The 57,671-nt window shown below is 70.8% G+C and carries 50 protein-coding genes and 1 pseudogene (1 of these 51 running past the window's edge); 26 read left to right on the top strand and 25 right to left on the bottom strand.

The annotated features are described in order from the left end of the window. Positions 1 to 249: 249 nt before the first annotated feature. Together ACFRCG_RS10475 and ACFRCG_RS10480 are read right to left on the bottom strand one after the other, a co-directional pair. Positions 250 to 657 carry a PPOX class F420-dependent oxidoreductase gene (locus tag ACFRCG_RS10475; RefSeq protein WP_380030404.1) on the bottom strand — a complete coding sequence of 136 codons (408 nt, stop codon included), beginning with the start codon at positions 655 to 657 and terminating at the stop codon, positions 250 to 252. 314 nt (positions 658 to 971) lie between these two features. Then, on the bottom strand, positions 972 to 1,574 hold the full coding sequence (locus tag ACFRCG_RS10480; RefSeq protein WP_380030405.1) for a TetR/AcrR family transcriptional regulator: 603 nt from the start codon (positions 1,572 to 1,574) through the stop codon (positions 972 to 974). A gap of 173 nt (positions 1,575 to 1,747) precedes the next feature. Between ACFRCG_RS10480 and ACFRCG_RS10485 the strand changes: the two genes are divergently transcribed. From ACFRCG_RS10485 to ACFRCG_RS10495, 3 genes are all read left to right on the top strand, one after another. Beyond that, positions 1,748 to 3,376 carry a flavin monoamine oxidase family protein gene (locus ACFRCG_RS10485; protein WP_380030406.1) on the top strand — a complete coding sequence of 543 codons (1,629 nt, stop codon included), beginning with the start codon at positions 1,748 to 1,750 and terminating at the stop codon, positions 3,374 to 3,376. A gap of 311 nt (positions 3,377 to 3,687) precedes the next feature. Beyond that, on the top strand, positions 3,688 to 4,473 hold the full coding sequence (locus ACFRCG_RS10490) for an ABC transporter ATP-binding protein (protein WP_380030408.1): 786 nt from the start codon (positions 3,688 to 3,690) through the stop codon (positions 4,471 to 4,473). Positions 4,474 to 4,508: 35 nt separating this feature from the next. Further along, on the top strand, positions 4,509 to 7,043 hold the full coding sequence (locus ACFRCG_RS10495) for an ABC transporter permease (protein WP_380030409.1): 2,535 nt from the start codon (positions 4,509 to 4,511) through the stop codon (positions 7,041 to 7,043). Between the two features lie 100 nt (positions 7,044 to 7,143). On the opposite strand, the gene ACFRCG_RS10500 is transcribed toward ACFRCG_RS10495, so the two are convergent. Next, entirely contained in the window at positions 7,144 to 8,052 is a 909-nt protein-coding gene (locus tag ACFRCG_RS10500) for a hypothetical protein (protein ID WP_380030410.1), read from the bottom strand. 16 nt (positions 8,053 to 8,068) lie between these two features. Further along, positions 8,069 to 9,874: a hypothetical protein gene (locus ACFRCG_RS10505; RefSeq protein ID WP_380030411.1), complete on the bottom strand. Its 1,806-nt coding sequence runs from the start codon at positions 9,872 to 9,874 to the stop codon at positions 8,069 to 8,071. 425 nt (positions 9,875 to 10,299) lie between these two features. Here ACFRCG_RS10505 and ACFRCG_RS10510 point away from each other — a divergent pair, with 425 nt between their 5' ends. Together ACFRCG_RS10510 and ACFRCG_RS10515 are read left to right on the top strand one after the other, a co-directional pair. Then, entirely contained in the window at positions 10,300 to 11,163 is an 864-nt protein-coding gene (locus tag ACFRCG_RS10510; RefSeq protein WP_380030412.1) for a hypothetical protein, read from the top strand. A gap of 273 nt (positions 11,164 to 11,436) precedes the next feature. After that, the gene (locus tag ACFRCG_RS10515; RefSeq protein WP_380030413.1) at positions 11,437 to 11,799 is read left to right on the top strand and encodes a DUF1876 domain-containing protein; all 363 of its coding nucleotides are present in this window, start codon (positions 11,437 to 11,439) and stop codon (positions 11,797 to 11,799) included. Between the two features lie 104 nt (positions 11,800 to 11,903). Here the strand turns inward: ACFRCG_RS10515 and ACFRCG_RS10520 are convergent, their stop codons facing one another. From ACFRCG_RS10520 to ACFRCG_RS10535, 4 genes are all read right to left on the bottom strand, one after another. Then, positions 11,904 to 12,275 (bottom strand): hypothetical protein, encoded by a 372-nt coding sequence (locus tag ACFRCG_RS10520; protein ID WP_380030414.1) that lies wholly within the window; start codon positions 12,273 to 12,275, stop codon positions 11,904 to 11,906. Between the two features lie 195 nt (positions 12,276 to 12,470). Further along, complete coding sequence (locus ACFRCG_RS10525; protein WP_380030416.1) at positions 12,471 to 13,880, bottom strand: MFS transporter; 1,410 nt, start codon at positions 13,878 to 13,880, stop codon at positions 12,471 to 12,473. 200 nt (positions 13,881 to 14,080) lie between these two features. Next, positions 14,081 to 16,378: a DPP IV N-terminal domain-containing protein gene (locus ACFRCG_RS10530; RefSeq protein WP_380030417.1), complete on the bottom strand. Its 2,298-nt coding sequence runs from the start codon at positions 16,376 to 16,378 to the stop codon at positions 14,081 to 14,083. Positions 16,379 to 16,440: 62 nt separating this feature from the next. Then, entirely contained in the window at positions 16,441 to 17,109 is a 669-nt protein-coding gene (locus ACFRCG_RS10535; protein WP_380030418.1) for a TetR/AcrR family transcriptional regulator, read from the bottom strand. 261 nt (positions 17,110 to 17,370) lie between these two features. On the opposite strand from ACFRCG_RS10535, the gene ACFRCG_RS10540 reads away from it, so the two are divergent. The 8 genes and pseudogenes from ACFRCG_RS10540 to ACFRCG_RS10575 all read left to right on the top strand — a co-directional run bounded on the left by ACFRCG_RS10540 (position 17,371) and on the right by ACFRCG_RS10575 (position 26,246). Next, positions 17,371 to 19,365 carry a prolyl oligopeptidase family serine peptidase gene (locus ACFRCG_RS10540; RefSeq protein WP_380030419.1) on the top strand — a complete coding sequence of 665 codons (1,995 nt, stop codon included), beginning with the start codon at positions 17,371 to 17,373 and terminating at the stop codon, positions 19,363 to 19,365. Continuing rightward, positions 19,358 to 20,587, top strand: coding sequence for an amidohydrolase family protein (locus ACFRCG_RS10545; protein WP_380030420.1), 1,230 nt, complete (start codon positions 19,358 to 19,360; stop codon positions 20,585 to 20,587). Before ACFRCG_RS10540 ends, ACFRCG_RS10545 begins: the two co-directional genes overlap by 8 nt. Next, the gene (locus ACFRCG_RS10550; protein WP_380030421.1) at positions 20,587 to 21,843 is read left to right on the top strand and encodes a hypothetical protein; all 1,257 of its coding nucleotides are present in this window, start codon (positions 20,587 to 20,589) and stop codon (positions 21,841 to 21,843) included. Before ACFRCG_RS10545 ends, ACFRCG_RS10550 begins: the two co-directional genes overlap by 1 nt. A gap of 118 nt (positions 21,844 to 21,961) precedes the next feature. Beyond that, complete coding sequence (locus ACFRCG_RS10555; RefSeq protein WP_380030422.1) at positions 21,962 to 23,179, top strand: PucR family transcriptional regulator; 1,218 nt, start codon at positions 21,962 to 21,964, stop codon at positions 23,177 to 23,179. Between the two features lie 96 nt (positions 23,180 to 23,275). Next, positions 23,276 to 24,298, top strand: coding sequence for an ornithine cyclodeaminase family protein (locus tag ACFRCG_RS10560; protein ID WP_380030423.1), 1,023 nt, complete (start codon positions 23,276 to 23,278; stop codon positions 24,296 to 24,298). Between the two features lie 97 nt (positions 24,299 to 24,395). Beyond that, a complete protein-coding gene (locus ACFRCG_RS10565; RefSeq protein WP_380030424.1) occupies positions 24,396 to 25,691 on the top strand; it encodes an NAD(P)/FAD-dependent oxidoreductase in 1,296 nt (431 codons plus the stop codon). An 89-nt stretch (positions 25,692 to 25,780) separates the two neighbouring features. Beyond that, positions 25,781 to 25,864: pseudogene (gene gvpK, locus ACFRCG_RS10570) on the top strand (gas vesicle protein GvpK); the annotation flags it as partial. Positions 25,865 to 26,063: 199 nt separating this feature from the next. Next, positions 26,064 to 26,246, top strand: coding sequence for a hypothetical protein (locus ACFRCG_RS10575; RefSeq protein ID WP_380030425.1), 183 nt, complete (start codon positions 26,064 to 26,066; stop codon positions 26,244 to 26,246). A gap of 98 nt (positions 26,247 to 26,344) precedes the next feature. Here ACFRCG_RS10575 and ACFRCG_RS10580 read toward each other — a convergent pair whose 3' ends face one another. The 4 genes from ACFRCG_RS10580 to ACFRCG_RS10595 form a co-directional block, all read right to left on the bottom strand. Further along, a complete protein-coding gene (locus tag ACFRCG_RS10580) occupies positions 26,345 to 26,509 on the bottom strand; it encodes a hypothetical protein (RefSeq protein ID WP_380030426.1) in 165 nt (54 codons plus the stop codon). Positions 26,510 to 26,733: 224 nt separating this feature from the next. Further along, positions 26,734 to 27,726 carry a hypothetical protein gene (locus ACFRCG_RS10585; protein WP_380030427.1) on the bottom strand — a complete coding sequence of 331 codons (993 nt, stop codon included), beginning with the start codon at positions 27,724 to 27,726 and terminating at the stop codon, positions 26,734 to 26,736. Further along, entirely contained in the window at positions 27,723 to 28,325 is a 603-nt protein-coding gene (locus tag ACFRCG_RS10590) for an RNA polymerase sigma factor (RefSeq protein ID WP_380030429.1), read from the bottom strand. The genes ACFRCG_RS10585 and ACFRCG_RS10590 overlap by 4 nt, the downstream gene beginning before the upstream one ends. Before the next feature lie 86 nt (positions 28,326 to 28,411). Then, the gene (locus ACFRCG_RS10595; RefSeq protein WP_380030431.1) at positions 28,412 to 29,932 is read right to left on the bottom strand and encodes a hypothetical protein; all 1,521 of its coding nucleotides are present in this window, start codon (positions 29,930 to 29,932) and stop codon (positions 28,412 to 28,414) included. A 435-nt stretch (positions 29,933 to 30,367) separates the two neighbouring features. Here ACFRCG_RS10595 and ACFRCG_RS10600 point away from each other — a divergent pair, with 435 nt between their 5' ends. Continuing rightward, entirely contained in the window at positions 30,368 to 31,600 is a 1,233-nt protein-coding gene (locus ACFRCG_RS10600; protein ID WP_380030432.1) for a PP2C family protein-serine/threonine phosphatase, read from the top strand. Between the two features lie 85 nt (positions 31,601 to 31,685). Here ACFRCG_RS10600 and ACFRCG_RS10605 read toward each other — a convergent pair whose 3' ends face one another. Further along, a complete protein-coding gene (locus ACFRCG_RS10605; RefSeq protein ID WP_380030433.1) occupies positions 31,686 to 31,850 on the bottom strand; it encodes a hypothetical protein in 165 nt (54 codons plus the stop codon). Between the two features lie 275 nt (positions 31,851 to 32,125). Between ACFRCG_RS10605 and ACFRCG_RS10610 the strand changes: the two genes are divergently transcribed. Both ACFRCG_RS10610 and ACFRCG_RS10615 read left to right on the top strand, forming a co-directional pair. After that, on the top strand, positions 32,126 to 32,767 hold the full coding sequence (locus tag ACFRCG_RS10610) for an ATP-binding protein (RefSeq protein ID WP_380030434.1): 642 nt from the start codon (positions 32,126 to 32,128) through the stop codon (positions 32,765 to 32,767). Positions 32,768 to 33,025: 258 nt separating this feature from the next. Continuing rightward, the gene (locus ACFRCG_RS10615) at positions 33,026 to 34,030 is read left to right on the top strand and encodes a YdcF family protein (protein ID WP_380030435.1); all 1,005 of its coding nucleotides are present in this window, start codon (positions 33,026 to 33,028) and stop codon (positions 34,028 to 34,030) included. Between the two features lie 109 nt (positions 34,031 to 34,139). Here the strand turns inward: ACFRCG_RS10615 and ACFRCG_RS10620 are convergent, their stop codons facing one another. From ACFRCG_RS10620 to ACFRCG_RS10635, 4 genes are all read right to left on the bottom strand, one after another. Continuing rightward, the gene (locus tag ACFRCG_RS10620) at positions 34,140 to 36,608 is read right to left on the bottom strand and encodes a DUF4132 domain-containing protein (protein ID WP_380030437.1); all 2,469 of its coding nucleotides are present in this window, start codon (positions 36,606 to 36,608) and stop codon (positions 34,140 to 34,142) included. A 5-nt stretch (positions 36,609 to 36,613) separates the two neighbouring features. After that, entirely contained in the window at positions 36,614 to 36,982 is a 369-nt protein-coding gene (locus tag ACFRCG_RS10625; protein WP_380030438.1) for a hypothetical protein, read from the bottom strand. A 220-nt stretch (positions 36,983 to 37,202) separates the two neighbouring features. After that, positions 37,203 to 38,189 carry a phospholipase gene (locus ACFRCG_RS10630; protein WP_380030439.1) on the bottom strand — a complete coding sequence of 329 codons (987 nt, stop codon included), beginning with the start codon at positions 38,187 to 38,189 and terminating at the stop codon, positions 37,203 to 37,205. A gap of 360 nt (positions 38,190 to 38,549) precedes the next feature. Next, complete coding sequence (locus tag ACFRCG_RS10635; protein WP_380030440.1) at positions 38,550 to 39,131, bottom strand: TetR/AcrR family transcriptional regulator; 582 nt, start codon at positions 39,129 to 39,131, stop codon at positions 38,550 to 38,552. 550 nt (positions 39,132 to 39,681) lie between these two features. On the opposite strand from ACFRCG_RS10635, the gene ACFRCG_RS10640 reads away from it, so the two are divergent. The 4 genes from ACFRCG_RS10640 (at position 39,682) to ACFRCG_RS10655 (ending at position 43,685) form a co-directional block, all read left to right on the top strand. Next, positions 39,682 to 40,680: a VOC family protein gene (locus ACFRCG_RS10640; protein WP_380030441.1), complete on the top strand. Its 999-nt coding sequence runs from the start codon at positions 39,682 to 39,684 to the stop codon at positions 40,678 to 40,680. Further along, the gene (locus ACFRCG_RS10645) at positions 40,677 to 41,165 is read left to right on the top strand and encodes a fumarylacetoacetate hydrolase family protein (RefSeq protein WP_380030442.1); all 489 of its coding nucleotides are present in this window, start codon (positions 40,677 to 40,679) and stop codon (positions 41,163 to 41,165) included. The genes ACFRCG_RS10640 and ACFRCG_RS10645 overlap by 4 nt, the downstream gene beginning before the upstream one ends. Continuing rightward, positions 41,162 to 42,778, top strand: a complete 1,617-nt coding sequence (locus ACFRCG_RS10650; protein ID WP_380030443.1) for a bifunctional 3-(3-hydroxy-phenyl)propionate/3-hydroxycinnamic acid hydroxylase — start codon at positions 41,162 to 41,164, stop codon at positions 42,776 to 42,778. Before ACFRCG_RS10645 ends, ACFRCG_RS10650 begins: the two co-directional genes overlap by 4 nt. Positions 42,779 to 43,019: 241 nt before the next feature. After that, positions 43,020 to 43,685 (top strand): hypothetical protein, encoded by a 666-nt coding sequence (locus ACFRCG_RS10655; protein ID WP_380030444.1) that lies wholly within the window; start codon positions 43,020 to 43,022, stop codon positions 43,683 to 43,685. A gap of 148 nt (positions 43,686 to 43,833) precedes the next feature. On the opposite strand, the gene ACFRCG_RS10660 is transcribed toward ACFRCG_RS10655, so the two are convergent. The 4 genes from ACFRCG_RS10660 to ACFRCG_RS10675 are packed head-to-tail and all read right to left on the bottom strand — an operon-like array spanning position 43,834 to position 47,453. Beyond that, positions 43,834 to 45,036: an ABC transporter permease gene (locus ACFRCG_RS10660; RefSeq protein WP_380030446.1), complete on the bottom strand. Its 1,203-nt coding sequence runs from the start codon at positions 45,034 to 45,036 to the stop codon at positions 43,834 to 43,836. 1 nt (position 45,037) lies between these two features. After that, a complete protein-coding gene (locus ACFRCG_RS10665; RefSeq protein WP_380030447.1) occupies positions 45,038 to 45,763 on the bottom strand; it encodes an ABC transporter ATP-binding protein in 726 nt (241 codons plus the stop codon). Further along, positions 45,760 to 46,854 carry an efflux RND transporter periplasmic adaptor subunit gene (locus ACFRCG_RS10670; protein ID WP_380030448.1) on the bottom strand — a complete coding sequence of 365 codons (1,095 nt, stop codon included), beginning with the start codon at positions 46,852 to 46,854 and terminating at the stop codon, positions 45,760 to 45,762. Before ACFRCG_RS10670 ends, ACFRCG_RS10665 begins: the two co-directional genes overlap by 4 nt. Then, the gene (locus ACFRCG_RS10675; RefSeq protein WP_380030449.1) at positions 46,851 to 47,453 is read right to left on the bottom strand and encodes a hypothetical protein; all 603 of its coding nucleotides are present in this window, start codon (positions 47,451 to 47,453) and stop codon (positions 46,851 to 46,853) included. The genes ACFRCG_RS10670 and ACFRCG_RS10675 overlap by 4 nt, the downstream gene beginning before the upstream one ends. 128 nt (positions 47,454 to 47,581) lie before the next feature. On the opposite strand from ACFRCG_RS10675, the gene ACFRCG_RS10680 reads away from it, so the two are divergent. The 5 genes from ACFRCG_RS10680 (at position 47,582) to ACFRCG_RS10700 (ending at position 52,951) form a co-directional block, all read left to right on the top strand. After that, positions 47,582 to 48,238, top strand: coding sequence for a response regulator transcription factor (locus ACFRCG_RS10680; protein ID WP_380030451.1), 657 nt, complete (start codon positions 47,582 to 47,584; stop codon positions 48,236 to 48,238). Continuing rightward, on the top strand, positions 48,235 to 49,437 hold the full coding sequence (locus ACFRCG_RS10685; protein ID WP_380030452.1) for a sensor histidine kinase: 1,203 nt from the start codon (positions 48,235 to 48,237) through the stop codon (positions 49,435 to 49,437). Before ACFRCG_RS10680 ends, ACFRCG_RS10685 begins: the two co-directional genes overlap by 4 nt. Positions 49,438 to 49,666: 229 nt before the next feature. Beyond that, positions 49,667 to 51,046: a DUF4082 domain-containing protein gene (locus ACFRCG_RS10690; protein WP_380030453.1), complete on the top strand. Its 1,380-nt coding sequence runs from the start codon at positions 49,667 to 49,669 to the stop codon at positions 51,044 to 51,046. Between the two features lie 819 nt (positions 51,047 to 51,865). Continuing rightward, complete coding sequence (locus ACFRCG_RS10695; RefSeq protein WP_380030455.1) at positions 51,866 to 52,084, top strand: hypothetical protein; 219 nt, start codon at positions 51,866 to 51,868, stop codon at positions 52,082 to 52,084. A 273-nt stretch (positions 52,085 to 52,357) separates the two neighbouring features. Further along, on the top strand, positions 52,358 to 52,951 hold the full coding sequence (locus ACFRCG_RS10700; protein WP_380030457.1) for an isochorismatase family protein: 594 nt from the start codon (positions 52,358 to 52,360) through the stop codon (positions 52,949 to 52,951). A gap of 33 nt (positions 52,952 to 52,984) precedes the next feature. Here ACFRCG_RS10700 and ACFRCG_RS10705 read toward each other — a convergent pair whose 3' ends face one another. The 4 genes from ACFRCG_RS10705 to ACFRCG_RS10720 form a co-directional block, all read right to left on the bottom strand. Next, positions 52,985 to 53,707, bottom strand: a complete 723-nt coding sequence (locus ACFRCG_RS10705) for a DUF2637 domain-containing protein (RefSeq protein ID WP_380030459.1) — start codon at positions 53,705 to 53,707, stop codon at positions 52,985 to 52,987. 98 nt (positions 53,708 to 53,805) lie between these two features. Beyond that, positions 53,806 to 54,066, bottom strand: a complete 261-nt coding sequence (locus ACFRCG_RS10710; protein ID WP_380030460.1) for a hypothetical protein — start codon at positions 54,064 to 54,066, stop codon at positions 53,806 to 53,808. A gap of 838 nt (positions 54,067 to 54,904) precedes the next feature. Further along, positions 54,905 to 55,522 (bottom strand): TOPRIM nucleotidyl transferase/hydrolase domain-containing protein, encoded by a 618-nt coding sequence (locus tag ACFRCG_RS10715; protein ID WP_380030462.1) that lies wholly within the window; start codon positions 55,520 to 55,522, stop codon positions 54,905 to 54,907. 124 nt (positions 55,523 to 55,646) lie between these two features. Continuing rightward, a complete protein-coding gene (locus ACFRCG_RS10720; RefSeq protein WP_380030463.1) occupies positions 55,647 to 56,423 on the bottom strand; it encodes a TetR/AcrR family transcriptional regulator in 777 nt (258 codons plus the stop codon). A 124-nt stretch (positions 56,424 to 56,547) separates the two neighbouring features. Between ACFRCG_RS10720 and ACFRCG_RS10725 the strand changes: the two genes are divergently transcribed. Continuing rightward, positions 56,548 to 57,671, top strand: partial view of a carboxylesterase/lipase family protein gene (locus ACFRCG_RS10725; RefSeq protein ID WP_380030464.1) — the 5' portion only. The gene runs 565 nt beyond the window's last position; the window shows 1,124 of its 1,689 coding nt (coding positions 1-1,124); its start codon is at positions 56,548 to 56,550; its stop codon lies beyond the right edge, outside the window.

Below are 57,671 nucleotides of genomic sequence, written 5' to 3' on the forward strand. Positions count from 1 at the left end.
GCGGCCCGGCCCCCGCCACTGTCGTCGCGCCGTGCCCCCCGAACGGCCCTCCGGGGCCGCCCCGCCCCTCGGAGCCTTCGACGCGACACGAGCGCCGGGGCCGGCTCGGCTTCGTCGAACCGCCGCGACTCGGGGAGAGCGATGCCGAGGTGGCCGCGTGTCGGCGGACGAGCGACTTCGTCACCCGGAAGAAGTGCGCGCCCGGGGGACTTTCACGCCCCGCCGGCCGTCGGCTCGGGAGCCGGGTGCCTAGATCGAGCCGACGACCTTGCGCGGAGTGACCCGGACGACGACGCGTTGGGCGTCGTCGGCGGAGGCGGGGTTGAAGTCCGCGTAGTCCTTGCCCGTGTACTTGCGGGAGAGTTCGTCGATCAGTTCCGCGCCTCCCTCGGTGGTGAGCGTGGCCTCTCCACGCACCTCGGCATAGGTGTACGGCGCGTTGTGCGGGTTGATCATCACGGTGACGCGCGGGTCCCTGCGCAGGTTCCGCTCCTTCCTGCGGCCCACGGTCGTGGAGATCAGCAGGTCGTCACCGTCACGCTTGAGCCAGGTCACCGACAACTGCGGGCTGCCGTCGGGCTGGACCGTGGCCACCGTCGCGAAGACGGGACTGTCGTCGACGAGCCTCTTGAGATCGTCGGAGAGTGCGGTGGACATGGAAAGGGCCCCTTTCGGGTGGGCGTCTCGCACCCCACGGCACGGGATGCGACAACGGATGACGCCACGGGGTACAACGACCGTTCCCGACCCCGGTGCCGGGCCGTAGGACCCGTACCGGCGACGGTGACCGCGGTGGCGGTTGCGCACCGGTGAAATCGGACGGTCCTCGCCCGATGTCCCGGCCGCCGGGGACGACCCGCGGGACGGGGCCGGCGGGGGCGAACTCGCCGAGACGGTCGTGGTGGACATCGAACCGTGCTCGCCGGGCGTGGCGGCGCCACGGCCTCGTGGTCCGTCGTCCTGCCTCTCGCTCAGTCGGAGCGCGCCGCGAGGAAGCGGGTGAGCAGCAGGCGCAGGAACGGGGCCTGGTCACGGGGGGCGAAGTCCGGGTCGGTGGCCACCCGCGCGAACACGCCGTCGATCAACGCGGCGATCCACGTCGCGGCGGCCACCGGATCCAGGGTGTCGTCGATCTGCCCGGCCGCGGCGGCCCGGCGCAGCAGGTCCGCGACGCCGGCGCGGAGTCGGCGGTCGTTGTGGGCCAGGAGGCCGGCGATGTGCTCGTCGCGTTGGGCCTCGGCGGCGGTGTCGAGGGTCAGGCCGGCGAACGCGGGGTCGGCGGCGAGGCCGACGACGGTGTCGATCAGGCCGAGCAGCGCGGCGAGTGGGTCCTTCGCCTCCGCGAGTTCGGCGAGGTAGTCGGCGGTCTCGGCGCCCTCGTTCTCGATCAGCGCGACGATGATGGCGTGCTTGCTCGGGAAGTAGTGGAAGACGTTGCCCGGGCTCATCCCCGCGCGTGCGCAGATGTCGGCGGTGCGGGTGCCGTGGAACCCCTTCTCGCCGAAGCATGCCGCGGCGGCCTCCAGGATCTGGCGGCGTTTGGCTGCGTGCTTGACGGGATCGACTGTGCGCATGGGTGTTCACCTTATCGCGGCGCGGTCCGGCCCCCGCCGGACGCGACGCCGGGTGGGGCCTCGCGTTGTCGGCCGCCACGGTGGTGTGACCGGGTCCGGCTCGTGCTAATAATAGACCGACCACTCGATTAATTAAATCGAGGTCTTCCGTATTCCTCCGAGGAGGCATGTACATGACGGAGTCCCGACAACCACGATCACGACCCGAATCGGCGGTGACCCGACGCGGGTTCCTGCAAACGGTGGGGGCGGTGGGCGGCGCCGGGGCGGCGTTCGCCGCGATGGGCGCGATCGGTCTGGCGCCGACCGCGGCGAGCGCGGCGACGCCGCCGTTCCGGGCGCCGCGCGCGTCCGATTTCACCCTCACCGGGCGCAGCGCGGCGCGGGTGGCGGTGGTCGGCGCCGGGGTGGCCGGCCTGACCGCGGCCTACGAGTTGCGCAAGGCCGGATACGACGTCACGGTCCTGGAGGCCCGCCCTCGCATCGGCGGTCGGAACCTGACGCTGCGCCCCGGCGATCGGCTCACCGACCTGGACGGCAATACCCAGCAGGCGCGATTCGCGCCGGGCGAGTACTTCAACGCGGGTCCGGCGATGTTGCCGCAGTGGACGGTCAGCACCCGGTACTGTCGCGAACTGGGCGTGCCGCTCGAGGTGTTCGCGGTGTCCAACACGAGCACGTTCGTATACGACCCGCAGGCTTCCGGTCCGGTACGGATGTTGACCGCCCGGGCGGACGCGTACGGCATCGTCGCGGAGTTACTCGCGAAGGTGACCGATCAGGGTGTGCTCGATGCCCGGTTGTCCGCGGCCGACAAGGAACGGCTGTTGGAGTTCCTGCGGTCGATGGGCGGGCTCGGCGACCGGGCCGAGGGCTGGGCCTACCGGGCCGATCCCAGGCGTCGCGGGTTCGCGGTGAATCCGGGGGCGGCGGGAGCGCCGGGCGAGCCGCTGCCGCCGCCGGGTTCGCTCGACCGGGTGTTCGCCCGGCAGGTGACCGGACACCTGGCCCTTGACGCGGAGTTCGACATGGCGTCCACACTGCTCCAGCCCGTGGGAGGGATGGACCGGATAGCCGCGGCGCTGGCGGACGCGGTCGGCCGGTCGCGCATCCGGTGCGGCGTCGAGGTCACCGCGATCACCGACGGCCCGACCGGGACGCGGCTGACCTATCGCGGCGCCTCGGGCAGCGGCACTCCGAGCGGCGTACTGGACGCGGACCACTGCATCGTCACGACCCCTCCGCACGTGGCCGCGCGCATCGCGGGCCTGTCGTCGGAGGTGACGGAACTGCTGGGAAGGTTCATCCCGCAACGCCCCGGCAAGATCGGCCTCGAATACCGCAGTCGGTGGTGGGAGGACGACTTCGCGATCTACGGCGGGCTGACCTCGTACGGTGACGACGCGTCGTTGTGGTATCCCTCGCACGGCTACCACGGCGGACGGGGCACGATGGTCGCCTACTTCGACGACGCACGCCCGCTGGAGGCGCTGTCGCCGGCGCGTCGAGCCGCCCTGGCGGTGGCTCGCAACGAGCACGTGCACGGGGCCAAGGCCCGTACGGAGTTGGCGAGTTCGTTCTCGGTGTTGTGGGGGCGCGAGCCGTTCCTCGAGGCCGGGTGGGCGGCGGCCGATCCGTTGAACGCGGTGAACGATCCGGCGTATCGACCGCTCACCCGACCCACCGGACGGGTCCTGTTCGCCGGCGACTGGATCAGCAACACGCTGGGCTGGCAACACGGTTCGATGGTTTCGGCGCGCCAGGCGGTCGAGGCGGTGCACGCGCGGGCGATGGCGCGGTGAAGCCGCGCGGACCCGACTCCCGGTCCATCCGCAGGCCCGTCCGTCCACCCTGAGACGTAGTCCCGCCTCCCCCACTCGGTCGACGGCGGCGCCGAATCGTCTCGTTAAGTTAGACCGACCAGTCGATCTAATAAATGTCGATCAGGGCCCGCCCACCCCGGGCGGGCCCACCCACCCCGGGCGAACCGCGAACCCGAAGCAGGCCCGAGGCCGAGCCCGAGCCCGAACCCCGAGCCCGAACCCGACATCCCAACCGAAATCCCAACCGAAATCCCAACCGAGATTCCGAACCGAACTCCCCGGAGAACCACATGAGCACACCCCCCTACGCCGCCATCGCCACCGCCCTGCGGAAAACCTACGGCGAGGGCGAGACCGAGGTTCGCGCCCTCGACGACGTGTCCGTCGGCTTCCACCGGGCCCGATTCACCGCGATCATGGGCCCCTCCGGCTCCGGCAAGTCCACACTGATGCACTGCATGGCGGGCCTGGACCGGATCTCCGGCGGCTCGGTGCGCCTGGGCGACGTCGAACTCGCGTCCCTCGACGACACCGGCCTCACCCACCTGCGCCGCGACCGACTCGGCTTCGTCTTCCAGGCGTTCAACCTGCTCCCGACGCTGACCGCCCTGGAGAACATCACCCTGCCGCTCGACATCGCCGGCCGCCGCGCCGATCCCGCGTGGCTGGCCAAGGTCGTCGAGACCGTCGGCCTGGGCCACCGACTCGACCACCGGCCCGCGCAACTGTCCGGCGGCCAACAACAACGCGTCGCCTGCGCCCGCGCGCTCGCCGGGCGTCCCGAGATCGTCTTCGCCGACGAGCCCACCGGCAACCTCGACTCGCACTCCGGCACCGAGGTGCTGAACTTCCTGCGCGCGTCGGTCACCGAGACCGGCCAGACCGTCGTGATGGTCACCCACGACGCCGTCGCCGCCTCGTACGCCGACCGCGTCCTGTTTCTCGCCGACGGCCGGATCGTCGACGAGATGACCGATCCCACCGCCGACCGCGTGCTGGAGCGCATGCGCCGCTTCAACCACAAGCCGACCACACCCGGTGCGCCCGCCGCCGGCGCCTCCGCGTTCACCCACTGAACCCTCCCCACCCGGCCTCTTCGAAGGAAGCGACCTTGCTTCGCACTTCCCTGCGCAACCTCGTCGCCTACAAGGTGCGCCTCACCCTCACCGCACTCGCCGTCGTCTTCGGCGTCGCGTTCGTCTCGGCCGTCCTGGTCTTCGGCGACACGCTCAAGCAGGCCATGACCGACGCCGCACTGCGCGACCACCGCACCGTCTCGGTGGACGTACGGGGGACCAAGTACGCCGTCGACCACCTCCGGATCCCGCGCCTGGACGAGGCCCTCACCGCCAGACTCCGCGCGCTGCCCGGCGCCGCGTCGGTCACCGGACACGCCACCGGCTTCACCGCCGTGGTCGACCGCGACGGCCGCCTGGTCCGCAAGAAGTCCAACGCGGTCGGTGCCAACGCGCTGCCGGGCCCCGACGGCAAGGACCCCCGCTACACCCTGACCGCCGGCCGCCTGCCCACCAAGGCCGGCGAGGTGGCCCTCGACACCGCGACCGCGAAGGCCGCCGGATACGGGGTCGGCGACCGTATCCGCGTCGTCGCCCGCGGCCCGGTGCTCGACCGGACCGTGGTCGGCGTCTTCACCACCGACAGCGCCGCCGTACAGGCGGGCGGCTCGCTCACCCTCATGGACACCGCCACCGCACAGGAACTCTTCCTGGAACCCGGCGTCTACGGCGAGTTGCGCCTGTCCGCCCGACCCGGCACCTCGCAGGAGCAACTGCGCGCGGCCGCCGCTCCGTTGCTGCCCGACGGCGCCGAGGCCGTCACCGGCGACAAGCTGCGCCAAGACGACCGCGACAAGGTGAACAAGGACATCGCGTCGCTGCGCACCCTGCTCCTGGTGTTCGCCGGCATCGCACTGTTCGTGGGCAGCTTCATCATCGCCAACACCTTCGCCATGCTCGTCGCCCAACGCACCCGCGAACTCGCGCTGTTGCGCGCCATCGGCGCCACCCGCCGACAGGTGACCCGCTCGGTGATGGCCGAGGCCCTCGCCGTCGGCGTGGTCGCCGGGCTCGGCGGCTTCCTCGTCGGCATCGCCCTGGCCGTCGGCCTGCGCTCGATCCTCAACGGTGTCGGCGCCGAACTCGCGCCCGGGCCGACCGTCGTCTCCGGCACCACCGCGCTGTGGAGCCTGCTCGTCGGCGTCGGCGTCACCCTGCTCGCCGCCTGGCTGCCGGTACATCGCGCGGCCAAGATCCCGCCCGTCGCCGCGCTGCGCACGAACCTGCCGCCGGCCGCGTCCGGCCTGCGCCGACGCAACATCGCCGGCGTCCTGACCGTCGCCCTCGGCGGCCTCGTCCTCGTCGCCGGCATCAAGGGCTCGGCCCGAGGCAACGCGAAGGTGTTCACGGTGATGGGCGGCGCGGGCATAGTGCTGATCGGCGTCATCGTGTTCACCCCGCTCCTGGCCGGCCCCGTGATCCGCTGTTTCGGCGCCCTGCTGCGCCGCGTGCACCCCGTCGAGGGCCGGCTCGCCCACCAGAACGCGGCCCGTAACCCGCGCCGCACCGCCGCCACCGCGTCCGCCCTGATGATCGGCATGGTCCTGGTCACGTCCCTGACCGTGTTCGGCACCTCGCTCAAGCAACTCGTCGACCGCACCCTGTCCAAGGGCATCACCGCCGAATTCGCGCTGAGTTCGTCGGCGGAGGGGCAGACCCTGGCACCGGAGATCGCCGCGGCGGTCGCGAAGGTACCGGGCGTCACCGCCGTCAGCCCGGTCCGCGAGGCGCGGATGACGGCCGACGGCAAGGAGCTTCGAGTGACCGCCGTCGATCCGGCGAGCGCGTTCTCCGTACTGGCGACGAAGTTCGTCCAGGGCGGGCCGAAGTCACTGGCGACCGGATTGCTGGTCTCCAAGCAGACCGCCGACGAGCGCAAGTGGCGTGTGGGTACGCCCGTTTCGCTCACCTTCCCGGACGGACAGCGCACCCGCCTGCCGATCGACGGCATCTACGACGAGGCACCGCTGCTCGGCGCCCTCACCGTCTCACTCACCACCCTGACCCCGCACATCGACGTCGTCGGCGACGACTACGTCCTCGCGAAGGTCGCCCCGCAACACCGGGCCGGCATGCGGGACGCGCTCCGCAAGGCCGTCGGCAACAGTCCGGCGGTGAACGTGCAGACCTCGAAGGAGGTCCGCAAGGACTTCAACAAGCTCTTCGACATCATGCTCAACATCGTCTACGGCCTGCTGTCCATGGCGATCGTCATCGCGGTGCTCGGCGTGGTCAACACCCTGGCCATGTCCGTGTTCGAACGCACCCGTGAGATCGGCATGATGCGCGCGATCGGCCTCGACCGACGCCGCACCCGGCGCGTCATCCGCCTGGAATCCCTGATCATCTCCGTGTTCGGCGGCCTGCTCGGCGTCGTCCTTGGCCTGATCGCGGGCATCGGCGCCGTCAAGGGCATGGCCCGCTCCACCAAGGATCTGACCGTGGTGATCCCCTGGGACCGGGTGCTGATCTTCCTGCTGCTCGCCGCCGTGGTCGGCGTGCTCGCGGCGGCCTGGCCCGCGCGCCGCGCCGCGAACCTGGACGTGTTGACGGCGCTGCGCACGGACTAGGCCGCACCGTCGTCCAACTCGACGTCGACCGGCCGATGGGCGAAGGCGGCGGCATCCACCGCGCCACGAAGGGGCGCCGGTGTCGCCTGGCGCGATGTGCTCAGCTCGGCGCGGCGCGCCCGTCGCCGGTGTCCGCGCGCAGGATCAGGCCGACGGCGCCGACGATCCGGCCGTCGCCGTCGCCGTCCCCGGTCACGTCCTCCTGGACGATGTCGATCGCGGTGAACGTACCCCGTTCCAGTGGGGTGCCCAGGATGCCCGCGAGCCGCAGTTCCCGGCTTTCCCCGGCCTCCAGTTCCAACACCCGGGGTCCTTCCTCGCCGTCCACCACCAAGCGCAGGTCGTCGGCGACTACGGGGCGGGCATCCAGGGTTCGGGCGAGCGTGCGCAGCACGACCGCCCCCGTCGGCCGGGCGCTGACCACGTACCGGGCGGTCCGCGCCCCGGGGTTGCCCGCCGACCAGGCGAAGTCGAAGGGGAACGGGGCCTGCCCCGGGGGCACGGGCGCGGTGACGAGGTTGAGCTGGGCCCAGTGCGGGTCGTGGACCGGGTCCGGGCCGGCGCCGGCCGGCAGTGGCGTGTTCACCGCGGTCGCGCGGGCCAGCAGGCATACGTGCGGCCCCGCGTCGGCCGGGATGGAGTTGGTCATCGGCACGGTCGTGGCCCGGCCGCCGTGCGAGGGCACCGCGACGACGGCCTGTCCGAACCAGCGCAGGTCGGTGAAGCCACTGGTCGCGGTGGACCACCATACGATGACGCTCACCGCCGCGGCGCTGGTGCCCACGCCGAAGTTGGCCACCTCCACCGCGACCCGGAACGGCTCCGCGGGCCGGAATACGCCGGGGGCGGGGGTACCGGTGACGTGGATGGACGGGCACGCGTACGACACCGCGGGCGCGGGCACGGGGCGATCCGTCTTGGGGTCGCCGCGGTCGCCCGGGAAGTAGGGGATGACCAGGTAGGTGCTGGGCGGCGCCGGGACGTCGCGATGGGGGTCGGGTTCGGGCATGGCCGCGCCTCCTGTGTCAGAGTTCGCCGTAGCCGAGGTCGACGACGGGTATCGGGTCCTCCAGCACCGATCGGCCGTCCGGCACCGTCCAGCAGCGGTGTCCGAAGCCCCGGTCCGCGTCGAGGTCGAGGTTGACGCTGTCGTGCTCCCCCCGGGCGATCTGCCACAGCAGCGCCAGCGCGATCCCGGGCCCGGTGCGGAAGGCCGCCCCCGGCGTGGGGTCGACGAACACCGAGGGGTCGGCTCCGGTCGGGTACGGGGACGGTTGCTCCTGCGGGTTCTCGACGGGTGCCGTGGGATCCAGGAAGTAGCCGGTCTCGGGCGCGGCGACCGGCCGCAGCGGCCAGGCGGGCCGGGCGGGCAGAGAGACGAATTGGCCGTACAGGGGCGAGGCCATGGCCAGGTCGTCGGGCGGCACCAGACCGACGAGCGCGAGGTAGTCGAGGGCCTGGTCGAACGCCTGCCACAGGACGAGTTGCACCTCGAAGAGGTGTTGCGCGAAGTGCGGGCCACCGTCGGTGGTGGCCAACACGGCAAGTTGCTCCTGCGTGACCGCCGGCGGGGGTTCGCCGTTGTCGCCGCCCTTCGGCTTTCCGGTCACCGCGTCCCACACGTCCTCGATGCCCTTGCCACAGTCGCCCTTGGTGGCCAGACCGACGAGGCAGGCGATGCCCAGGACCAGAGAGGTGACGATGAGGGCGCCGAGGAAGGCCAGGCAACCACCGTCCCCGGACTTGTCGGTGCCGGTCTGGTCGCTCCCGTCGGTCCCGGTGACGCCGGTGCCCGTGCCGGAGCCGGTACCGGAGCCGTCGTCACCGGATCGCGGCCAGGACTTGCCGGTGTCGGGGGTCGGCGCGCCGCCCGCGGCACCGGCCGCGATCCGTATCGCGATCTCGGGTAGGGGCGGGGTCGGGAGCGCGGGGCGGCGGATGGTGTCGTAGGCGGCCAGTTGGTCCCTCACGCGCCGGATTCCGAGCGCCGGGTCGGGCGGCGACGGGGTGCGGTCCGGGTCGTAGGCGTGTGCGAGCGCCTCGCCCAGCAGTCGGATCGCCGCCGAGTCGGCGTCGAACCCGGCCAGGCGGGTGGCGAGTTGCCCAGGTGTCGGCAGCGCGTAGTGCCGAGCGCACCACGAGCCGATCGCGTTTCGGGCCAGCCGGTCGCGGAAGCGGTGGTTGCGACGCGGCCCGCCGACCGCCCGGCCCTGGTAGGCCGATCCGGCGGCGTTGCCCCCGTAGGCGGCCAGGACACCGAACGCGCAGGCCACTTCGCCGGGTTCGCGCGCGGCGTCGAACATGGTCCGGACGTACGCGTCGCCGCGGCGGGCGAGGAACACATCGCCCCAGTTCCACGCCGTCAACGGCAGGTCGTCCTGTCGGGGGTGCGGCGGGATGTGTTTCAGCGGACGCAGGTCCTCGCGCAGGGCGAGGGCGCGGGCCGTGAGATCCCGGGCCTCCGGGATCCCGGCCGCGAGGAGGGCGGTGGCGGCGTTGAACTCGTCGACCGCGCCCGGTACTTCGGGTGCGGTCAGAGCCTGCTCGACGGCGTCGCGGACCTGTCCGACCGCCGTGTACAGGTCCAGGCCGCGCGTCCACAACGCCGCGGCTCGGGCCAGGAGATCGGATTCGGTGCCGTCGGACGCCGCCTGGACGATGACGTGGTCCACGAACGTGCCGAGCAGCGCCGCGTCCTCCTCCGTGCCGACCGCCGCGAGCACGTCCGCGAGAGCGTCGCGGTCCGGTCCGGCCGGTGCGGTCGCGACGGCGCCGGCGGCGTCCGCCCGCAGTCGTTCGAGGACGGCCAGGTGGGCGTGGTAGTCGATCAACGAACACCCCTCCCTCGACGAATACCCGCCCGACACGGATCGGGCGGCGATTCGGGTGCAAGCCGAGCATGCCACGCGATCACGATGTCCCGCTGGATATGCCGCATTTCGGCAGGATCGGGCTCCCCGGCGGATGTCGATCGTGTCGCGGTTGAGGGAGCGGGGCCGGCGAGCGGGCACGAGCCGCGCGAGGCGGAAGCGCGCATCACACCGAAGACACCGCCGGACTGCGGGCACCGTGGGCGCCGCGATCGACCGACGGGCTCCGCCGGCCCGTGAACGACGACACGTCGTTCACGGTGTCGCTCTCCGTTTCGCGAGGGAAGCTCCTTTATGCTCGCTTCGCCACATACATCCCTTGATCACCGGAGGACGGGACGGCGGAGAACAATCGCCGGCGGCTCATCAGGACACTGACGTTCTGGTTGCGTCCGGCATTCATGTTGCGTGTCGTCAACCGGTTCCAAAAGATCGCGGGTTTCGACCGCTCGATGGCTTTGGCCTCCGGCGCACTGACCGCGGTGCTCCCGCTCACGGTGATGAGCGGCACGGTCTTCGGCAGTGAGACCGCGGATCGCATCGTCAATCGCTACGGACTGACCGATGGAGGCGCGGACGCCGTACGGTCGGTGTTCACCGCCGACGCCACGACCACCGGCCTCGGCGTCTTCGGAACGGTGTTCCTGGCGATCTCGGCGCTGAGCTTCTCCCGAACCGTGCAGCGATTGTTCGAACAGACCTGGGAACTGAAGCCGCTCGGTGTTCGCAACACACGCTACGGTCTGGGGTGGATCTGCGTGCTCGGCTTCTACACCGCGGCCGTCGGATGGCTCTACGTGGTCCTGGGTGGGACGCCCCTGGGACTGGCGGCCGCCGTGTGCGAGGTACCGCTGACCACGGCGTTCCTCGTCTGGAGTGGCTGGATCATCTCCGCGAAGCGGCTCGCCCCGGCAACCCTGCTTCCGTTCGCCCTCTCCGCGGGCGTCCTGACCGCGGCCTACTCGGTGGCCGCCACCGTCTACCTGCCGCGCTTGTTCGACGCCTACGCCGCCCGTCACGGTGCGGCCGGCGCGGTCTTCGGCATGGCCACCCTCCTCTTCGGCGCCATGCTCGTTCTCGTCGTCTCGGCGGCGCTGGGGCGGGAGGTACGAGACGAACTCGTCCGCATCCGCCAGGGCCTGCGCCCGTCACAGGACGAGGTCCGGCACCAATGGGACGACCTCGTCGAGCAGATGCGGTCACGCTGGCGCACCGTGCGCGGACATCATCATCCGGAGCGCTCCCCGTGACGATCACACGCACCGCCGGCGCGCAATTGCCGATGTGCGGCGGGTACTTCGCGGTCTCGCCGCCGCAACCCCTCGGATGACCTCGGGTGCGGCACAGCGCCGGATTCCGGTGACGGCAGCGCGCGGGCCGGGCCGCGCCCCGGCCCGCGCACCGAACTCGGCGTCCGGCCTACCGCAACCCGCGTCGAGGTCGGCGTGGCCTGCCTCGTCACCCCACGGACACGTGAAACGCCTTGTCAGGACCTTTGGTGGCACGTCACGCCGGTGCGGCGGATGCTGAAAGGGAACACCGACGTGTTGGAGGCGAGGATCATGGCGGCCACGAAGCGATGGACCGTGGATATCTTCCTCAGCGAGAATACCGAGGACGATGTGGCGGACAATGTGACGGTGCGTACGCACGCGGAGGCACGGTTGCGCACCGAGGACACCTCCGGACTGCGGGGCAGAGGCGATGCCCGCAAGAGTCCCGCCGACCCGAACATCCCGGAAATCGGCGACGAGTTGGCAGCGGCACGAGCCCTGTCGGACCTCGCCCACAGACTGCTGCACAACGCCGCACGGGACCTGGAGGCAGTGGCCGGGAAGTCCACGGCACGGCCGCCTGCGGCACCGTGGGTCGACCCCGCACGCTGAGGATCGGACCGCCCACCGTGCATCGGTCGGTTCCCCGGCGTCCGCCGCGCGTCCCCGTCGTCCGCAGCCCCCGAGGCGGGTGTCCGCGACGGCGGTGGGCGGTGTCAGAAGCGGGCTGCGGCGACGGTTTGGACAAGCTTCGCTTCGCTGCGCCGTGGCGGTTCGTGGGTGGCGTGGAAAAGTGCCATCGCCTCCAGCGTCCCGGTCCAGGGCCGGCACGTCGCCCCGGGCCAGTCCGGTTCCCAGCCCGGCCGCAGGCCGCGGATGCCCCAGCCGTCGGGGCGCCGGGAGGGGAGGAAGCCGGTGCCGTGGTGGTGGATCGCCTGGGTGTAGACGTAGCGGGCCGCGGCCAGGGCGTCTTCGGCCGTGGCGGCGTTTCCGGTGAGTACGTGGATGCCGCGCGCGTCGGTCCTGGGATCGCGGATGGGGACCTCGACCTCGTAGACGGGGCGCGTTTCGTAAACAGGGCGGTTCATGACGATTCCTTGAGACGCGGTGCGAGGGTGTCGGTGACGGATCCCGATCGAGCCGCCAGGCGTCCTTGTACCGTATAGATACCGTATTGGTACCGTACAAGTACGTTAGCATATGTGGACAAGAAGCGCACAAGGTGGCGCCCTGCCGTCGGCGCCGTGGGATCCGTCACCGGACGTGGGTGACGGACGCGGGGGTCATGCCGGTGCCAGGGCGGGCAGACGTCTGGGCAGTGCGACGCTGAGGGCGAGGGCGATCAGCCCGACCGCCGCGCTGATCACGAAGGTGGTCGTGTAGGCGTCCCAGGTCGGTATCGGCGTGCCGGGAACGGGGTCGGAGGCGAGCACGCTGGCGCCGATCTGGCCGCCGAGGGTGGCTCCGACGCTGCGCAGGACGAACGCGGTGCCGGCCACGCTCGCGGTGCGTTCGGCGGGGACGACGCTGACCACGATGTTCATCGACTGGGTCGTGCTGAAGCCGATGCCGGTGCCGCAGACGGTGCCGGCCAGGTAGAGGGCCGCGGAGTTCCCGTGGGCGAGGAGCAGCAGAAGGCTGGAGCCGACGATGAGCGCGGTGCTCAGCGTCATCACGCCGCGGGTGCCGAGGAGACGCTCCATGCGAGGGGTGAGCGGAGAGCTCACCAGGGCGAACACCCCCAGGGGCAGGAGCAGCAGACCGACGGCGGCGGTGTCGGCTCCGAGTCCGTATCCGGTGCTCGTGGGCAGGCTGGCCAGGCTGGGTACCACGACGTACAGCGCGAACGTGCCGAACCCGACGACGAAGGCCACCACGCAGGTCAGGACGACCGGCCGGTTCCGGAGTCCGCGCAGGTCGATCAGGGGGTGCGTCGTGCGCAGTTCGGCGGGTACGAACACCGCGAGCAGTACGGCTGCGATCACGACGCGGACGAGGAACGGCTCGGAGGTCCATCCGTGTTCGGGTGCGACCGTCAGGCCCAGCAGCAGGGCGACCAGCCCGCCCCCCAGGAGGACGGCGCCGAGCCAGTCGATCGATCCGCTGCCCGCGGGTGGGCATTCGGGCACGATCCGACAGACGGCGACGAGCACGACGGACATGATGGTCAGCGGGATCCAGAACAGCCAGGTGAACGACAGCGCGCCGATGATCCAGCCGGATGCCAGGAGGCCGAAGGCGGCGGCCAGTGCCGTGGCGCCGACTATCAGCCCGATGGCGGGCTTGATCCGGTGCGCGGGTTGGGTGTCGTTGAGCAGGCCGATGGCAAGGGGTTGGAGTCCGGCACCCACGCCCTGGATCATCTGGCCCGCGATCAATTGCCCCACCGAGTCCGCGGTCGCGGACACGACGATGCCGGCGAGCACGATGGCGACGACGCCGATCAGGACCCGGCGCTTGTCGGCGATGTCGCAGAGGCGGCCGATGATCGGGGTGGCGACGGCGCCGACGAGCAGCAGGCCGGTGAAGGCCCAGGTGATCGCCTGGGGCGAGGCGTCGAGATCTTCCCGGATCCGCGGCAGTGCCGGGATCAGCATCGACTCCAGGGTGGTGTAGACGGAGAGCACCACGGTGAGGACGACGGGCGTCGCGCCCGCTCTTGCCGTGCGCGTGGATCTGGCTTCGGCGTTCATGACGATTCTCCTGGTCGCGGGAATCACGGCGGCTGGTCGGTGTCGGGGTGTGGGGAATGCCGCTCGTTGTGGCAGGCGTTCGGCCCTGTCATCGGTCGGGCACGTCCGGACTCGGACGGGGTGTCCGGGGACGGCTCGATGCTCGGGCCGGGGATGGTGTGAGCGGGCTCCCTGCCGGGCGGGCGGCTCCGCGGGGGGGTTTATCCGAGCAGTTCGACGAGGTGTTCGGCACCGGCGGGGAAGGGCTGCATCGTGTATCCCTGCGGTGGTTGCGTCCCGAGCAGGTGTCGGACGAGGTGATCCCACATCCGGCGCGTGACGTAGTGGTCGCGGCCCATGAAGCTGTGTTCGACGCCGGGGACGATGAGCAGGTCGAAGTCCTTGTCGGCGTCGATGAGGGCGTCGACGAGGTTGAGGGTCTGGTAGGGCAGGACGTTGTCGTCGAGCTCGCCGTGGACGAGCAGCAGCTTCCCGGTCAGATGGGCGGCGAGGTTCGGATTGGCGACGTCGGCCCATTGCTCCGCGGTGCCTTCGCCGAGGTAGGTGTCGGCCCACAGCGCCAGGTAGTGACGGATGTCGTGGTTGCCGCACAGGGCGACGCCGACCTTGTAGAGGTCGGGATAGGTGAGCATCGCCCTGACGGTGGCGAAGCCGCCGCCGGACACTCCGGCGATGCCGACCCGGTCGAGGTCGATCCAGGAGTGACGGCGGGCCAGTTGGTGGATCGCGGCGACGTGGTCCTCGAGGAAGCCGGCGTTGCCGAGGTTGCCGTAGGAGGCGTCGTGGAAGGCCTTGCTGCGGCCGGGGGTGCCGCGTCCATCCATGGTGACGACGGCGAAACCCAGGGCGGCGAGCGCCTCCGGCGACACGAAGTGGGGGTTGGAGAAACCCGCGGTGGCACGCATGACCTGAGGGCCGGGGTAGGCCGAATCGACCAGCGGATATCGCCGCGAAGGATCGAAACCGTGGGGGCGCCAGAGTGTGCCGTGGATGTCGGTGACCCCATCGGCGGCCTTGGCGCTGAACCGCTCCGGTGGCGTCCAACCCGCGGCGACCAGCAACGCGGTGTCCGGTCGCTCGAGTTCGACCACCGCCGCGCCGGCGGCATCGCGCACGACGGTTCTCGGCGGTGTGTCCACGGCGGAGGCCGTGTCGAGGAACCAGGCGCCGGACGGGGCGACGACGACCTCGTGATCGAACGCGTCGTCGCTGTGATTGACGAATCCGGTGCCGTCGAGTCGGACGGTGCACAGCTGGCGGGCGTAGGGTTCACCGGGCACCAGCCCGGACGCGAGGAACAGGACGGTGCGGTTGTCCTCGTCGACGTGGAGGATGTTGCGGACCGCCCACGCCCCCGTCGTGATTTGGGTCGGCTCGTCGGTCGACGCGGAGCCGGCCGACGGCGGGGGTGCGGGGTAGAGGTACAGATGTCCCCAGCCGTCGCGCTGGGAGTACCACAGGACCTCACCGGTGCTCAGCACTCGGACCATCGGTCGGTCGAGGATCGGTTGTGCGGGTTCCACTCGGGTGGTGCCGTGTTCGGCCACGAGGAGGTCGACGGCGCCGGTGTCGGGATCGAGGCGGTACAGCCCGAGCGAGCGGGCGTGGCGGGGCTGTCGCAGGAAGTACAGGGCCGCGCCGTCGGGGGACCACCAGACCCAGCCGCGCGCGAACGGGGACAGGTGGCCGATGTACGAGGGACCGGTCGCTTCCCACACCGCCCAGCGGCGCGTCACGTCCAGCACGACGAAGCGGGCGCCGGCGTGGTGTTCGTCCTGGGGCATGGCGTAGCGGAACGAGTGCGCCACCGGCGGCCCGCCGTCGCGGGGGGTCGACTCGACCAACACCTGTTCGCGCAGGTGCCGTTGGTCGATCCGGTGGGTGACCAGCCGGCGCGAGTCGGGCGACCAGGCCAGCATCGGGGGCGCGGTGACGCCCGCGTTGCGAAGCATGGTCCGCGACAGTGCCACGTCGAGGTTCGATCCGTAGTCGAAGTACTCTTCGCCGTCGTCGGTGAGAGCGAACTCCTCGGTGTGGTCGGCGGAACGCACCCAGATGTCGTGGTCGCGCACGAACGCGACCCATGTGCCGTCGGGTGAAGGCCGCTCATGGATGGCGGCCTGGTCGGGCGCGTCGATCCGGACGCACCGGTCGTCGTCGGGTACGTACCGCCATCGGGTGTCGAACGCGGTGAATTCGACGGTGTCGCCGCTGCGGCTGATCGAGGTGAACGGAAGATGTGCTCCCTCCACCGCCGTGCCGGAGGCCGACGACAGGGCGGCGGCCAGCCGGTCGTGATCGAACGCCGCCCCACGATCGCCGGCGGCGGGGTCGACCAGTACGAATCGGCGACCCTGTGCGGTGTCGACGCGGTACCAGAACCTGTCGGTGCCGTCCTCCCGGTGCGGGCGGATCTTCGCGCCCGGAACCAGGCGCGCCGCGTTGTGCGGCAGCAGTTGTTCGGCGCGGCGGTAGTCGGCGGTCGTGAGTGTGGTCACGATGCACCCCTTTTCAGGCAGTTCGTTGTGATGAAAGCCCAGGGAGACTTCGCCGGATCCGCCTACCGGGGCGGAATCTGCCGAAGGATGAGATCGAGCCCGTGCTCGAAGAGTTCCTCCTGGGTGAAGGCGGGAAGTCCCAGCCCCAAGGCGTGCAGCGTCGGATAGTCCTCGGCGGAGAGGGCCTGCATGCTCCGCTGTGCCTTCGACCACGCGTCCGGGTCCTCGTCCGACGGCTTGCGCGTCGGATACAGGGTGGCGGCGCCGATCGTGAAGCGGATCAGGGTGGCGACCATTCCCACCGCGTCGCGTACGCCCATGCCGTGGGCCAGCAGGACGGCGTAGAGCGTCTCGCTGATCCGTAGGTCGCTGGGGCCGGAGGCGTCGACGGCGAGATGGATACGGGCGACTTCGGCGTGTTCGACGAGCAGTCGGAAGTACGACCGCAGCAGCGTGTGGATGCCCTCGATGCCCTCCTCCACCGCCGGGACCCGCACTGCCGCGATCGCGTTGTCGTATACCGCGGCGAGGACCTCGTCCTTGCTGCGGAAGTGGGTGTACAGCGACATCGGGCGCACGTGGAGTTCGTCGGCGATGCGCCGCATCGTGATCGCCTCGATGCCGTCCGAGTCCATGATCGCCGTCGCGGCGGCGACCACCCGTGCCCGGTCGAGGGATCCGCGTGGCGCGCGTTTGCGCGGAGCGGTGGGTTTCGAAGGGCTGTCGTCCATGGTGTCGCTCCCGAGGTTTGCCCCGCCGACCCCTTGAGGCCGCTAGCCGTACGAGTACCGTACATGTACGGTAGCAAATGTCAACGCGAAACGCCGAGAGGCGAAGACGGCGATCGTCCGACCTCCGGTCGGGCCACGGGCGACGACGAACGCCCCGTGTCGCCGAGTACCGCCCCCTTGCCATCGAAATGCCTGGGGAGATCCGGCCGCGTGGACACCACGTGAAGGGAAAATTCATTGTTGGAAGAGTGGAGCGCCTCCATGCAGTACGAGAGGGTTCTGGAGCACCTGCGTGCGTTGCACGGGCCCGGGTTCGGCCGGCCCTCGAGCCTTCGGGAACCGCACGTGACGCGCGACGGCGCCCGCACGGTGGTGACCGCGGACGTCCTGCACAAACTCGCGGGAGCGCCGCGAACCGCCCTCTTCACCGCGGAGGACGGCCGATTCCGGCAGGTGTCGGCGCCCGGTGCCTCGGCGCGGTCGGGGCGGTTCTCCCCCGACGGGCGCACGCTGGCGTTCCTGTCGGACCGCGCGAACAAGGGCGTGTACCAGTTGCACCTGTGGGCGGAGGATCGACTGGGCGAGGCGCGGGCGGCGCCCGCTGTGCCGGGCACGGTGGAATACCTCCACTGGTCGCCGGACGGTCGACGCATCCTGCTGGGCGTCGCCGGTCTCGGCGCCGAACTCTCCGGCGGACAGGGATCGGGCACCAACCGCGGGGGCATCGACGACGCGCCGCCGTGGTTCCCGCGCGTGGACGCCGGCGTCGCCGACGAGGCCTGGCGCAGCCTGTGGCTGTACACGCCAGCGACCGACGTACTCGAACGCCTCTCCCCCGAGGGCCTGAACTGCTGGGAAGCCGGATGGTGCGGGCCCGGTCGTGTCGCGGCGATCACGTCCGAGGCGCCTTGGGAAGACGCCTGGTACGGCGCGGTCCTGAGCCTGATCGACCTGGACGGCGCGGTACACGAGGTGTTGGACAGCAACGTTCAACTCGGGCTGCCGACCGGCTCGCCGAACGGGAGTCGGGTGGCGGTGGCGGAGGCGGTGTGCAGCGACCGCTGGCTGGTCGCCGGCGACCTCCTCCTGATCGACGCCGCCTCCGGTGCGGTGCGGCGGATCGACACGCGCGGCACCGACGTGACCCGCCTCGAGTGGATCGACGACAAGCGGCTCGGCTACCTCGGGCAGCGCCGGTTGGATTCGGTGGCCGGCATCGTCCGGGTCGACGACGGCAGCGTCCGCGAGGTCCTCGTCACCGCGAACGCCTGCGGTGGCAGTACCTTCCACACCGACGGCGCGTTCACCGACGACGGCCGCGTGTGCACGATCCAGGAGTCCTACCGGCTTCCGCAACAACTGGTGCTGTCCGGAAGCGACGGTGAGCGGGTCCTCGCGTCCACCGCCCATCCGGGCACCGACTACCTGCGGTCGGTGGCCGGCACCGCGGAACCGGTGACCTGGAACGCCCCCGACGGCACGGAGATCGACGGCATCCTGTGCAGGCCCGCGGGAGAAGGGCCCTTCCCGCTGGTCGTGAACATCCACGGCGGACCGATCTGGCAGTTCCGCGACATGTGGTCGATGAAGTACCCGTGGGTGCCGCTGCTGGTGTCGCGGGGATACGCGGTGCTCAATCCCAACCCGCGCGGCAGCAGCGGCCGCGGACAGGCCTTCGCGAACCTGGTCGTGGGCGACATGGGCGGCGACGACACCCGGGACTACCTGTCCGGGATCGACGCGCTCGTCGAACGCGGCGTCGTCGACGGGACCAGGGTCGGCCTGATCGGCGCGAGTTACGGAGGCTACATGTCGTCGTGGCTCGTCACCCAGGACACGCGGTTCGCGGCGGCCGTGCCCATCTCCCCGGTGACCGACTGGTACAGCCAGGGCTTCACGAGCAACATCGCCGCGTGGGGCAACCGGTTCCTCGACGCCGACCCGGCACAGCCCGGATCCCGCGTGCACACGCGCAGCCCGGTCCTGCACGCCGGCAAGGCCCGCACACCGTGTCTGAACATCGCCGGCGCCCTGGACAACTGCACCCCGCCGACACAGGCGCAGGAGTTCCACCACGCGCTTCGCGCGCACGGCGTGCCCTCGACGCTGGTGATCTACCCGCAGGAGGGGCACGGGGTGCGGGCCTACCCCGCGCAGATCGACTTCATGGCCCGCATGCTGGACTGGTTCGAGCGCTACATGCCCGGCGAACACGCTCTCGGGACGCACCGGAACGAGGAGCGGACGAGTGTCTGACTACTGGATCGTGGGAGCGCGGATCGTCGACGGCACGGGCAGGGATCCGGTCCACGGACCGGCGATCCACGTCGAGGGTGACCGCATCACGGCGCTGGGCAGGCCGCCCGCGGGTGCGCGGGCACTCGACGCCCGGGGGCTGACGATCACGCCGGGGCTGATCGACGCGCACGTCCACCTGGGCCTGTCCAGTGACATCAACCCCAGCCTGCGGTGGGAGCTTTCGGTCGCCGAGCTGGCGGCGGACATGTTCGACAACTGCGGCCGAACCCTGGACGCCGGCTTCACCACGGTACGAGACACCGGAGGCATCGACGCCGGGCTGGCACGGGCGGTGGCGGGCGGAAAGGTACGCGGGCCGCGGATCCTGCAGTGCGGGCCGGTCCAGTGCCAGACCGGCGGCCACGGACACTTCGCCGCCGAGTGGGAGCCGACGGCGAACTGGTACGACCACGACATCCCCGGGTTGCGGTCGCTGTCGCTCCTGTCCGACGGGCCCGAACAGATGCGCGGGAACGTGCGCGAGACGTTTCGCCGCGGCGCCGACTTCCTCAAGTTGTGCGTGACCGGCGGGGTCATGTCGACACACGACAGGATCGGCGACACCCAATTCACCACCGAGGAGATCGCGGTCGCGGTGGCCGAGGCGAACGCTCGCGGCAGTTACGTCACCGTCCACGCGCACAACAACGCGGGCATCCGCAACGCGGTCCACGCCGGTGTCGCCTGCGTGGAACACGGTTCCGAGATAGACGAGGAGACGGCCGGCCTGATGGCGGCGAAGGGCGTGGCCCTGGTGCCGACACTGGCGACGATGCACGCACTGGTCCAGGACGCCACACGGGCCGGCCTGCCGGCGGGAATCGCCGACCGGGTCGGCCCCGTTCTGCGGGGTCAGATCGACGGGCTGCTGGCCGCCCGGGCCGCCGGCGTCAGGACCGGCCTGGGCTCCGACCTCATCGGCGCCGACCAACGCGGCCGCGGCCACGAGTTGACCCTGCGCTCGGACATCGAGAGCCCGATGCTCGCACTGCAGGCGGCGACCCGCGTCAACGCCGAGATCCTGCGCATCGCCGACCGGGTGGGGACCGTCGAGGTCGGCAAGCTCGCCGACCTCACCGGGTGGGCGAGCGACCCCCTGGACAACCCCTCGGTGTTCGGCGAACCCGACAACGTCGCGCTGGTGATCCAGGGCGGCCGCATCGTCAAGGAGGCCCGCTGATGGCCGCGCTCACCTACGCCGCGCCGTCGGGCCCCTACCCCGTGGGAGTCCGGGACGGCGAGGTCCTGGACACGACACATCCGGTCCTGCGGCCCCAGGACGCGGGCGGGCGCCGCCTCATGGTTCGCGTCTGGTACCCCGCGCCGACGGACGGCCGGACCTTCCGCCCCTACCTCGTGGACGACGAGGCGCAGTCGCTGCGGTGGCTCACCGAGGCGACGGGCACACCCGGGGAGTGGGTGGACCGACTGGCCGACGTGAGGACCCACAGCGTCGCGGGAGCGAAACCGGCGGGCCGCGGGTTCCCCACACTCGTGTACTCGCACGGCGCCGTCGGTTGGGTGTCCCAGAACACCCCGCTGATGGAACACCTCGCGAGCCACGGGTACATCGTGTGGAGCGTCGCGCACCCGGGAGAGGCGTGCGGCGTGCGCTATCCCGACGGCGACACGGTCGGATACGACAAAGCGTTCAACGAATCGTTCCTCGGCACGGTCGCGGACCCCCACTACCTGGACAAGATCACCGGTGACGTCGCGACGCGCTTCGAGCTGACGCCGGGCTTCCTGGACGAGCACACCATGGGCCCGTGGTCGCAGCGCTGGGTCGACGACATGCGCGCGGTGATCGACGCGCTCGAGGCGGGTACGGTCGCCGGCGCCGCCGCCGACCTCGCCGAAGCCGGCGACACGTCCCGGATGGGCGTGTTCGGCATGTCCTTCGGCGCCGCGGCGGCCGCCTCGACCGCTCAGCAGGACCACCGGGTGAAGGCGGTGGTCAACCTCGACGGCGGGCAATTCCTGTCGGACCTGCTCGACACCGACATCCGCGTGCCGTTGCTCCACCTCGCGACCGACATGCGCGTGCAACTGGAGTCCATGGGCTTCCCACCCGTCACCGCGATCGACGCCAACGAGTTCTTCTTCGAGCCCCTTCGCACCGCCGGCACGAGAGGTGACGTACACCGACTGCGCATGACCGACGTGACCCACCTCGAACTGACGGACCTCGTGCTCATCCCGGCCCGGGACCGCGCGGCCGTACTGCCCGGTGGCGGAAAGGTCGAACCGCAACACACGATCGACCTCGTGAACGCCTTCGTCCGCGCACACTTCGACGCGGCACTGCTCGGCGTCGACAACCGCTTCCCGCAACCGCAACTCGCCGAGTTCCCCGAGGTCACGCCCATCGACCTCACCCCCGTCCGGGCGTGGGCACTCGCGCACACGAACCCCCCGACACACCCGGGGACTTAGGCCCTGTCGATTCCCCGCCGTCCGAAACCATCGAACTCATGTGAATGGAGGGTGACTTCGTGGGCATCCGAGATCGGTCCGTGAGATCGCGTCGCGGCCTCGTACCGGCGGTGTCGCGGTGATCCCTCCCTACGTCGACGCGATCCAGCAACTGGTCGACTCGCTCGCCGCGCGGATCCGCCATTCGGTCGCCGTGGACGACCGGCGCGGGAGCCTCGTCGTGTCCAGCCGTCACTACGGTGACGAGGACAGGCTCCGTATCGACGTGGTGCTGTCCCGGCATCTGCCGGCCCGCGTCGCCGAATACCTCGACGGCTTCGGCATCTCCACCTCCGACAAGCCCCTGTCGATTCCCGGCAGTCCGGCTCTCGGCCTCGAGTCCCGACGGTGCTATCCGATCCGTGATCGCGGGCGACTGCTCGGCTATCTGTGGCTGATCGACGAAGGCGCGGAGCGCTTCGACGAGGTGGTCGGCGCGTGCGTGGTCCGGCTGTCGGCGCGGATGCGGGAGCGGATGCTCCAGGTGGCCGAGGAGGAGCGGCGACGCCGGGGCTTGGTGGTCGACCTCCTGTGCGGGGGCAAGGTCTCCGCTCGCGCCGCGAGGGCCCTGGTCGACCAGGGCCTCGTCGACGCCCGGGACGAGATCGTGGTCATCGCCACCGATGCGACCACCGACCCCGAGGAGGTCGCGGCCGTGATCATGGAGTCCACCGGTCGGGCCGGCCGTGACGGACCCGCCGTCCGCCCGCTCACGGCCGCGCCGGGCGATCGTGGTGCGGTCCTGGTGACCGGCCGAAACGAGGTGGAACGCACGGCGGCACGGCTGGCCGCGGCGATCCGCAAGGGTGTGCGGCAGCGGGACACCGAGGGTGATGGCGTCTTCGTCGGTCTGAGTACCGCCGGCTCGCTCGATCAGGCGCCGGACCTATGGCGTCAAGCCGTGCTGGCGGCGTTCGCCGCTGCCGAGTTGCCGGAGTTGGCACCGGTTTCCTCCTGGCGGGATACCGGTGTGTACGGTCCGCTCATGCTCGCGGCGGTGGCGTCTCCCGAGTCGGTCGTGGCGCCCTGGATCGCCGACCTCGATACCTCGTTGGCCCACACCGCCGAGGTGTTCCTGGATGCCGCCGGGGACACCGCGACGGCATCGGAGCGGCTGATGATCCACCGGACGACGCTGTACTACCGGCTGGCTCGGATCGAGAACGGAACCGGATGGAACCCGAGGAACGGCCGTGACCGGTTGACCTTGCACCTGGGACTGAAGATGCGGCGCCTCCTCGACAGCGGCATCCCGGCTTTGCTGCGGGGAGAGGAACAGCGCCGGGGAGGTTCCTGATCCGTGCCGATGCCGGCGGGGGCCCGGCGGTTGGAGGCTGTACGCACCCCGGCCGGTGGCCGCCGGGTGAGGATCGAACCCGAAGGAAACCCACACATGACCCTCTCCACCGACCGCGAGCGTGTCGCAAGCCGGCTGCGGATCGGCTCGGAACTGCTCTACCTGTCCCGGCAGGACGTCGAACACCTGCACCTGACGCGGGACGCCATCCTGGAGCTGACCCGCCAGGCCCTGGTCGAGCACGGCCTCCGCCGCTACGAGATGCCGGCCAAGGTCGGCGTCCATCCGTACGACGACGTCTTCTACCACGCCATGCCGGCCTACCTGCCGGGGCCGGGGATCGTGGGCATGAAGTGGATCGAGTGCTACCCGGGCAACCCACGCACGTTCGATCTCCCCCAGACCACCGGGCTGCTCGTCCTCAACGACGTGGACAGCGGCGTGCCGCTGGCCGTCATGGACTCGGCGTGGCTGACCGCGATGCGCACCCCGGCGGTGACGGTCCTGGCCGCCGCGGCGCTGCACCCGGACGCCACCACGTTCGCCATGTTCGGCTGCGGCGTGCAGGGCATCGAGCATGTCCGCTACGCGGCCCTGGCGATGCCCCGGTTGGAGACCGTCCACGTCTACGACACCAACGAGGCGGCGGCGGACGCGCTGATCGCGAAGTTGCGGCCGGATCTGGACCTGCGGATCGTCAAGGGTGAATCACCCGAAGCGGTCACCAAGAGCGCACAGGTGCTGAGCTCGGCCACGGTCATCCTGCGTCAGCCGCTCGCGGTGGTGAAGGACGAGTGGGTGTCCGCCGGTCAGACGATCCTGCCCTGTGACCTGAACACCTTCTGGGATCCACGCACCGCCCACCGCGCCGACAAGTACATCGTCGACAGCATCGAGGAACACGAACTGTTCGCGTCGACGGGGTACTTCCCCGACGGCCTGCCCGAGGTCGCCGCCGAGATCGGCGAGGTGCTGGCCGGTGTGAAGCCCGGGCGGGAGCACTCCGACGAGATCATCGTCGACAGCAACATCGGCATGGCCGTCTGCGACATCGCGGTCGGTCACGCGATCATGCACCGCGCGCTCGAGCACGGCGTCGGCGTGCGACTGCCCCTGTGATCCGCAGTCGCGGGACAGGCAAGGCGGCGCCGGTCGCACCGAGAGGTGTCGCAAGGGCCGTCCCGGGCACCGTCGTAAGGCCAGGGAGGAAATACGGATGAGTACGGACGTCGTGGTGATCGGCGCGGGGGTGATGGGTTCCTCGATCGCTCTCGAACTCGCCAGAGCGGGGCGGCGGGTCACCGTGGTGGACAAGGCCGGCGGCGTCGGCCTGGGTTCCACCAGTGCCTCCAGTGCCGTCGTGCGGTTCAACTTCTCCACGCACGCCGGAGTGGCCGCGTCGTGGGAGGCGCACTTCTGCTGGCGGGCGTGGGAGGAGCATCTGGGTTGCGTGGTCCCGGACCCGGTACGTTTCGTGCGCTGCGGGCTGGCCCTGCTGGACGTGGACGCCGCGCCGCGCGGGGCCTACCTGCCGCTGTTCGACGCGGTCGGGGTGCCGTACGAGGAGTGGGACGCGAGGACCCTGGCGGCCAGGATCCCGGGTCTGGACACCGGTCGCCACTGGCCGCCGAAACGACTGGACGACGACGCTTTCTGGGCGGCGGCCGACGGCACACTCGGCGCGGTCCACACCCCCGACGCGGGGTATGTCGGCGATCCGCAACTGGCGGCGCTGAACCTGGCCGCCGCGGCGGAGCGACACGGCGCCGAGTTCCGGTTCCGGCGCATCGTGACCGCGGTCGAGTCGGTCGGCGGGCGGGTGACCGCCGTGGGGCTCGACGACGGGTCCCGGCTGGCCTGTGCCACGGTGGTCAACGCGGCCGGCCCCTGGTCCGGGCGGATCAACGATCTGGCCGGGGTGGGCTCGGACTTCACCATCGGAGTCCGCCCCCTGCGACAGGAGGTCGACCACCTTCGGGCGCCCGGCTTCGGCCAGGAGGAGTCGGTCGGGATTGCCGTGGCCGACATGGACCTGGGGGTGTACATCCGCGGCGAGGTGGGCGGCGGGCTCCTGATCGGCGGGACCGAGCCCGAGTGCGACCCGCTCGAGTGGGTCGACGACCCGGACGCGGTGAACCCCAACCCGACGCGGGCCGTGTTCGAGGCGCAGGTGACGCGGGCGGCCCGGCGGCTGAGCGGGTTGACCGTGCCGAATCGGGCGCGCGGGGTGGTCGGGGTGTACGACGTCGCCGACGACTGGACGCCGATCTACGACCGGACCGAGCTGGACGGTTACTACGTGGCCATGGGCACCAGCGGCAACCAGTTCAAGAACGCCCCGCTGGTGGGCCGAATGATGGCCGCCCTGATCGAGGCGGTGGACAACGGGGCGGACCACGACACGGATCCGGTGTGCTTCGTCGGCCCGCACACCGGCGAGCGCATCGACCTGGGCGCGTTCTCCCGACGACGCGGCATCAACACCGCGAACTCCGGAACCGTACTCGGCTGAGCCGGAACAGACCGCCACACCGCACCTCGCCCTCCTCGCACCCATACCCGCACCCGGGGCCGGCCGGACTACGGATCCGGTTCGCGGAAGAACTCCGCGAGTACTTCGGCCTCTCCCCCGAGGACCTCAACGTCGACCTCGGGCCGTTGGGACCGCTCCTGCCTCGCGACTGACGACGGTTTCGGACCGAACGTGTGGCCGGGATCCGGTCGGCCGCACCCTGGCCCACCAGGGCGGTGAAGTCCGCCTGAGCGGGACGATGGCGCCGGGCTGTTCCGAAGGACCAGTGCCGCGCAGGCGGCCGAAGGCCGGGTGTCGCTCTCGGCGATCCGGCTTGTTCGGACGGCGCCCGCGTGCGGGTAGCGTCGCAGGATGACTCCATTGCGCATGGTCGCCCCGGCCGTGGCAGCCGCCGTGTTCCTCCTGGCAGGCTGCTCCGACCACGACGGGCCGCACGCCCCGGACCCGAACGAGACGCCCCTGTACCGATCCAACATCTACTACTACGACGGCCCCTCCCCCGGGTTCGCGTCGAACTCCCCGACGCCGCGATGACAACGGCAATCCCGCGAACCGGCGCCGACCCGGCCTTCGGCAGGAGACACGCGCCGCCGCCGGGCCGTGGCCGCCAAACGGCCAGGCGCCTGCGGCGGTCAACCCGTCGGCGGAACATGCCGGCGGACGGTCCCGGAAGCGGCGTCCACGGCGACGATCTCGGTCGCCACCGTGCCACTCGCGTCGCGCTTGTCGGCCGTTGTGACGAAGGTGTCCGCGTCGCCGAAACCCAGCGTGGAAATCGTGCCGAACGGCTGCGCCAAAGGCAGTCCGCGGGTCCTGCCGCCGTCGGGCCGCACGAAGACGAGGCCATCGGGCTTCGTCTCGTACGCGAACGTCTCCGCTTTCAGGGCCGAATTCGCGCCGGGCAGGTCGATCCGGCCACGGACGGCTGGGCCCGGAAGTGGGCTTCAGGTCACGCCGGCGCATTTCACGAGGTGGGAAGCAGCGCGATTCCCGCCACACGCCCTGGTCGACCGGCTGTCGCTCATCGGTCGCCGGCGGTCCAGGGCAGTGCCGGGCGGCATGTGGCCGGGTCGGGTTCGGCGCGGCCCTTGTAGTTGAGAACCCGGCCGTCGGGGGTGCGGACACATTCCGACGACCCCGGTTTCGGGATGTCGCGGTCGGAGTCCCACACCAGCTTGCCCGCCGCGTCGTAGCCGCGGATCCGGGGAATTCGCCCGGCCTGGAACGCATCGGCGGCCTCGCGTGTGTACGCGACGGTCTCCGTCGCGTACCAGACGCCGCCCGACATGGTCGCCGCACGCTCGCCGGTGCCCCGGTCCATGGTGATCCGCGCCACGGGGGCGTTGTAGCGGCCTGCGGCGTAATCGGTCCAGCCGGCACCGGACTTGGTCCCGCCGCTGTTGTCCACCTCGATGGTCCCCGTGAGCAGTTCGAAATCCGACTGGACCCACTGAACCACGGGCGAAGTCGAACCCGAACACTGCAACGCATGGCGTCCGGCCGGGTCGACCGCGACGGCGTAGATGTGCCCGGGCTCGGCGGCCTGGGGGCTGCGCACCGTGAAGTACGGGCGGTATCCACTCTCGGCGGTGGCGGCGGGTCGGGAGAGGGCACACGCGGCGACGAATCGGGCGGCCTCGGCGTCGGACACCGCGATCTCGGCCGGTACCGGCACCTGCCCGAGCGGCAACCGGCGACCCACGACGGAGGGCGCGGAGCCGGTCGCAGAGGGCAGCGCCGACGGCGAGCCGGCCGGTCCCGGGACCCGGGTGGCCCGGTCGTCGCCGGAGATCCCGAGCAGGGCGCCGGTGACCAGGCCCGCGACCGTCGCCGCGGCGGCCAGTGGCAGCAGTACCCGGCGCGGCGGTATCAGCCGATCCTGAATTCGCCGTCGGATCGCGGGCGGTTGCGGTGATCGGGAGTCGGTGAGGGGGAGGAGGGCGAGCAGTTCGGCGCGGCGGGCCGCGCTGTGCGGCAGCTCCCGCTCGGCCGGGATCGTGTTCGACGACTTCACGATGTCTCCTCGGCGATGGCGTGGGTGTTGCGGGAGGACGGTGCGTGTTCACGCAGGTCGTCGCCGAGTCGGCGGCGCGCCCGATGCAGACGGGACTTGATGGTGCCCACGGCCACGCCCAGTGCGGTGGCGGCGGCTTGTTGGTCCAGTCCGCTCCACACACACAGTTCGATCACCTCGCGTTCGTGCGCGGGCAGGCGGGCGACGGATCCACGCAACGCGACGAGGGCGCGTTCCTCGTCGACGCGATCGGCGACGTCCTGGGCATGGTCGGGGACCGGTGACGGCGTGGGAAGGCGCTCCTTGAGCGCCTGATAGCGACGACGAGCCCGCCCGCCGTTGGCGGCGATGTTGCGGGCGATGCCCAGCAGCCACGGCAGCGCGCTGTCCCGGTCCAGGGTGACGGCGCTTCGATGACGCCATGCCTGCAGGAAGACGACAGACGTCAGGTCCTCTGCCTCGACCCACGAAGCGGTACGGCGGGACAGGTGGTTGAAGATCGCACGGGAGTGTCGGTCGAAGATGACCCCGAACGCCTCGGGATCACCTGCGCACGCCCTCTCCCACAACTCGCGGTCGGATATCGCGGTGATGGTCACACCCTGTCTTGTCCGACGGGCCACCCCGGGTTCCCGAGGATCGACGTCGAGGATGCGCCGGAAACGACAGAGATCCGCTCCCGTGTTCAGCCGATGTCGTGCGGCTCCTCCTCGCCGCCGGTGGTGGTGGTGTCGACGTCCTTGTCCGGGATGCCCGCCGGGCTGTTCTTCACGGAGGGCTCGGCAACTGCGGGCGGCTCCGCGGACGTTGTGACAAAAACGATCCGAACCCCGTCCATCGAGGTGGCTGAGCCGGCGGGGCGGGGGCCGGGGGCCGGGGTCGGCGACGCGAGGCCCCTGCCGGGCGCGACGGGAGGGGTGGTCGGTGGGCGGTGTCCGGGTGGGGGCGGCGGGGGCGCCTTCGGGTCGGGTGCCGAAGCGGTGGGTGGCGCTTCGGCGGGCGGGGGCCGGCGGGCCGGCGCGGTATGGGCGGGCGCGTCCTCGGCGGTGGGCGGGAACGGGAACGGCGGCGGGGGTGGTTCCGCCGGTGCGGGTGGTACGACGCCGAGGGCGGTCCAGGTGTCGCGGACCTCGTCCAGGAAGGCGCGGTGGTCGGTGCCGTGTGCGTACGCGGCCGCGTGCAGGGCTTCGAGGGCGGCCCGCAGGGAGTCCGGGTCGGCGGCGCCGAGCAACGCCGGTAGGGCGCACGCCTGTTGGAGCGCGTTGTGGGTGGTGCCGTCCGGGAGGGTGATCGTGGTGTGTGGCACGTTCGGGTCCTGGAGCAGGCGCCGCCACAGTTCGGCCGGGTCGTGGAACGGCGCGGGCAGCGGCGTGCCCGCGTCGAGTGCCGCCAGGGCGGGTGCGATCCAGTCGATGTCGGCGAGTCCCGCCACGGTGTAGGCGCGATGTGCCGCCCAGCGGGCTATCGCGCGTTGTGTCCCGTCGTCGACGCGCGCGATCGCGTGGACCAGGTGCACGTCGAGCATGCGCATCCCGTGTACGTTTCCGCGCAGCTGCCGCAGCCGCTCGGTCGGCAACCGGCCCGCCCACTGGCGCAGTTCGTACTCCCGGACACGCTCCGCCCTCTCGCGGGCCTGTTCCTCGCGGGCCGCGCGCGCCGCCGCGGCCCGCTCGTCGGGCGTCGGCGGTGGTGGCCGGTCCCGGGCGATCCTGTGCCAGTAGGCCGCCTGGTCGCCGGTCTGCCTGATCACGCGGTCCGGTTCCGCGGGCGCCGGCCAGAACTGCAGGAGGTAGTGATCGACCGGCGGTTCGCCGGCGAACACCACTCCGTGGGCGTTGGCCTCGTCCATCCCCGCCGCGCAGTAGCGTACGCGGTGGTCGACCGGGTCGAGTTCGAACTCGCACGCAATGTCGCCCTCCCACTGCTCCAGCCGCACGGTGCGCGTCTGCGGGGTGAACGATGCCTCGACCACGTCCTCCCACCGCCCGTCCACCTCGGGCGGGCCGTCGTGGACCTCGATGGTCAGCCCCACAATGCCGGTGTGCATGCCGGTGGTCAGGAACAGATACCCCTCCACCGCGGCACCGCACAGACCGTTGACCTGCCCCGCCCGGTGGTCGTCCTCGATCGCCGACCACTGCGCGCGACTGTCGACGTACATCTGCATGTACGCCACGTGCACAGAACCCTCGAACACCGTCCGCACGAGCACTCCCCCGAAACGTCATCGGCCGCGTGTCCTCGACCCGGGCCTCCGAGCGTCATGCTGCCGCATGGCACGGACAACACGAGCGTCGGCGGACGCCCGGCTCGAAGGTCTGCCGGGAACGTCTCCCCATGCCCGACGAGTTCGCGCTACGGGGGTTTGCGGTGCAGCTCATCGCCGCCGAGCGCGGTCGGTCCGCCCCAGGGTGTGGTGCTCGGTCCCGTGGGTCCCTGCCATGGATGACCTTGAGCGGGGCACACTCACCTCCGGGAATTTGCACCACACCGCCCCCGCCGGCAGGCGAGACCCGTTCGCCGTCCGGGCTCGATCCCGATGTCCCGGGTCGACGGGGGCGGGTTCCCTCCGCGATGCGTCGCGGTTGTTGTTGTCGTCGTTACGGCACGAAGGAGTGCCGGTGGCCCGGGGAGTGATCCGGTGAGCGAACGAATTGGACTGGCCGAGGTGTTGGCGGCGGCGGAGGGTGCCGCGCCGGTGCGGTCCCTCGATGTCGTGGCACGCAACCTGCGCGAGCGTTTCGACGCGCGATACGTGTCCTTCCTGTTCGTCGACGTCGTCGGACGAAGGCTGCTCCGGGTCAACGAGGCCCCCGATACCGACCACGAGCACCACACCGAAGAGGTCCCCCTCGCCGGCCGCAGCGTCTACGACGAGGTCCTGCGCGCCCAGAAACCGGTCGTGACGCTCCAGGGTGAGCAGGGGCACCGGGTACTCGCCCCCGTCACCAACCGCGGCGACACCATCGGTGTCCTGGAGCTGTTCCTCACCCACGTCACCGAGGACGTGCCGGCCCGGGTCGAGGAGGCCGCACACGCGCTGGCGTACATCATCGTCACCGATCGCCGCTTCACCGACCTCTATCACTGGGGCAACCGCACCACCACCGTCAGCCTGGCCGCGGAGATCCAACGCCAACTGCTGCCCTCCGCCCCCACCTGCGAGGCCCCCGAGTTCACCCTCGCCGGCGCCCTGGTCCCCGCCTCCGACATCGCCGGCGACACCTACGACTACTCCGTCGACCACGACACCCTGCACCTGTCGGTCACCGACGCCATGGGGCACGACGTCGACGCCTCCCTCATGGCCACCCTCCTCGTCAACGCCTCCCGAGGCGCCCGCCGGGCCGGAGTCGATCTCGTCGAGCAGGCCCGCCAGACCCACCAGGCCCTCCTCGACCACGGCCGACAGTCCTTCGCCACCGGCCAACTCCTGCGCATCGCCCTCGACGGAAGCGGCGTCCGACTCGTCAACGCCGGCCATCCCTGGCCCCTGCGACTGCGCGACGGAACGGTCGAGACACTGCGCTTGGCGGTGAACCTGCCCTTCGGCGTCGTCGGGCAGGGCGCGTACCGCGTGCAGGAACTCGACCTGCGCCCCGGCGACCGCCTGCTGCTCCATACCGACGGTATGCAGGAACGCCGCGCGCATACCGTCGACCTGTCCGGTCTTCTCCGCAAAACCGCCGCCGAGCACCCGCGCGAGGTCGTCGGCACGCTGGTCGCCGCCGTCGCCGATGCCTACGACGGCAGAGCGCCCAAGGACGACGCCACGGTCCTGTGCCTGGACTGGCACGGCCCCCGACCGGGCCCCGGCCCCCGCCCCGCGAGCCGGCATCCGGACTCGTCCCGAACCTCGTACGGTCGAAGCTGACCATCGAGGGCGCCGCGCGGGCGGTTCGCGCGGCGCCCCGGTCGACCCCGCCCGGACATGCACGGGCCACACGTTCCGCCGGGGTTCAGTCGGCGAGTTCGGCGGGGGTCGGTTCGCGGTCGTGTTCGGTGGTGAACGCGTCGCGGAAGAAGCGCTTGATCTCGCCGGAGATGGTGGGGACGGCGAAGGTGGGGAACTCGACATCGTAGGAGGGGGCGGTCGCGGCGGTGAAACGCGGCGTTCGCGGCATCGAGTGCCGATCCACTCGATCGGGTGACGCTTGAGGCGCCGGGGGCCGGGCAGGTGTGCGGGCACGACGGTACCGATTTCGGGGAGAGGTTGGTCGATGGTGTACGAACGGGCAGGTCACGGGCTCTGGAATGGATTCGCGGACTCCTGCTCCGACTCCGCGCTCGTTGATCGTCCGGACAAGGACGTGGGCGAGTCGTTCCGTATCCGTGCGCGTGGGCCGGGGTCGCACTGCGGCACCGTCCACCATCGGCCCACGTCCCGGTGAGAAGGATCATGCCCGGGCGTCGTCGAACCCTCGTCCGCCGGCGCGTGCCGCGACGGACCGGGGCCTGTGCCCAGGCCCGCCAAGCCGTACGAGCCACCCTCGCCGACTGGGGTTGGAACGAGGATCGTGTGGCTGCCGCCGTCCTCGTCCTGTCGGAGATGTTGACCAACGCACAGCTGCACACCGACGGGGAAGTGGTCCTGGCCGTGCGCCGGACCGCGCGCGGGGTGCGGTTGTCCGTCACCGACGCCGATCCCCGGCCGCCGACCCGACGCGACACCGGCCCCGAACACCAGGGTGGGTTCGGCCTGCACATCCTCGACACCATCACCACCGACTGGGGCGTTCGCAAACACCGGCGCGGCAAGACCGTCTGGGCCGACCTGGTCGTCCCCCACCCCGACGTGCGCCCGCACCCGCGACCGGTGCGCGCCGGACTCGGGGCCGCCACGATCCGGGCGGCGCTCGGCTCGATGCGTCGGGCGGGTCCGGCGGTGGCCCGCCGAGCGGCCATGCCGCGTCGATCGGGGGCATGGGTACGGCGGCGCGGCGACTCCTCGGCGCGCGGGTGGGTATCGGCGGCGACGCGGCGGATCAACGCGGCCCGCACAACCTTCTCGGCCTCGCCGTGGCCGCCGGTCGGCAAGTAGGCCGTCCGCACGGGCCTCGCCCGGCACACCTGGACGAACTCACGGAACCGCACCGCCTCTTCGGCTCTCAAAGAGCACCTTCCGACATCCCGCGAGTACCGTCGAGCGCCGCCCACGGGAACGTCCGAGGATGCGCCCACACATCGGCGAGGGCGGACAAGTCCCCGCCCCGCGGTATTCGGGTCGTCGAACACGTCCACGGCCTCGGACACCGCGACCTCGTCGCGAACGTGGCACGTTCGTCCGTAGGCTTCGGCGGTGTTCGCCTACCTTCTCGCCGCGCTGTTCCTCCTGTTCTGCCTCGTCGGAGTCGTCCGCGACCGACGCCGCTTCGGCAACGCCGTCTTCCTCGGCCTGTCCGTCGTCGCCCTCGTCGTCGGGCTGCTCGGCGAACTGCATCGTCTGCCCGAGCGCTTCGCCGACGTGGTGACGCTCCTGCTCCTGTTCCTACCGGCCCTGGGCCTGCTCCTGCTGGCCGGCGCGCTGCTGTCCAACGGCGTAACGATGGTGCGACGGGAGGGAGTTCGTCCCGCGAACCTGCTCTCGTTTCTCGCCGGGCTGACCATCGTCGGCGTGATCGTCCTGCTCGTGACCGCCCTGTTCATCCGCTCGCGCACCCTGATCGTGATCGCCGGCACCGTGGTGCTGGTGGTCGGCTACGTGTCCTTCCTTCTGCTGTGCTTCCTCGGCTACGCCTTCCTCTACGAGCGGTTGCGGGTGCGCCGATCGGTGGACTTCGTGGTCGTACTCGGCTCCGGCCTGATCGGCGGCAGGACGGTCCCGCCCCTGCTGGCCGCCCGACTCGATCGCTCGCGAAGGCTCTACGACGCCCAGATCGCGCGTGGGAACCGGCCCATGCTCATCACGTCGGGTGGCCAAGGCCCGGACGAGGATCTGCCGGAGTCGCACGCGATGGCCGACTATCTCATCGCCCGAGGCGTACCCGCGGAGCGAATCGTGCGCGAGGACCTTTCGCGGAACACCGAGGAGAACCTGCGCTTCAGCAAGACGATCATGACGAAGATCGATCCCGACTACCGGTGCGTGATCATCACCAACAACTTCCACGTCTTCCGTGCCGCGCTGACCGCCCGACGTACCGGGGTCCGCGGCCAGGTGGTCGGCGCGCCGACGGCGAAGTACTTCCAACCCAGCGCGACAATCCGCGAGTTCGTCGCGGTGTTCCTGACCTACAAGGTCGTCAACCTCGGCGTGTGCCTGCTCATCGCGGTCTCCGGGGTCGCCGCGTGGCTGTGGCGCTGACCGATGCCCGAACACGGACGGCGGGCCCGGCGACGCGCACCGCGACGACGAGGACCACGCGTCCGTCGTCGGCGAACAGCCACCCCCACCGCCGGCGCTCGAACGGATGTCAGCGGAACTGGCTTGTGATGGTCGGATCGGTGATCAGATCGTCACGGGCCAGGAGCACTGCCTTGCTCAGGATGATCGACAGGGTTCGGTCGCCTTCATAGGGCAGGAACGCGCCGAAGGGGACGGCGGTCCCGTCGTTCTTCGGCACGATGCACAGGTACCGATTTCCCGGGCACATCAGCACGTTCCCCGACCCCAGATGGATCGCGTATGCGCGCCGGATGCCGGTGACGCGCAAATACCTGCCGTCGAGTTCGCACCGCGGTGCGATCGCGAGCCTGGGCAGCAGCCGGGCGAGCACGTCTCGTCGGGCGACGGCGCTGTCGGTGAGTTCGCCGAAGCTGTAGGACGACCAGTAGTAGCGGTAGCGCCCGTCCGGCCCGCCGTCCGCCCACGTCGGGTCGTTACCGATGCCGGCGACCCCGACGAACAGGTCGATGTCGCGCATCACTTCACTGAACACGAGGGGCGGGATCGTCTCCAGTGGCAGCGGCGCCACGTCGTCCTCCGCGTGCCTGCCCAGCCGGCGGTAGGGACCCCCGCTCGCGTGCGCGGTGGCGACCGGCGCGTCGATCCGGTGGAACCGGACCTGGTCGGTGGCGATGTGCAGATGGCTGCCCGAGCCCGTGATCTCGTGGTCGCCGACGGCGCCGATCAGGAATTCGGCGCGCAGGCCCCACTCCGGCAGGCTCCGGATGGCCGGCGGGTACTCGTCGTCGACCGACAACCGCAGTTTGTTCGTCCAGCCCCGGGTGGCCGCCAGGGCGTGGAACAGGTGCTGCCGCAGGACGTGCGCGGCGTACCGGTTGGAGTAGGTCCCCGTGCGCTCCTCGGCGGCGGTAAGCGGGTAGACCTCGCGGTGGGCCTGCCGGAACGGCTGGGTGATCAGGTGGCGTTCGAGCCAGTCACGAGCTGCGCGGACTTCGTCGTGGGGGATGTCGATCGGGTGCCACAAACCGACGGCGGCACCGGCCGCGGGCTCGATCGCCGTGTCGTCGAGCGTACGCAGCGCGCCGTCGGCATACCCACATGTGCGGCCGTCGACGGTCCACAGCAGGCGCCGCGCGAGGGTTCCCACGAGGGGGTGATCCAGGAACTGTGCACGCCACCGGTCGAAGCGCCAGGAGCGCCGGGCGAGGAAGAGGCGGTCGAGGCGGTCGGACTGCGCGGCGAGCATCTTGGCGATGTCCTTGGCGTCCGCCTTCAGCTCACCGAGTGCGACACCATGGTCGCGGCGCACGTCGGCGGGCGGCGCTTTGACCACCCGTCCGGCGGCGTTGCGCCAGGCGATGGTCACCGTCCGGCCGGACACGGTCAGTTCCGCGGTGGCCTCGCCGAACCGCTCGACGCGTCGGCCCACTTCGGTAAGCCCGTATCCGGGGACGGCGAGTTCCTCGACCTCGGCCCGGCTCAGACCGAGGTCCGCCGCGCGAGTGTCGAGTGCCGCGCCGACCGCCTTCAGGGTGCCCCGGTAGGTCAATTTCACGGAGAGCCGGGCCAGTTCCCCGACGGCAGCCGCGCCACCGAGCCGGGAGAGCGCGAGGACCGCCGCGTTGGCCACCTTCGGGCAGATCGGTCCGACTCCGGGAACCTTGCGGAGCGCGGTCTCGGCCAGCGTGCCCAATGCCCGCACGGTCTCGGGCGACTCCGGGGTGAACGCCGGCAGCCACACGAGACCGCGCAGGGCTACCGTGTTGTACGGGTCGTATTCGGCGCCGACGTCCCGTCCATGAGGGCTCGCCAACACGAGGGTGCGCGGGCGCCCGACCTGCGCCAACCACCGCAGGATGGCCGCAGTGGCCGCGTCCACACCGACCTCGGCCAGCACGTCCCGACCGGTCCGCTCCCACTTCTTGGCGGGCTTGGCCGCGTCGGCGGTGCGGGCACGCGCGAGCAGCCGCTCCCACGCCTCGCCGCCGGCCGCGGCGTCGGCCATCGCCAAGTCGGCCCACGCCTCGCCCGGACTGAGTACGGGGCCGTCCACACGCGCCAGCAGCCGGGCAAGTTCGTCGCTGTACAGGTACGGGACCTCCGCCATCCGCCGCAGCACTGCGATCAAGCCGCCTGTCGGCGGACGCCCGGCGGCGAGGTGGGCCCGGACGGCCGGGAGGAGTTGACCGTCGTATCCGGAATGCCATTGGCGTGAGGCTTCGGCGAGCACGGTGGGGAGGAGTGCCTCGGGTGCGTCCAGATCGAACCTTCCGGCGAGGAACAGCGCCAGATCGGCGATGCGCCGCCGGCCCGCCATGCTTCTCCCGGGTGCGTCCGCCGATAGCTCGACCAGGGCATCGATGAGTCGGGGACGATCGACCGCCGGCAGGTCGTCGAGGGCGGCGACCACGTCGTCAGGCCCGAACTGTCGGCCATCGCCCACCTGTTCGGCTATCCGCGCGAGGTCGCCGGACAATCCGTCGGTGTCGCCCGCCGCGATGCGCGCGCGTATCTCGGCCGTCCGTGCCGGTTGCATCCGCATCAGCCACCGACCAGGGCGACGAGCTCGAGGAAGACGACTTCGATATCGGCGCGCAGGTCGAGCGGTTCATCGAGGTCCTCGATCCGACGGTCGTCGACGAACACGATCAAGCCGTTGCGGGCGAACGCGCCGATGGCGAGCGCGTACTGCTTTTCGAGGTCGAGGTCGAGATCGCGGCTCGCGGGCCGACCCGGTCGACGAAACCCGGCCCGATTGCCCGCGGAGTCCGCCTCGTACCGCGCCGGCTCCCGGAACACCCGGTGCCGGATGATCTCGCGCAGGCTCAGCCGTTCCTCGTCCACGGACAACTCACCCGCGGCGAAGCGCCGACCGGCCGTCGTCTCGTCCCACAGCAGCACCTTCGTCATGGCCGTCACCCTAGGACGTCACCACGACACGCGCCCGCACCGCATCGAACCGCTCCATCCGGCGCCCGACCCGCCATGGAGACCGCTCGCAATGCCGCCGCGTGTTCCCGCCATCACGAACCCGGGGGCGCGGCGCTCGGGAGGGCCGTCGGCCGGATGACGGCCGACGGCCCGTCCCGGAGCGCGCGACGGTATTCGTCCGGCCCCGGACCGCGTGGTGCTACCTGAACATACGATCGCCGGCGTTCGCCATGCGATGGGTGCCGCTGTGTGCGTTCACCCAGTCACGAACCATCTTCACGGCGTTGCCGCACTGCCAGTTGTCGTCGTAGTCGCGCACCCCCGTGTAAGCCCCGTAACCCGCGATGATGCCGTCCACGCGTGCGTCACCCAGGAGCTTGTCGACGTACCACGGATCGTTGTAGGTGGTCGTCCAGGACAGGGTGGCCGCGAGGCGTCCGGCCGCGCGGTCCGCCGCGCCCTTCTTCAATTCGGCGCACGTGTTCCAGGTGGCCTCGGTGCAGTTGCCGAACCCATTGGAGATGTCGCTGTCGCCGTAGTCCATCACCCGCCGGCCGGCCGGGAATCCGGAACCGGATCGGGCGAACGCGTTTTGGACCTGGTCGCGGGTCCCGGTCGTGGTGATGCCCTCCAGTGGGCCGAGCCTGCCCTCCAGGCTCTTCCAGCCCCTGCCGCCGACGTCCGGGGTGTTGCCGCCGTGGTACTCGTAGAAGCCGTAGAGCACCTGGATCCCGGCATTGGTCAACCGCTGCGCCTTGTCCCGCAGTCCGGCCACGCTGCACGTGCGGTTCGGCGCCTCCCCGCAGTAGTTCGGGTCCTTGATGTCCAGCCACACCAGCGCCAGTCGGCGCCCGCGATTGGCGTTGGACAAAATCCGGTCGATCATCGAGTCGAAACTGGGGCCCAACCGATTCTCACCGGCCGACGAACAGTCGTGCCAGGCACGCCACTCGTTCGGATTCCACCAGGCGCAGACATCGATCTCGATGGCGTTCGCACCGTGGTTGATCGCGGCGTCGACGCCGTCGAGTGTGTCGACGCGATGCGCGATGTCATAGATCGCCTGACGCTGGTCGGCCGCTGCCGCCGGAGTCGCGAGTGCGGTGGTGGCGAGGAGCCCGCACAGGGCGGCCATCAGCGCCAGTAACGTCCGTGGGCGGGTGACACGCCACAGGTGAGGGGTCAAGAAACTACTCCTTCGTATCGGCTTGCCCAGGCGCGCAACCATTGGTCGTCGACATTCACGTCGGCGTCGCGCGCGCGGGGCACGCCGGATCGGCTGCCGTGGGTTGCGGCGAAAAGCGCTCGCTCGATGAGCCGATCGGGGTCCCAATCGTGATCACCGCAACCTCGTGGGCAGTTGACGAGTCGGCTGCCGGCGCCGGGTTCTCGACGCGAGCATCCACAAAGGTCACGCCGCGGTCACGCTTCAGGTTGCATCGGGATTACGTACCGGCCGCGGTGTCGTTCCCGACGGGAGCCGCGGCCCATGGATCCGGCCGGCCGCGCCCGCAGTGCCGGCGTCGCGGGGCGGTGGCGCGCCGGGTCAGAGAATCGGAAGGATGAAGCCCAGGTAGTCGTCGACGTACCTCACCGGCCGTGTCTCGTCCGAGCCGCTCCATTCGATGAGTGCCGTGTCGACGGCTGTGGCGACGAGTGCGGCCAGGCAGGACAGTTCACCTTCGGTGTAGGCCGTTCTCGAGGCGGCGGCGATGAAGGCGCCGACGACTCGGGCGAGGGGGTCTCGTCCGTAGGCTCGTTTCACCTGAAGGCCGGGGTTGTCCCGTACGAGCCGAAGCCGTGTTCGGAGAACGCCCAGTTCGCTCTCGGGAAGGGTCAGGGCCGCCTCGATGGCCGCCTTGAGCCTTGCCGAGACCGAACCCTGCTGCGGAAGCTGTTCGAGCTGTGCGGAAAGCCGCCATGAAATGTCGTCGAGTCCCTCCCAGACGATCTGTTGTTTTGTGGGGTAGAAGCGGGCCAGGCTGGACCTGCTGATCCCTACGGCGGCGGCGATCTGCGCTGTGCTGACCTCCTCGAACCCGAGTTCCTCGAGAAGGGCCAGTGCGGCGTCCCTCACATGGAAGCGGTCGATGTGAGCCGGCCGCCCCCTGGTGGCGCTCTCGCTCAAGGTTCCCTCCGGGTTATAGAACAGCGTCTCATTAATCCTATCCCCTCACGGCGGCGACATGGCGGGTGGCGCAGGCGAGACCGGCGGGTCACCCGCCAACGCGTGTCGCAGCCCGGTGGTCCGAATGTGCTCGCGCGCGAATCCCCCACCCGGCTGCCGCTTGTGCCGACCTGCCGACTCTCGGGCAAGCCCACTCCGCCGTCCGGCTCGCCCGGTCTCGGCCCCGTCGACAGGCTCGCCCATGCCTCCCGAGACGCGGAGGCGGCCACGTCTTCCCCATTATCGGACAGCGTGCTAAAAATGCTTTCGCGAGGTCGCGAGATCGCGGCGAACACCACTCGCTCGTGGGGTCCGGCACCCCACTCCCCCAAGGCATCGAGAGCCGGGCCCCTCCGCGTCGTCGTCGGACGTGTCGCGCGCGGCAGGGCTCCCGGCCATGTGATCGCCGAACGCGACGTCACGCGCGTCCCCCGGCGACCGCGACCCCAGGAAAACACCGGCATGCGACGTCTCGACGAAGCACGCCCACGACCAGCGGAAAGGGACGGAGATGGACCACCTCGTCGCGCACCTCGCGCACGTCGAAATCCTCACACCCAGGCTCGAGGAGAGCGTCGTGTTCTTCCACGACCTCCTCGGCATGGAGGTTGTCCTCGAACACGGCGATTCGGTCTTCCTCAGGACGTGGGGCAACTACCTCCCCTACGACCTGATCCTCACGCGGAGCCCGACGACGGGCCTCGGCCACATCGGATGGCGGGCCAGGAGCGCCGAAGCCCTCGATCTCGCGGCACGGCGCCTCGGCGCGGACAACGCGGGCCTGGGCTGGCGGGAACCGGCACCCCGGCAGGGAAGGGCGTATCTCTTCGTCGGTCCCAACGGGCAGAAGCAGAAGCTCTTCTGGGAGACCGAGCGCTACCGGGCGCCTCGGCACCTGGCCTCGCCGCTGCCCACCCGCCCGCAGCGCAACCCCGCCCGCGGAGTCGCGGCCCGCCATCTCGACCACGTGAACTTCCCCTCCGCGGACGTGCTCGGGGACGCGCGGTGGTACGAGAGGAACCTCGGCGTCTTCCTCACCGAATGGACGGAGGTGCCCGACGGGGGGCCGGCCATCTTCGCGACCCTGTCCACCGGTTCGGCGTTTCAACTGGCCTTCCTGCGCGACGACTCCGGGTATCGGGGCCGGTTCCACCACTTCGCCCTGCAGGTCGACGAGCGCGCCGACGTCTTCCGTGCCGCCGAGATCTTCCGCGAGGCCGGAACTTCGATCGAATGGGGCCCGGGACGCCATGGGCACGGGGAATCCGTCTCGGTCTACGTGCGTGAACCCGGAGGAATGCGTCTGGAGGTGGTCTCCCCCGGCCTTCAGCGCATCGCCCCGGACCACGAGCCGGTCAAGTGGACCCCGGCCCAGGGATCCTCCGACTTCCACCTCAGCAGCCCGTTGCCCGAGGCGTTCCTCGAAGTCCTGCCGGCCGTCTCGACCACCGACCGACCAGCGTCCGCCATCGACGTGGCCGGACTCGGAAACCCCTGGGGCAACCCGTGAGATTCGCCGACGTCAACGCCCGCTCGACCCTCGTCACGGGCAGAGCCACCGGCATCGACCCGGCCCGTGCCGCCGGGGACGAGAGCCTCGTGGCCCCGTTCGGACCGGTCACGATCGCCGACGACACGGTCTACTGGGAGGCCGAGGTGGTCGTGGTGATCGGACGGGCCGCCCACCGGGTCCCCGAGTCCGAGGCGTGGGGCCATGTGGCCGGCATCACCGCCGGCCAGGACAGCTCCGACCGGTCGGTGCAAACCTGCACTGTCAACGGCGAGACCGTCCGGAGCGGATCCACCAAGGACCTCGTCTTCGGCTTCCCGAAGGCGGGGGTCGGGATCGGCCGCACATCTCCGCGTTTCCTGCACGACGGAGACGTCCTCGAAACCACCGTCGACGGGGTGGGGACCATGCGCCACGAGGCGCGTGCCCGGCCGCTCGGTCCGGCCGCAGCCGGGACGGCCACCCGGTCGGGGACCGAACGATGAGCGCGGCGTCGATCGACCTGGACGTCTGCATCGTCGGATACGGCCCGGTGGGCCAGACGCTGGCGGCGCTACTCGGGCGGAAGGGCTGGAAGGTCGGCGTGTACGAGCGCTGGGAACTGCCGTATCCGCTCCCCAGGGCCGGGCACGTCGACGACGAGATCGTACGCGTCCTCCAGTCGATCGGGGTCGCCGACCGGTTCGAGGCGCGGGCCGTCCCGGCGAGCGAGTACGACTGGATCGACGGCAACGGAGACCTCCTCTTCCGGATCGACTGGGGTAGGCCCACCACGTCGTCCTGGAGGTCCGACTACATCTTCTACCAGCCCGATCTCGAGGCCCTGCTCTCGCAGGCGGCAGAGGCCCACGAGAACGTCTCCGTCCACCGCGGCTGGGAAGCGGTCGGCCTCGAACAGCGCGAGGACCGGGTGGAGATGACCTTCCGCGGCGGGATACAGGACGGACCGGAGTGGGAGCCGAACGGCGCCACCACAACAGTCCGCGCCCGCTACGTCATCGGAGCCGACGGAGCCAACTCGTTCGTCCGCAAGGCGGCCGGCATCACCTGGGACGACTTCGGATTCTCCGAGACGCTCTCCATCGTGGACGTCCGACTCCACGAACCGGACCGGAGGATCGCGATGCCCGCGTCCGGTCAGATGTGCGACCCCGAGCGTCCCGTGACCCTCTTTCGCTGGCTGGCCCGCGAGCACGCCCGGTGGGAGTTCATGCTGATGCCGGGGGAAGACCCCGCCGAACTCGTCAGCGAGGCCGCCTGCTGGAACAAGCTCGAACGCTGGGGCGTGACCCCCGAGAACGCGACGCTGATCCGACGGACCCTCTACACCTTCCACTCCCTTGTCGCCCACGACTTCGTCAGCGGCCGCGCGATCCTGGCCGGCGACGCCGCGCACCTCATGCCACCGTTCCTGGGACAGGGAATGTGCTCGGGAATCCGCGACGCCGCCAACCTCGCCTGGAAACTGGACCTGGTCCTGAACGGCACCGCCTCGCACGACATCCTGGAGACCTACACGCGGGAACGACGCGACCACGTAAGCGAGATCACCCGGATCGCGATCTCGCTCGGCGCCATCCTGTGCGAAACCGACCCGCGGAAGGCGGCCGCGCGGGACGCCGGGATTCGCCGCGACGGACTGCCGCCCATACCCCCGCTGCCGGCCCTGACGACGGGCTTCCTCGGCAGCGCCGACGACGGCTCCGGTACTCGTGGCCGGCTCGGAGTACAAGGCCTGATCGTCCACGACGACAGGGTCAGGCGCTTCGACGACGTGGTGGGATCGGGGTGGACGCTGTTCTGCGCCGATCGTCGCCTTGCCGAGGATGCCCGCCGGATCTGTGACGCGGTGTCCGACGTCATCGGGATCGGCGTGGTCTACGTCTCCAAGGCCCCCGTGGAGTTCCCGGGCTCCTATGTCGACTTCGACGGTACGTACGACCGGTGGTTCGCCTCCTCGAACGCGCGGGCGATCCTCGTCCGCCCGGACTTCTACACCTACGGACAGGCGACGACCTCGGCAGAGGTCGTCGATCTCCTCCGCGAAATGATCAGTCGCTTGCGGAACCCCCTGGACAGCGCACCCGGTTCGCACTGACGGCCGGGCGGTTCCAGGGGCCGGGTCCGGCATCCCGCACCCGGCCGCGTCCCGGGACAGCGGTCGGCGGCACCGGGCCGCGTCGAGAATCCGACACCTGCCGCGTGCCGCGTGCGCCCGCACGATGTACCGCCTCCCTTGCCCGACCAAATCGGAGAATTTCTCTCCCCTTATGCTATCGTCTTGAAAGCGGAGAAAAACTCTCCGCTCAAGAGGCCCATCTCGTCGAAGGGAGCACGCCATGAACGGCGCGCTGACCGTCCGGACCGTAATCGACGGCACGGAGTACACGCAGGACGACATCCGCCGGTGGGAGCTGGACCGCGCCCGGAACGCGCTCGCCCTGCTCAAGGACCGGATCGGCGACGCGGCGATGCGGGAAATGCTCACCGAGGACCTCCGGGCGGCGGACGAGATCATGGCCCCGCTGCCGGACGCCTCGGGCGGCGTGTGGCGGTCCGCGGTGACCGAGATGGAGATCGGCGGGATCACCGCTGAGCAGTTCCTGACCTGGTGGCAGGGCCGGCTCGCGAGCGCCGACCGGACGGCGTTGCTCTCCGCCAATCCCGAGCACTACCTCGCCGACTCCGCCGACGGGGTGGTCGAGATCATCGAGACCATAGGCTCCGGGCCGCTGCGCTTCTTCCTCACCTTCCACGACGGTGTCGAGATCGAGGACGAGGGCCACGAAACCTACCCCGTGCGGATCGGCGGCACCGGACGGCTCACGGACGGCACCGAAATCTGCCGCGTCATGCACGAGTTCGGCGACGGTCCGCGCGGCCTGCGCATCCGCCTGACGATCCAGTTCCCCGCCGGCGCCCCCGAGCACGTCTTCACCGGCCATCAGTGGCACTTCGCCTGCGAATTCCGCAACTGGCTGGAGGCCGCGCACACGGCCCGCTGACGACGACCGAACGGACCGAGGCGATAAGCCGGTCCGGGGAATGGCGCCCGCCGACAGCGCCCGGACCACCCGCCCGGCTGATGATCGAGCCTGGCGGATGGCCTGTTCCGGGCTGGTCCCGGCGCGGTGCGCAGGCAAGCCGGGGGTGTCAGGTGGCGGCGAGGGCTTCGGTCGGGGGCAGCCGGGAGGCGCGTATGGCCGGGTAGAGGCCGGCGATGGCGCCGATGACGAGGGTGGCGCCGAGGCCGCCGACGGTGGCCCAGGCGGGGACCACCGCATCCCACTGGCGGGTGCCGGCGTACACCGTGGTCACGGCCGTGCCGAGGGTGACTCCGGCGAGTCCGCCGAGGGCGGACAACATGAGGGATTCGACGAGGAACTGGGCGCGGATCTGGCCGCGGGTGGCGCCGAGGGAGCGGCGCAGGCCGATCTCGCCGCGGCGTTCCAGGACGGTGATGACCATGGTGTTCGCGACGCCGACGCCGCCGACGAGCAGGGCGACGGCGCCGAGGCCGAGCAGCAGGCCGGTGAAGGCTTCGTCGGTGGCCTGCCGGGCAGCGAGCGCGTCGGAAGGGCGCGAGACCTTGACCTCGTTGGGGTTGCGCGGATTGGCGGTTCGGGCGAGCACGTCGCGGACGGCGGTCACCGCGGAATCGGCCGTGCGTGTGTAGACGGTGGTGGGGTGGCCGTCGAAGCCGAGGTACCCGGCTGCGGCGGGCCGTCCGACGAGGGCGGCGGAGTCGAGTTCCGGGGCGAGCGGCACCGGGTCGAGGATGCCGATCACGGTGAACCAGCGTCCGCCGAGGTATACGCGCATGTCGGGCCCGGCGCGGCCGATCCCGAGCCGGTCGGCGGCGGTGGCGCCGAGGACGGCGGCGGGGTAGCGCTCGGTGGCCGCGTTGAGCCACGTACCGCCGGCCATCCGGGCGCCGACCGTCTCGGGCAGCTTCAGGTCCGCGGCCTGCACGGACAGCCCGCCGCTTTCCGCCGCCGGGATGCGGTCGTTGCGGTACACCTTGGCGGTCTTGACGACGCCGGTGACCGCGGCCTGCCGAACCGGGCCGATGCGGGAGATCATCGCCGGCGCGTCGAGCGGCAGCGATGCCGCACCGCCGCTCAGCGCGCTGCCGGGGGCCACGGTGAGCAGGTTGGTGCCGAGTGCGGCGAGCCGGGCGTCGAGATCGGCGCGGCTGGACGTGGAGATCCCCGCGACCGCGGTCATCGCGGCGATGCCGATGGCGATGCCGAGCGCGGACAGGAAGACCCGCGTCGGCCGGGTGTGCAGCCCGACGGCGCCGACGGCGGCGACGTCGCGCGGGCGCAGCCGGGAGGGCGTGTACGTGGTGGTCATGTCAGGCCTCCTTGCCGGTGGAGGCGAGCGCTCCCTGGTGGGCCCGGTCGCCGGGTGGTTCGATCCGGCCGTCCCGCATGGCGACTTGCCGGGGCAGTGAGGCGGCGATGTCGCGGTCGTGGGTGATGACGAGGACGGTCGTGCCGGCGGCGTGGAGTTCGCGCAACAGGTCCATGACGCCGTGGCCGGAGGTGGTGTCGAGGTTGCCGGTGGGTTCGTCGGCGAGCAGTAGCACGGGGTCGCCGGCGACGGCGCGGGCGATGGCGACGCGTTGGCGTTGCCCGCCGGACAGTTCGTGCGGGAGGTGGTCCATGCGGTCGGCGAGGCCGACACGTTCGAGGGTGGCCTGGGCGCGACGGCGGCGTTCGCGGGGCGGGTGTCCGGCGTAGAGCAGCCCGTCGGCGACGTTTTCGCATGCGGTGCGGCCGGGAGCGAGGTGGAACTGTTGGAAGACGAAGCCGATGCGGTGCGCGCGGAGCGCGGACAGGCGGCGGTCGGACAGGGCGGCGACGTCGTGGCCGTCGATGCGGACGGTGCCGGCGGTGGGGCGGTCGAGGGTGCCGATGAGGTTGAGCATGGTGGATTTGCCGGAGCCGGACGGGCCGACGATGCCGGCGAGTTCGCCGTAGCCGACGGTCAGGTCGACGTCGGTGAGGGCGACGACACCGCCGGCGTATTCCCTGCCGACGCCGACGAGTTCGACGAGGGGTTCGGTCGGCCGGTTCACGAGGGCATCCCCACGACGGTGCCTTCGGCGATGCCCTGGCCGGACACTTCGACGCGTCCGCCGGCGAACATGCCCGTCTCGACCGGGACCAGGCGTGTCGCGGTCCCGTCGACGACCTGGACGCCGTAGCCGCCTTCGGCGAGCGCGAGGAGCGCGGCCACCGGCACGGTCAGCACGTTCTCGTGGCGCGAGGTGGTGAAGCCGACGTCGATCGAGGCCTGGTCGAGCTCGGCGACGGCGGTCGCGTCGTCCGGTGTGACGGTCGCCTTGAGCTTGGTGGTCGGGGTCGCCGGGGTTCCGCCGCTGTCCTTGCCCGGGTCGACGACGGTGGCGGTGGCGGTGATCCTGCCCGGGACGGTCTTGCCGTCGGGCAGCTTCAGTGTGACCGCGGTGCCGGTCTTGGCGAGGCTCGCGTACGCGATTTCCAGGTCGACGCCGACCACGCGGCGTGTGCCGGTGTACGTGAGCAGGGCCTGCCCCGGCTGGACGGCGTCGCCGAGGGCCGCCTTGTCGGTCTCCACGCGGAGTTCGCCGGGCGCGTAGTGCACGCGGCCGAGTTCGACGGTGCCGGTCTGCGTCAGCCCGTTCGCCTTCTGCCACTTCTTGACGGCGGCGGCCGTGGTTTCGGTGTACTTCTTGTCGACGGTGAATCCGCCGTAGCCGAGCGCGGCGAGGTTCTCCTCGAACTGCTGCACGTCGGGGCCCTCGGTGCCGACGGCGAGGTCGCGGTACGCGGGAAGCGTGCCGTACAGCAGCACGACGGGTGTGTTGTCGACCTTGTACAGCGGCTTGCCGCGCACCACCGTCGAGCCGGGTGCGGACACCGAGGTGAGCGTGCCGGTGACTTTGCCGCCGTTGAGGGTCGCGGTGTCGCCGTAGTCGAGCTTTCCGGATTTGGTCGTGGTGTCGACGAGGGTCTGCCGGGTGACGGTGCCGGTGGCGGGCGGGAGGCCGCCGCGGGACGGCTTGGGGTCGTCGTTCTTCGTGGGCAGGCCGATGCCGGTGGTGGCCGCGGCGGCGGCGCCCGCGGCGAGAACCGCGGTCACCGCGACGGCGATGCGGCCGGTGGGGCGCTTGCGGCGGGGCGTCATGCGTGGCCGCCCTCGTTGCCGCCGGCGTTGTGGGTGGTCTTGCCGGCTCCGCCGCCGGGCGGTTGCGGCATGTACTGCGTGCAGGCCTCGTCGGCGGCTTTGAACTTCGGGTCGTCGGGGCCGAGGCCGAGTTGGTCGTTGTTGATCTGCAGGCCGCCGTTGGGCGCGGGGTCGGGGAACTGCGGGAGGCCGTGCTCGCGCATGCACTTGGCGTACCGGCGGAGCTTCTCGGTGATCGCCGGGTCGACCTTCTGGTTCTCGCCGCCGTTGGGCATGAGGTCCTTGCACTTGCTCTGTGCGGCGTCGACGGCTTTCGGATCGGTGCCCTGCGGCAGGTCGAGCGAGACTCCGCCTTCGCCGTTGAACTGCGGGTCGGGGAAGGCGGGCACGCCGTTTTGGCGCATGCACTGGGCGTACTTGAGCATCGCGTCCTTCTCGTCGGCGGGCTTGGGCGTCTTGCTGCCCGCCGACCGCGTGGCGGTGGGGGTACCGGCGGAGGCGACCCGGTCTTCGTCGCCTCCGCCGCCCCCGCCGCACGCGGCGACGAGGGGGAAGAGCAGGGCGAGGAGGAGGCCGGTTTTCCCGCGTGTGCTCGTCATCGTCGGTCCTTCGGTCGTCCGGCCGCCCGGTCGGCGGCGTCGGAGGCCATTCGAGCCGAACGCGTGTCGCCCGGCCGTCACCGTTTGCGTTGACGCGGATGTGACACGCCGCCCGCCATGATGGGCGGATGCGCATCCTGGTGGTGGAAGACGAACCGCTGTTCGCGGACGCGGTCGCGGAATGGCTGCGCGGCGACGCGCACGCGGTGGACGTCGTCCACGACGGCGGCACGGCCCTGGAGAACCTGGAGGTGCACGACTACGACGTGGTCGTCCTCGACCGCGACCTACCCGTCGTGCACGGCGACGACGTCTGCCGCTCGATCGCCGCCGGCCCCGCCACCGCCCGCGTCCTGATGCTCACCGCGGCCGGCACCCTCGACGACCGGGTCGCCGGCCTCGCCCTGGGTGCGGACGACTACCTCGCCAAGCCCTTCGCGTTCCGCGAACTCGGCGCCCGCGTCGTCGCGCTCGGCCGCCGAGCCCGGCCGGCCGCTCCCCCGGTCCTGGCACGCGCCGGGATCCGGCTCGACCTGCACCGCCGCGAGGTCTACCGCGACGGCCGGTATGTCCCGCTGTCCCGCAAGGAATTCGCCGTCCTCGCCGAACTCCTGCGCGCCGACGGGGCCGCGGTCTCGGCCGAACTGCTCTTGGAGAAGGCATGGGACGAACACACCGACCCGTTCACCAACGTGGTGCGCATGACGATCCTGAAGCTGCGCCGGAAGCTCGGGGAACCGCAGGTGGTGGAGACGGAGCCGGGCGTCGGGTACCGGATCCGGTGATCCGCCGGCTCGCGGCCCGGCTCACTCCCGGGTGGGCGCGGCCGTCGCGGTGGGCGATCCGGGCGCGGCTGACGCTCGTCTGCGGAGTGCTGTTCTTCGTGGCGGGGGTCGTCGTGCTCGGCGCGACGTATCTGCTGGTGTCGCAGCAGTTGCCGACGGATTCGCAGGTGACGATGAGCGGGCCCCAGGCGCCGGGCGAGGCGGGCGCGCCCGTGTCGGACCCGGCGGCACCTCAGCGGCAGTTCACCCACGCGTCGAACGGCAGTACCCGCAGCGACGCGCTCAACGCGCTGCTGACCCAGGGCGGCATCGCCGTCGCCGCGGTCGGACTGGCCGCGACGCTGCTGGCGTGGCTGGTCGCCGGGCGCATGCTCCAGCCGTTGCAGCGGATGACCGACACCGCGCGCCGCATCGCGGAAGCCCCGGCGGCCGACCGCAACCTGCACGAACGCATCGCGCTGGCCGGCCCGGAGGACGAACTCAAGCGCCTCGCCGACACGTTCGACCTGATGCTGGAACGGCTCGACCATTCGTTCGACGGACAGCGGCGGTTCATCGCCAACGCGTCCCACGAACTGCGGACGCCGCTCGCGCTGAACCAGGCGCTGCTGGAGGTCGCGATCCACCGGCGGAACGCGTCCGACGACGTGCGGCACCTGGGCGAGACCCTGCTCGAGATCAACAGCCGACACGAGCGGCTCATCGACGGGTTGCTGCTCCTCGCCCGCTCGGAACACGACGTGGTGGAAAGGTCGTTCGTCGACTTGGCGGACATCGTCGAGCACGTGGCCTCACAGGTGCCGTCCGAGGGCTCCGTCAAGGTCGAAGCCACCGCCGAGGAGGCCGCGACGACGGGGAACCCCGTGCTCCTGGAGCGACTCGTGCAGAACCTCGTGGAGAACGGGATCCGGTACAACGTGTCCGACGGCTGGGTGCGGCTGAGCAGCCGCACCGCGCCCGACGGATGGGCGGTGGTCGAGGTCGCGAACACCGGCCCGGTCGTGCCGCGCTACGAAGTCCCGTCCCTGTTCGAACCGTTCCGCCGCCTCGGCGACGAGCGCCTGGCGCGCCGGACGAAGGGCGCCGGCCTCGGCCTCTCCATCGTCCGGGCGGTCGCGCGCGCCCACGGCGGCGAGGTCACCGCGGAGCCACGCGACGGCGGCGGACTCGTGGTCCGACTACGCCTGCCCGGCGCCTGACCTCCGGGGTCGATCGAGGCGATGTGCGTCATGGCGCCCCGGACCATGATGCGGAACCACGCGGCCCGCTTCACGGCAGGGCAAACCCCGGACAACGGGCCGGGGCGTGCGCCAGAATTTCCCACGGCTCGGCCCCGGGGCGACCGCCTCGGGAACTGTCGTTGGGTGGGGGACACTCATGTACATACCTTGGCCAAGACTGCACAGGGCAATCATTCCGACAATCTTCGTGTTACTGCTCGCGTTAACCGTCGCCGCACCGGGGACATCCCGGGCGGCCGCGAACGACCCGGCCCCGCCGGCCACCTGCCCGTGCACGTTGTGGGCGTCGACCGAACAGCCCTCCTCCGGTCCCGATCCGGACACCTCCGCCACCGAACTCGGCGTCAAGTTCCAGGCGGACCAAGCCGGTTACATCACCGGCGTACGTTTCTGGAAGGACGCCACCAACACCGGCACGCACACCGGGACCCTGTGGTCGGCGTCCGGCGATCGACTGGCCACCGCCACGTTCACCGACGAGTCCGAATCGGGCTGGCAGCAGGTCAACTTCGCCCAACCCGTCGCGGTCGACGCCGGCACCACCTACGTAGCGTCCTACCAGGCACCCAACGGCAGGTACAACGCCGACCAGGGCGGCCTGACCGCCGCGCACGTGCGCGGCCCGCTCACCGCGCCCGCGAGCGAGGCCGCCGGCGGCAACGGCGTGTACCTCTACGGCGCCGGATTCCCGAACTCGACCTGGAACGACACCAACTACTGGGTCGACCCGGTGTTCAACACCACCAACGCCCCCGGCCCCGCGCCGGCGGTCATCGAGATCTCCCCGACGCAGGGGGAGGTCTCCGTCCCGGTCGACACCAACATCACCGCCACGTTCGACCGGGAGGTGCAACCCTCCAGCATCCGGTGGGTGATCTGGCAGGGCGAGAGCGGCGGCCGGCCCGGCAGCACGACCTACAACGCCGCCTCCCGCACCACCACCTTCGATCTCACCTACCATCTGGCGCCCGCCAACACCTACTTCGTCGATCTGATGGGCGTGAAATCCCTCGACGGCACCCCGATGCCGACGAAGCGCTGGTCCTTCACGACGGCCGACAGCCCGCCACCGGTCTGCGACCCGTCCTGCACCATCTGGCCGGCGAGCGCGACGCCGGACGTGCTCGCGGACACCGACACCACCGGCATCGAAGTCGGTGTCAAATTCGGCGTCAACACGCGCGGGTTCGCCACCGGCCTGCGGTTCTACAAGGGCCCCGGCAACATCGGCCCGCACACCGGAACCATCTGGATGGGCGCGGGCTTTCCCATGGCCACCGCCACGTTCACCAACGAGTCCGAATCGGGCTGGCAGCAGGTGGCGTTCGACCAGCCTGTCCCGATCTACCCCAACGTCACCTACGTGGCCTCGTACTTCGCCCCTGCGGGCCGATACTCCTCCACCGAGGGCGGATTGACGGACGCGGTCGGAGGCGCGATCATCGCCCCCGCGTCCGGAAGCGTCGGCGGCAACGGCGTGTACAAGTCCGGCGCGGCCGGCTATCCGAGCAGCTCGCGAAACGGCACCAACTTCTGGGTGGACGTCGTCTTCACCACCAACGGCTAGACGGTTCCGTCAACACGATCGAATACCCATCGGCTCGCCGGCCGGGCCCGGCCGGCGAGCCACCCGGTCACAGTGGCGGCGCGGATCCGGCACCCGGCCGAGCCCCACACCGCCGCCCGTATCGGCGAACGCGTGCGCGCCCACGGGCAGGAGCGTGGCGGGAACACAGGGGGCGCGGCACCGGGTCCTCGGGGAAGGACGACCCGATGCCACGCCCTCGGCGGATCAGACACCGGCCGAGCCGGGCGCGTCCGACTCCCCACCCGCGGGGTATCGGCAACCGCTCGAGCACCGACAGGGCGGTTCCTGGGGAAAGGCGAGAAAGGGCGGTGAAGTACCGCGGTGGACACGGGAACCACCCACCATCCTGGTGCCGTCCGGGCCGACCCGGTACACGGTGACAACCAATCGTGAATTCTCCGCCGGCGAGGCGACAACATCGGGCACGGGTCTCCCCTTTCGACCGAAGAAGCCATTCCAGAGGTACCACCCACACGTCGACCGGGCACACGAACGACCCGCCATCACCCGAACGGCTCAGAACGCTCGTCGGTGGGCGACAACCCCAGGGCGAAGCCGACTTCGCATGGTAACCATTCGTGGTCGAAATCGCCCGCTCCGTTACCGAGTGCAACTTGCCCGTGATCGTTCGTTGACCACTGTGGAGCGGCCCACAGCCGCCCCGGATCGGGGATGGACGTTCACCGAGGCCTTCGCCGACGCGATCGGCAACCGTCTGCGACGCCCCATCTCCCGCCTTCACCCGCTCCGGACGAGATGGCACCGAACCCACGACGCGGACCGCTCGTTGGACAACGCGTGAGCGGCCCACACGCACAACCCGAACCCACGCCCACCCATGGCCGGCAGGACACCCCGGTGTTCGACGCCCTGTCGAACGAATGGATCGCGGCCGGACGCGAACTGCCCTGGGAGACCCCCGCCATACCGGCGAACAACGGCCCCGGACCCCACACCCTCCAACCCGGAACCGGCGGACCCGCCCCCGTCCCCGCCCCCCGCACCGGACACCCGTGAACACCCGCCCCGCAGTCGGCCGGCGCGTCCGCGCAGGCGGCCGGCACTGCGAAGTCACCTGAACGGACCCACACCGGCATGGGAGTTGCAGGTTGATGGTGGTTGAGCGTCGTCGGGCGGGTATGGGGCCGTGAGACCGGCGAGGGCAGTGTCCTCCTGCGACCTCCCGGCCCGAGGGTGATCGATCCCGTCTCGGGGTGCCGGCACCCCGAGACGGGATCGATCGCCCCGTGGTCCCTCTCGTTTGTTCCGCAGCGCTGAAGGGTGTTCGTCATGGGCCGAGGCTTGATTGTCGTGGACGTACAGAACGACTTTTGCGAGGGAGGCAGTGTTCCCGTCGCCGGCGGGGAGCGAATCGCCGCCGCGATCGCCGATCTGGTCGCGCAGAGCGCCGGATCCGATTATCACTACGTCGTCGCGACCCGGGACCACCACATCGACCCGGGATCCCACTTCTCCGAGAACCCGGACTTCAAGGACAGCTTCCCCGTCCACTGCGTGGCGGGCGACGAAGGAGGGGAGTTCCACCCCAATTTCGCCCCCGCCGTCAAGGGCGGCAAGGTGGATGCCGTCTTCTTCAAGGGTGCCCACAGCGCGTCCAAGAGCGGCTTCGAGGGCGCCGACGAGGAGGGCACGCCCCTGGCCGACTGGCTGCGCTCACGCGGGGTGGAGGACGTCGACATCGTGGGCATCGCCACGGACCACTGCGTACGCGCCACCGCGCTGGACGCCGTCAAGGCCGGCCTCCGGGCCCGGGTACGCCTCGACTACTCGGTCGGGGTCGCCCCGGACACCACGGCCGCGACGCTGGAGGACTTCCGCCGAGCGGGCGTCGCCGTGACCGGCGAGTCACCAGCCCCCCGATAGCACCCCGTCACCCGGCGCCCGCGCGGGTGTGGTTCAGCCCGGTGGGTCGCGGCGTCGGCCGGGGATGTGTCGTCGGGGTGGGCGGGTGAGGGTGATCTGGCGGACGAGCTGGTGCAGGCAGGCCGTGGTCGCCACCGCGGGCAGCACGGCGACGAGGACGCCCTGGACGGTCATCGGGGCATGCGTGAGGGACAGCGCCATCGACAGGCCCGCGAAGGCCGCGACCACGATCCACGAGTGCAGTGCCCGACGGCGGTGCAGGCTCGAGCGCAGGATCGACAACGAGGCCACCACCCACGGCCCCTGGACCAGGACGGGCCACCACCGGGCCGGGCCGGAGGTCGCGCCGACGGTGTGCTTCAGCGGCGCCAGGGTGATCAAGGCACCGAGCACACCGATCGCGGCGACCAACACGACGTTGACCACCACCAGGGACCGGCTGATCCGGTCCACCCGCCGTTCGCCGCCGGCCGGCCGAGCGGACGGAGCGGGCCGCCGGCGATGACCGGCCGGATCCCGGACCGGGGCCGGGAGTTCGACGGTGACGGGAACCTCTTCGACGGGGCTCCCCAGGAGCCGAGCCAAATCGGCCTCGAACCGTGGGTCTCCCACCACCGCGAAGGACGGGGAGAGCCCGTCGGGCAACAGGGCCGCGTTCGGTACCGGCCACTCCACCACGCCGGGCGACGACACGACGTTCGGCGGAATCTGCGTGCCGGACGGGGGATACGGGTCGTATCCATAACCTTCATACATGGGTCTGGCTCATTCAACGGATCGGACGTCGCACGGCACCACCACGAACCACGATGCCGAATACGCGTGTCGAGGGTCGGCGGACGATCGGTCCCGGTTCACGATCGCGGATCGTCCAGGACGTCGTCGAGACGGCGCGAATACTCCGCCGCGATCAACATCATCGTCAGGGCGAACTGCTCCATGTCGGCGGAACAGTGCCGAAGCGCGACGCGACAGCCCGCACGTTCGATGTACGCGTGCGGAGACCGTTTGCGGAACGTCGCCGCACGAGGGGTGAGCACCCAGTCCCCCATGGGAAAGGCCCGTTGGGCGAGGGTGGGGGACGCGAAGGCGGAGACGGAGGCTCTGGGATTCACGCCCGGCTAACGACACGCTCTCCCCGACGGCGCTGGTCCGAAACGGTGAACCACACACCCGGATTCGCGACTTTACCGATCACGCGTCGCACATTTTCGGACACCGGACCCGCAAGGCCCGCACCACCGGAAACCCGAACTCCCCGGAATTGCAGGGAAGCGTGACCCTTCACCCAAGAACCCTTTACCTACCTCACAGAAAACTCATGGGTTGGCAAAAGTTTCGGGGTGGACGGCAAACGCGAACACCCACCCCTGCGCAGACCCTCCACACCGGCGGTGCCGACGCGACGGCCGGCCCCGGGCGCCGGGACAAGCCCGGCGACGGGCGTGGGTTGCGGCCCGGTCGGGAGGGTGAGGCCCGGGTCGTGGGTGGAGCGTCCCGGTGTGCCGAGCCCCGGCGGTCGGTCGTCTCCCGGACGCGGCGGCTGATACGTCGGGATCGGACGCTTGTTGTAGTGGTCCGGCTCGTACACCACGACGTACAGCGCGACCGCCACGCTGCCCACAGAGCATCGTCCCCGGAATCAGCACGTCGTCGCGCCGGCCCCACGCCTCGCTGAAGGCGGGCATCCGCAGGGTCAGTTCGTTCTCGCACACGCCGTACGCGAACAGGTCGGGTCTGGCGAGGGGTTGCACGCCGGCGGGTCGTAGGTCGAAACGGGCATGCCGCCCCCCCTCCCCCTGGGCCCCCGATCACGTGCCTCATGCTGCCGGCGCGTGCCGACCGGGTCCGAGGCTCGGGCGGGGTTCACGGTCACGACCGGCGCCGGTCTCCGGCTGCGCGGGCGCTGCGCAAAGGTGACGGGGCAGGTGTCGGGCGGCCGGCCGTCGGGGGTTACAGGTTTGCCAGTAGGGCGGTGAGGGGGGTGGGGACTCGGGTGGGGGTGAGGGCCTTGGTCAGGAGGTGGGCGTAGCGGATTTTGCGGCCCTTTTTGGTGCCGAGGAAGCGGCGCATGCGTTGGGGTGGGAGTCGGTCTTGTTGGGCGGGTTGGCGTACGAAGGTCTGCCAGGCCCGGAGGTCGCCCTCGGTGTGGATGATCTCCTCGATCCGTGGCACGCCGAGGGCGCGGACCAGTTCGTCCTCGAGATCGGCGGTACATACGAACAGCCCGGCACGAGAGGCGTGTACCCGGTCGAAGCCGCGATCGTAGAAGGGCTTCTCGGCCTCGTCGCACAGTCCGACCAGGCGCAGGCCCAATCCAGGCGGTCCCAGGAGGGCGGCGTAGCGGCCGATGCTCATCGCGCCGCCCATCGCCAGGACGCACACCCCTTCGGAGGCCAGGTCACGCCCGCGGTCCGCGGCGAGCGTTTCGACGGCCGCGACGTCGCTCGGGCCTTCGAGCAGTAGCGCCGTCCGCACGTCCAGTTCCTCGGCCAACTCCCCCGCCGATTCGCCGGAGCCGCCCGCCGCCCAACCTGTGACCGCATCACGAAGGGCACCCATGTCCGCCATACGCGGATTCTGCCCCGCGCGGGCCGGTGCGGCACGCGGATTTCATCCGGCGCGCCCCGCGGCTCGGGGGTTTCGGGTGCTGTCTCGGCGGGCGGCGGCCACGCCGCGGCACCCGGCGAGAGTGTCATTCGCGGGCTTCCCGAGGAGCCCGCGCAGCCGGCTTCGCGGCTTGTTTCGCCGTGACCAGTACGCCGATCCCGTCCAGGATGCGGTCGAGGCCGAAGGTCACGTCGTCGTCGACGACGTCGTCGGTGTAGTCGTTGTCGTCCATCATGGACGCCAGGACCGCGTGACCGCGTTCGTGCAGCCGGGGCAGGAGGAACCCGGTCACGGTGTCCGACTGTGTCGGGGTCGCGGTGCTGTACCGCAGGTCGCGACGCATGCCGCCGATCTGCCGCGCGAAGCCGTCCAGCACGAACGCGCACCTCAGTGCCTCGACGGGGGTCAGCCCGGCGCCGGTCAGCGCCTTCAGGATCGCCTCGGTCCAGTCCACCAGGTTCGGCGTCACCGGCGCCCCGCGGACGGGGAGATCGCACAGCCAGGGGTGGACGTCGCACCGGTCGATCATCGCCCGCGTCCATACGTTCGCCGCGTCGCGCCAGTCTCCCGTCCCGGACGCCAGGTCCGGCGCCGTACCCCAGGCGGCCTCGGCGACCAGAACCAGCAACTCGTCCCGGGACCTCACATACCGGTACATCGCGTTTGCGGTCAGCCCGAGCCGCTGGGCGATCTTGGGCATCGACAGGGCGCCGAATCCGTCCGCGTCGGCCAGTTCGACGGCCGCGCCGACGATCTGCTCGATGCTCCGCGACGGCTTACGCCCGAGCTTGGTCGTCTTGACGGGCAGGCCCCACGCCAAGGCCAGCCCCGGCGGCAGCTCGGAGTCCTCCGTGATCGGCATCCGGTGGCCTCCTCCGCTCGACCGGAAATGTCTGTCGGGCCGACCCTACCTTGACTTCGTGTATGCCCCACACTTTAATTAGTGTGACCCCCACACAAATAATGGTCGTCAAAGGGAGCACGACATGAAACTCCTGTATCGACACCGCGCGCCGGGCCGGCGCACCCCACGGCTCGGCGGTGTCGGCGGTGTGGTGGTGCTGCTGGCCGCGACGTTGCTCTCGAGCCCGATCGCCGGCGCAGAGGCGGCCCACGCACTGCCACCGGATCGCGGCGACAACAGCCCCGCCGCCTCTACCGTGGTTCGGACCGATGCCGGCGCCGTCCGCGGCAGGGTCGATGCGACCGCCAGGGTGTTCCAGGGGATTCCGTACGCCGCGCCGCCGATGCGCGACCTGCGCTGGGCCTCGCCGCAACCGGCCGAGCCGTGGCAGGGAGTACGAGACGCCACCAGGCCCGGCAACCGCTGCGCCCAGGGCGGCGGAGTGATCGACGAGCCCAGCACGACGGAGGACTGCTTGTTCCTCAACGTCACCACGCCGCGCACCACCGGGAAACGCAAACTGCCGGTGATGGTGTGGATCCACGGCAACGGGTTCATCAACGGCACCGCCGCCCTGTACGGTGCGCAGCGGTTGGCCGCCGACGGCGACGTGATCGTGGTCAGCCCGAACTACCGGCTCGGGGTCTTCGGATTCCTGACCCACCCGGCACTCGACCACGGCAAGGCCCGAAACCTGTCCGGGAACTTCGGTCTCGAGGACCAGCAGGCCGCGCTGCGCTGGGTGCAGCGCAACGCCGCGGCATTCGGCGGTGACCCCGGCAACGTCACGATCTTCGGCGAGTCCGCGGGCGGGACCAGCGTCTGCGCCCAACTCGCCGCGCCGACCTCGGCGGGGCTGTTCCATCGGGCGATCGTGCAGAGCGCGCAGTGCACCGGTGAGAAATGGTCGCCGGGGCCCGCGACCTGGTTCCCGCTGCCCCGCGCCGACCGTCAGGCGCACGGTCTCGAGGTGGCGGCCGAGGTCGGCTGTACCGACCCGGTGACCGCGGCGGCCTGCCTGCGCGAGACATCCGTCGAAGAACTGGCCAAGTGGTCCGACGTCGGTGTCGGGTCGGGTCCCACCGTCGGTGGGGGTTTCCTGCCACTCAGCCCCGAGCACGCCTTCGCGACCGGTCGCTTCAATCGTGTCCCCGTCATGCAGGGAACCACTCGGGACGAACACCGCCTGTTCACCGCGGCGATCGA

It is taken from the genome of Embleya sp. NPDC056575 (assembly GCF_042793325.1).
In the GTDB taxonomy this organism is placed as follows: domain Bacteria; phylum Actinomycetota; class Actinomycetes; order Streptomycetales; family Streptomycetaceae; genus Embleya.

Bases quoted from the DNA above. Each gene is read 5' to 3' on its own strand.
- ACFRCG_RS10475 (WP_380030404.1), bottom strand. From the start codon at position 657: ATGTCCACCGCACTCTCCGACGATCTCAAGAGGCTCGTCGACGACAGT.
- ACFRCG_RS10480 (WP_380030405.1), bottom strand. From the start codon at position 1,574: ATGCGCACAGTCGATCCCGTCAAGCACGCAGCCAAACGCCGCCAGATC.
- ACFRCG_RS10485 (WP_380030406.1), top strand. From the start codon at position 1,748: ATGACGGAGTCCCGACAACCACGATCACGACCCGAATCGGCGGTGACC.
- ACFRCG_RS10490 (WP_380030408.1), top strand. From the start codon at position 3,688: ATGAGCACACCCCCCTACGCCGCCATCGCCACCGCCCTGCGGAAAACC.
- ACFRCG_RS10500 (WP_380030410.1), bottom strand. From the start codon at position 8,052: ATGCCCGAACCCGACCCCCATCGCGACGTCCCGGCGCCGCCCAGCACC.
- ACFRCG_RS10515 (WP_380030413.1), top strand. From the start codon at position 11,437: ATGCTGAAAGGGAACACCGACGTGTTGGAGGCGAGGATCATGGCGGCC.
- ACFRCG_RS10520 (WP_380030414.1), bottom strand. From the start codon at position 12,275: ATGAACCGCCCTGTTTACGAAACGCGCCCCGTCTACGAGGTCGAGGTC.
- ACFRCG_RS10525 (WP_380030416.1), bottom strand. From the start codon at position 13,880: ATGAACGCCGAAGCCAGATCCACGCGCACGGCAAGAGCGGGCGCGACG.
- ACFRCG_RS10535 (WP_380030418.1), bottom strand. From the start codon at position 17,109: ATGGACGACAGCCCTTCGAAACCCACCGCTCCGCGCAAACGCGCGCCA.
- ACFRCG_RS10540 (WP_380030419.1), top strand. From the start codon at position 17,371: ATGCAGTACGAGAGGGTTCTGGAGCACCTGCGTGCGTTGCACGGGCCC.
- ACFRCG_RS10550 (WP_380030421.1), top strand. From the start codon at position 20,587: ATGGCCGCGCTCACCTACGCCGCGCCGTCGGGCCCCTACCCCGTGGGA.
- ACFRCG_RS10560 (WP_380030423.1), top strand. From the start codon at position 23,276: ATGACCCTCTCCACCGACCGCGAGCGTGTCGCAAGCCGGCTGCGGATC.
- ACFRCG_RS10565 (WP_380030424.1), top strand. From the start codon at position 24,396: ATGAGTACGGACGTCGTGGTGATCGGCGCGGGGGTGATGGGTTCCTCG.
- ACFRCG_RS10575 (WP_380030425.1), top strand. From the start codon at position 26,064: ATGACTCCATTGCGCATGGTCGCCCCGGCCGTGGCAGCCGCCGTGTTC.
- ACFRCG_RS10605 (WP_380030433.1), bottom strand. From the start codon at position 31,850: ATGCCGCGAACGCCGCGTTTCACCGCCGCGACCGCCCCCTCCTACGAT.
- ACFRCG_RS10610 (WP_380030434.1), top strand. From the start codon at position 32,126: ATGCCCGGGCGTCGTCGAACCCTCGTCCGCCGGCGCGTGCCGCGACGG.
- ACFRCG_RS10620 (WP_380030437.1), bottom strand. From the start codon at position 36,608: ATGCAACCGGCACGGACGGCCGAGATACGCGCGCGCATCGCGGCGGGC.
- ACFRCG_RS10625 (WP_380030438.1), bottom strand. From the start codon at position 36,982: ATGACGAAGGTGCTGCTGTGGGACGAGACGACGGCCGGTCGGCGCTTC.
- ACFRCG_RS10640 (WP_380030441.1), top strand. From the start codon at position 39,682: ATGGACCACCTCGTCGCGCACCTCGCGCACGTCGAAATCCTCACACCC.
- ACFRCG_RS10650 (WP_380030443.1), top strand. From the start codon at position 41,162: ATGAGCGCGGCGTCGATCGACCTGGACGTCTGCATCGTCGGATACGGC.
- ACFRCG_RS10655 (WP_380030444.1), top strand. From the start codon at position 43,020: ATGAACGGCGCGCTGACCGTCCGGACCGTAATCGACGGCACGGAGTAC.
- ACFRCG_RS10660 (WP_380030446.1), bottom strand. From the start codon at position 45,036: ATGACCACCACGTACACGCCCTCCCGGCTGCGCCCGCGCGACGTCGCC.
- ACFRCG_RS10670 (WP_380030448.1), bottom strand. From the start codon at position 46,854: ATGACGCCCCGCCGCAAGCGCCCCACCGGCCGCATCGCCGTCGCGGTG.
- ACFRCG_RS10675 (WP_380030449.1), bottom strand. From the start codon at position 47,453: ATGACGAGCACACGCGGGAAAACCGGCCTCCTCCTCGCCCTGCTCTTC.
- ACFRCG_RS10680 (WP_380030451.1), top strand. From the start codon at position 47,582: ATGCGCATCCTGGTGGTGGAAGACGAACCGCTGTTCGCGGACGCGGTC.
- ACFRCG_RS10700 (WP_380030457.1), top strand. From the start codon at position 52,358: ATGGGCCGAGGCTTGATTGTCGTGGACGTACAGAACGACTTTTGCGAG.
- ACFRCG_RS10705 (WP_380030459.1), bottom strand. From the start codon at position 53,707: ATGTATGAAGGTTATGGATACGACCCGTATCCCCCGTCCGGCACGCAG.
- ACFRCG_RS10715 (WP_380030462.1), bottom strand. From the start codon at position 55,522: ATGGCGGACATGGGTGCCCTTCGTGATGCGGTCACAGGTTGGGCGGCG.
- ACFRCG_RS10720 (WP_380030463.1), bottom strand. From the start codon at position 56,423: ATGCCGATCACGGAGGACTCCGAGCTGCCGCCGGGGCTGGCCTTGGCG.